Source organism: Nostoc paludosum FACHB-159 (assembly GCF_014698835.1).
GTDB lineage: Bacteria > Cyanobacteriota > Cyanobacteriia > Cyanobacteriales > Nostocaceae > Nostoc > Nostoc paludosum.
Window position 1 is genome coordinate 1 of record NZ_JACJTU010000024.1, and the last position, 57,671, is coordinate 57,671.

52 protein-coding genes, 3 pseudogenes and 1 CRISPR repeat array (1 of these 56 running past the window's edge) are annotated in these 57,671 nt (G+C 42.5%); of the genes and pseudogenes, 23 read left to right on the forward strand and 32 right to left on the reverse strand.

All coding sequences use genetic code 11. The features are described from left to right. Positions 1 to 465, reverse strand: a pseudogene (locus tag H6H03_RS22825) (photosystem II q(b) protein); the annotation flags it as partial. A 529-nt stretch (positions 466 to 994) separates the two neighbouring features. After that, entirely contained in the window at positions 995 to 1,948 is a 954-nt protein-coding gene (locus H6H03_RS22830) for a Rieske 2Fe-2S domain-containing protein (RefSeq protein ID WP_190957358.1), read from the reverse strand. A 324-nt stretch (positions 1,949 to 2,272) separates the two neighbouring features. On the opposite strand from H6H03_RS22830, the gene H6H03_RS22835 reads away from it, so the two are divergent. After that, complete coding sequence (locus tag H6H03_RS22835) at positions 2,273 to 2,929, forward strand: TetR family transcriptional regulator (protein ID WP_190957359.1); 657 nt, start codon at positions 2,273 to 2,275, stop codon at positions 2,927 to 2,929. Between the two features lie 6 nt (positions 2,930 to 2,935). On the opposite strand, the gene H6H03_RS22840 is transcribed toward H6H03_RS22835, so the two are convergent. The 5 genes from H6H03_RS22840 to topA form a co-directional block, all read right to left on the reverse strand. After that, the gene (locus H6H03_RS22840) at positions 2,936 to 5,686 is read right to left on the reverse strand and encodes an HD family phosphohydrolase (RefSeq protein WP_190957360.1); all 2,751 of its coding nucleotides are present in this window, start codon (positions 5,684 to 5,686) and stop codon (positions 2,936 to 2,938) included. 244 nt (positions 5,687 to 5,930) lie between these two features. After that, positions 5,931 to 6,869, reverse strand: coding sequence for an ADP-ribosylglycohydrolase family protein (locus tag H6H03_RS22845; protein ID WP_190957361.1), 939 nt, complete (start codon positions 6,867 to 6,869; stop codon positions 5,931 to 5,933). 86 nt (positions 6,870 to 6,955) lie between these two features. Then, a complete protein-coding gene (gene aroQ / locus H6H03_RS22850) occupies positions 6,956 to 7,435 on the reverse strand; it encodes a type II 3-dehydroquinate dehydratase (RefSeq protein ID WP_190957362.1) in 480 nt (159 codons plus the stop codon). An 11-nt stretch (positions 7,436 to 7,446) separates the two neighbouring features. Beyond that, positions 7,447 to 7,584, reverse strand: coding sequence for a hypothetical protein (locus H6H03_RS22855; RefSeq protein WP_011316929.1), 138 nt, complete (start codon positions 7,582 to 7,584; stop codon positions 7,447 to 7,449). Positions 7,585 to 7,936: 352 nt separating this feature from the next. After that, positions 7,937 to 10,603 (reverse strand): type I DNA topoisomerase, encoded by a 2,667-nt coding sequence (topA, locus tag H6H03_RS22860; protein ID WP_190957363.1) that lies wholly within the window; start codon positions 10,601 to 10,603, stop codon positions 7,937 to 7,939. A gap of 641 nt (positions 10,604 to 11,244) precedes the next feature. Between topA and H6H03_RS22865 the strand changes: the two genes are divergently transcribed. Next, positions 11,245 to 11,391 carry a hypothetical protein gene (locus tag H6H03_RS22865; RefSeq protein ID WP_190957364.1) on the forward strand — a complete coding sequence of 49 codons (147 nt, stop codon included), beginning with the start codon at positions 11,245 to 11,247 and terminating at the stop codon, positions 11,389 to 11,391. Between the two features lie 185 nt (positions 11,392 to 11,576). On the opposite strand, the gene H6H03_RS22870 is transcribed toward H6H03_RS22865, so the two are convergent. From H6H03_RS22870 to H6H03_RS22880, 3 genes are all read right to left on the reverse strand, one after another. Next, the gene (locus H6H03_RS22870; protein ID WP_190957365.1) at positions 11,577 to 12,272 is read right to left on the reverse strand and encodes a pentapeptide repeat-containing protein; all 696 of its coding nucleotides are present in this window, start codon (positions 12,270 to 12,272) and stop codon (positions 11,577 to 11,579) included. 127 nt (positions 12,273 to 12,399) lie between these two features. Next, the gene (locus tag H6H03_RS22875; RefSeq protein ID WP_190957366.1) at positions 12,400 to 12,582 is read right to left on the reverse strand and encodes a hypothetical protein; all 183 of its coding nucleotides are present in this window, start codon (positions 12,580 to 12,582) and stop codon (positions 12,400 to 12,402) included. Positions 12,583 to 12,732: 150 nt separating this feature from the next. Next, on the reverse strand, positions 12,733 to 13,095 hold the full coding sequence (locus H6H03_RS22880) for an S-layer homology domain-containing protein (protein ID WP_190957367.1): 363 nt from the start codon (positions 13,093 to 13,095) through the stop codon (positions 12,733 to 12,735). A gap of 341 nt (positions 13,096 to 13,436) precedes the next feature. Between H6H03_RS22880 and H6H03_RS22885 the strand changes: the two genes are divergently transcribed. Beyond that, positions 13,437 to 13,709 carry a GlsB/YeaQ/YmgE family stress response membrane protein gene (locus H6H03_RS22885; RefSeq protein ID WP_190957368.1) on the forward strand — a complete coding sequence of 91 codons (273 nt, stop codon included), beginning with the start codon at positions 13,437 to 13,439 and terminating at the stop codon, positions 13,707 to 13,709. A gap of 418 nt (positions 13,710 to 14,127) precedes the next feature. On the opposite strand, the gene H6H03_RS22890 is transcribed toward H6H03_RS22885, so the two are convergent. The 3 genes from H6H03_RS22890 to H6H03_RS22900 all read right to left on the reverse strand — a co-directional run bounded on the left by H6H03_RS22890 (position 14,128) and on the right by H6H03_RS22900 (position 16,262). Further along, a complete protein-coding gene (locus tag H6H03_RS22890) occupies positions 14,128 to 15,201 on the reverse strand; it encodes a WD40 repeat domain-containing protein (protein ID WP_313931897.1) in 1,074 nt (357 codons plus the stop codon). A 150-nt stretch (positions 15,202 to 15,351) separates the two neighbouring features. Beyond that, entirely contained in the window at positions 15,352 to 15,645 is a 294-nt protein-coding gene (locus H6H03_RS22895; protein WP_099069769.1) for a hypothetical protein, read from the reverse strand. Positions 15,646 to 16,091: 446 nt separating this feature from the next. Continuing rightward, on the reverse strand, positions 16,092 to 16,262 hold the full coding sequence (locus H6H03_RS22900) for a chlorophyll a/b-binding protein (protein WP_190957369.1): 171 nt from the start codon (positions 16,260 to 16,262) through the stop codon (positions 16,092 to 16,094). Between the two features lie 70 nt (positions 16,263 to 16,332). Here H6H03_RS22900 and H6H03_RS22905 point away from each other — a divergent pair, with 70 nt between their 5' ends. The 4 genes from H6H03_RS22905 (at position 16,333) to cydB (ending at position 22,505) form a co-directional block, all read left to right on the forward strand. Beyond that, complete coding sequence (locus H6H03_RS22905; RefSeq protein WP_190957370.1) at positions 16,333 to 16,509, forward strand: hypothetical protein; 177 nt, start codon at positions 16,333 to 16,335, stop codon at positions 16,507 to 16,509. A gap of 261 nt (positions 16,510 to 16,770) precedes the next feature. Then, positions 16,771 to 17,862 carry an alanine dehydrogenase gene (ald, locus tag H6H03_RS22910; RefSeq protein WP_190957371.1) on the forward strand — a complete coding sequence of 364 codons (1,092 nt, stop codon included), beginning with the start codon at positions 16,771 to 16,773 and terminating at the stop codon, positions 17,860 to 17,862. 321 nt (positions 17,863 to 18,183) lie between these two features. Further along, positions 18,184 to 19,254: direct repeats of the CRISPR family, unit length 37 nt; unit sequence ATTGCAATTAACTAAACTCCCTATTAGGGATTGAAAC. Between the two features lie 657 nt (positions 19,255 to 19,911). After that, complete coding sequence (locus H6H03_RS22915) at positions 19,912 to 21,357, forward strand: cytochrome ubiquinol oxidase subunit I (protein WP_190957372.1); 1,446 nt, start codon at positions 19,912 to 19,914, stop codon at positions 21,355 to 21,357. Positions 21,358 to 21,491: 134 nt separating this feature from the next. Beyond that, positions 21,492 to 22,505, forward strand: a complete 1,014-nt coding sequence (cydB, locus tag H6H03_RS22920) for a cytochrome d ubiquinol oxidase subunit II (RefSeq protein ID WP_190957465.1) — start codon at positions 21,492 to 21,494, stop codon at positions 22,503 to 22,505. 15 nt (positions 22,506 to 22,520) lie between these two features. Here cydB and H6H03_RS22925 read toward each other — a convergent pair whose 3' ends face one another. The 5 genes and pseudogenes from H6H03_RS22925 to H6H03_RS22945 form a co-directional block, all read right to left on the reverse strand. Then, positions 22,521 to 23,075: a Uma2 family endonuclease gene (locus H6H03_RS22925; protein WP_190957373.1), complete on the reverse strand. Its 555-nt coding sequence runs from the start codon at positions 23,073 to 23,075 to the stop codon at positions 22,521 to 22,523. Positions 23,076 to 23,097: 22 nt separating this feature from the next. Then, positions 23,098 to 24,153, reverse strand: a complete 1,056-nt coding sequence (dusB, locus tag H6H03_RS22930) for a tRNA dihydrouridine synthase DusB (protein WP_190957374.1) — start codon at positions 24,151 to 24,153, stop codon at positions 23,098 to 23,100. Positions 24,154 to 24,393: 240 nt separating this feature from the next. Then, a pseudogene (locus H6H03_RS22935) lies at positions 24,394 to 25,251 on the reverse strand (Rpn family recombination-promoting nuclease/putative transposase). A 129-nt stretch (positions 25,252 to 25,380) separates the two neighbouring features. Next, entirely contained in the window at positions 25,381 to 25,806 is a 426-nt protein-coding gene (locus tag H6H03_RS22940) for a hypothetical protein (RefSeq protein ID WP_190957375.1), read from the reverse strand. Between the two features lie 163 nt (positions 25,807 to 25,969). After that, a complete protein-coding gene (locus H6H03_RS22945; RefSeq protein ID WP_190957376.1) occupies positions 25,970 to 26,839 on the reverse strand; it encodes an acyl-CoA desaturase in 870 nt (289 codons plus the stop codon). Between the two features lie 172 nt (positions 26,840 to 27,011). Between H6H03_RS22945 and H6H03_RS22950 the strand changes: the two genes are divergently transcribed. The 3 genes from H6H03_RS22950 (at position 27,012) to H6H03_RS41415 (ending at position 34,778) form a co-directional block, all read left to right on the forward strand. Continuing rightward, positions 27,012 to 28,241 carry a TetR family transcriptional regulator gene (locus H6H03_RS22950; RefSeq protein ID WP_190957377.1) on the forward strand — a complete coding sequence of 410 codons (1,230 nt, stop codon included), beginning with the start codon at positions 27,012 to 27,014 and terminating at the stop codon, positions 28,239 to 28,241. A 583-nt stretch (positions 28,242 to 28,824) separates the two neighbouring features. Beyond that, positions 28,825 to 29,928 (forward strand): TIGR03032 family protein, encoded by a 1,104-nt coding sequence (locus H6H03_RS22955; protein WP_190957378.1) that lies wholly within the window; start codon positions 28,825 to 28,827, stop codon positions 29,926 to 29,928. A gap of 65 nt (positions 29,929 to 29,993) precedes the next feature. Beyond that, positions 29,994 to 34,778, forward strand: coding sequence for a beta strand repeat-containing protein (locus H6H03_RS41415; RefSeq protein WP_190957379.1), 4,785 nt, complete (start codon positions 29,994 to 29,996; stop codon positions 34,776 to 34,778). 204 nt (positions 34,779 to 34,982) lie between these two features. Here H6H03_RS41415 and H6H03_RS22965 read toward each other — a convergent pair whose 3' ends face one another. Then, positions 34,983 to 35,624 (reverse strand): hypothetical protein, encoded by a 642-nt coding sequence (locus H6H03_RS22965; protein WP_190957380.1) that lies wholly within the window; start codon positions 35,622 to 35,624, stop codon positions 34,983 to 34,985. Between the two features lie 619 nt (positions 35,625 to 36,243). Between H6H03_RS22965 and rpsD the strand changes: the two genes are divergently transcribed. Next, the gene (rpsD, locus tag H6H03_RS22970; RefSeq protein WP_096536603.1) at positions 36,244 to 36,852 is read left to right on the forward strand and encodes a 30S ribosomal protein S4; all 609 of its coding nucleotides are present in this window, start codon (positions 36,244 to 36,246) and stop codon (positions 36,850 to 36,852) included. Between the two features lie 73 nt (positions 36,853 to 36,925). Here the strand turns inward: rpsD and moaA are convergent, their stop codons facing one another. Next, on the reverse strand, positions 36,926 to 37,912 hold the full coding sequence (gene moaA, locus H6H03_RS22975; RefSeq protein ID WP_190957381.1) for a GTP 3',8-cyclase MoaA: 987 nt from the start codon (positions 37,910 to 37,912) through the stop codon (positions 36,926 to 36,928). A gap of 166 nt (positions 37,913 to 38,078) precedes the next feature. Between moaA and H6H03_RS22980 the strand changes: the two genes are divergently transcribed. Together H6H03_RS22980 and H6H03_RS22985 are read left to right on the forward strand one after the other, a co-directional pair. Further along, positions 38,079 to 39,110 carry a hypothetical protein gene (locus H6H03_RS22980; protein WP_190957382.1) on the forward strand — a complete coding sequence of 344 codons (1,032 nt, stop codon included), beginning with the start codon at positions 38,079 to 38,081 and terminating at the stop codon, positions 39,108 to 39,110. Positions 39,111 to 39,113: 3 nt separating this feature from the next. Continuing rightward, entirely contained in the window at positions 39,114 to 39,335 is a 222-nt protein-coding gene (locus tag H6H03_RS22985) for a hypothetical protein (RefSeq protein WP_190957383.1), read from the forward strand. Here the strand turns inward: H6H03_RS22985 and H6H03_RS42080 are convergent. From H6H03_RS42080 to H6H03_RS23010, 6 genes and pseudogenes are all read right to left on the reverse strand, one after another. Beyond that, on the reverse strand, positions 39,289 to 39,465 hold the full coding sequence (locus H6H03_RS42080; protein ID WP_390842896.1) for a DUF6887 family protein: 177 nt from the start codon (positions 39,463 to 39,465) through the stop codon (positions 39,289 to 39,291). The two genes, H6H03_RS22985 and H6H03_RS42080, sit on opposite strands and share 47 nt — an antisense overlap. After that, positions 39,462 to 39,638 carry a DUF6888 family protein gene (locus tag H6H03_RS22990; protein WP_190957384.1) on the reverse strand — a complete coding sequence of 59 codons (177 nt, stop codon included), beginning with the start codon at positions 39,636 to 39,638 and terminating at the stop codon, positions 39,462 to 39,464. The genes H6H03_RS42080 and H6H03_RS22990 overlap by 4 nt, the downstream gene beginning before the upstream one ends. 293 nt (positions 39,639 to 39,931) lie before the next feature. Beyond that, positions 39,932 to 40,156: a hypothetical protein gene (locus H6H03_RS22995; protein ID WP_190957385.1), complete on the reverse strand. Its 225-nt coding sequence runs from the start codon at positions 40,154 to 40,156 to the stop codon at positions 39,932 to 39,934. Continuing rightward, positions 40,134 to 40,388: pseudogene (locus tag H6H03_RS23000) on the reverse strand (BrnT family toxin); the annotation flags it as partial. The gene H6H03_RS22995 and the pseudogene H6H03_RS23000, both read right to left, overlap by 23 nt. A gap of 255 nt (positions 40,389 to 40,643) precedes the next feature. Continuing rightward, complete coding sequence (locus tag H6H03_RS23005; protein ID WP_190957386.1) at positions 40,644 to 42,986, reverse strand: filamentous hemagglutinin N-terminal domain-containing protein; 2,343 nt, start codon at positions 42,984 to 42,986, stop codon at positions 40,644 to 40,646. Positions 42,987 to 43,294: 308 nt separating this feature from the next. Continuing rightward, complete coding sequence (locus tag H6H03_RS23010; protein WP_190957387.1) at positions 43,295 to 43,615, reverse strand: hypothetical protein; 321 nt, start codon at positions 43,613 to 43,615, stop codon at positions 43,295 to 43,297. Positions 43,616 to 43,964: 349 nt separating this feature from the next. Here H6H03_RS23010 and H6H03_RS23015 point away from each other — a divergent pair, with 349 nt between their 5' ends. Beyond that, complete coding sequence (locus H6H03_RS23015) at positions 43,965 to 44,123, forward strand: hypothetical protein (RefSeq protein ID WP_190957388.1); 159 nt, start codon at positions 43,965 to 43,967, stop codon at positions 44,121 to 44,123. On the opposite strand, the gene H6H03_RS23020 is transcribed toward H6H03_RS23015, so the two are convergent. From H6H03_RS23020 to H6H03_RS23040, 5 genes are all read right to left on the reverse strand, one after another. Further along, the gene (locus H6H03_RS23020; RefSeq protein ID WP_190957389.1) at positions 44,120 to 44,602 is read right to left on the reverse strand and encodes a hypothetical protein; all 483 of its coding nucleotides are present in this window, start codon (positions 44,600 to 44,602) and stop codon (positions 44,120 to 44,122) included. The genes H6H03_RS23015 and H6H03_RS23020 overlap by 4 nt on opposite strands. A gap of 171 nt (positions 44,603 to 44,773) precedes the next feature. After that, positions 44,774 to 47,230, reverse strand: coding sequence for a two-partner secretion domain-containing protein (locus H6H03_RS23025; protein ID WP_190957390.1), 2,457 nt, complete (start codon positions 47,228 to 47,230; stop codon positions 44,774 to 44,776). 74 nt (positions 47,231 to 47,304) lie between these two features. Further along, positions 47,305 to 47,622, reverse strand: a complete 318-nt coding sequence (locus tag H6H03_RS23030; RefSeq protein ID WP_190957391.1) for a hypothetical protein — start codon at positions 47,620 to 47,622, stop codon at positions 47,305 to 47,307. Positions 47,623 to 47,682: 60 nt separating this feature from the next. Continuing rightward, on the reverse strand, positions 47,683 to 47,910 hold the full coding sequence (locus tag H6H03_RS23035) for a hypothetical protein (protein ID WP_190957392.1): 228 nt from the start codon (positions 47,908 to 47,910) through the stop codon (positions 47,683 to 47,685). A gap of 90 nt (positions 47,911 to 48,000) precedes the next feature. Further along, the gene (locus H6H03_RS23040) at positions 48,001 to 48,828 is read right to left on the reverse strand and encodes a carbohydrate ABC transporter permease (RefSeq protein WP_190957393.1); all 828 of its coding nucleotides are present in this window, start codon (positions 48,826 to 48,828) and stop codon (positions 48,001 to 48,003) included. Between the two features lie 178 nt (positions 48,829 to 49,006). Between H6H03_RS23040 and H6H03_RS23045 the strand changes: the two genes are divergently transcribed. The 6 genes from H6H03_RS23045 to H6H03_RS23070 all read left to right on the forward strand — a co-directional run bounded on the left by H6H03_RS23045 (position 49,007) and on the right by H6H03_RS23070 (position 54,260). Continuing rightward, a complete protein-coding gene (locus H6H03_RS23045; protein WP_190957394.1) occupies positions 49,007 to 49,705 on the forward strand; it encodes an aldehyde oxygenase (deformylating) in 699 nt (232 codons plus the stop codon). Between the two features lie 184 nt (positions 49,706 to 49,889). Further along, entirely contained in the window at positions 49,890 to 50,909 is a 1,020-nt protein-coding gene (locus tag H6H03_RS23050; protein WP_190957395.1) for a long-chain acyl-[acyl-carrier-protein] reductase, read from the forward strand. A gap of 143 nt (positions 50,910 to 51,052) precedes the next feature. Further along, complete coding sequence (locus tag H6H03_RS23055) at positions 51,053 to 52,033, forward strand: acetyl-CoA carboxylase carboxyltransferase subunit alpha (protein ID WP_190957396.1); 981 nt, start codon at positions 51,053 to 51,055, stop codon at positions 52,031 to 52,033. Positions 52,034 to 52,392: 359 nt separating this feature from the next. Beyond that, positions 52,393 to 53,118 (forward strand): SDR family oxidoreductase, encoded by a 726-nt coding sequence (locus H6H03_RS23060; protein ID WP_190957397.1) that lies wholly within the window; start codon positions 52,393 to 52,395, stop codon positions 53,116 to 53,118. 207 nt (positions 53,119 to 53,325) lie between these two features. Further along, positions 53,326 to 54,033 (forward strand): GTP cyclohydrolase I FolE, encoded by a 708-nt coding sequence (gene folE / locus H6H03_RS23065; protein ID WP_190957398.1) that lies wholly within the window; start codon positions 53,326 to 53,328, stop codon positions 54,031 to 54,033. An 11-nt stretch (positions 54,034 to 54,044) separates the two neighbouring features. After that, positions 54,045 to 54,260 carry a collagen-like triple helix repeat-containing protein gene (locus H6H03_RS23070; protein ID WP_190957399.1) on the forward strand — a complete coding sequence of 72 codons (216 nt, stop codon included), beginning with the start codon at positions 54,045 to 54,047 and terminating at the stop codon, positions 54,258 to 54,260. Here the strand turns inward: H6H03_RS23070 and H6H03_RS23075 are convergent. Then, a complete protein-coding gene (locus H6H03_RS23075; protein WP_190957400.1) occupies positions 54,243 to 54,875 on the reverse strand; it encodes a phosphoribosylanthranilate isomerase in 633 nt (210 codons plus the stop codon). The two genes, H6H03_RS23070 and H6H03_RS23075, sit on opposite strands and share 18 nt — an antisense overlap. 120 nt (positions 54,876 to 54,995) lie before the next feature. Here H6H03_RS23075 and psaK point away from each other — a divergent pair, with 120 nt between their 5' ends. The 3 genes from psaK to der form a co-directional block, all read left to right on the forward strand. After that, positions 54,996 to 55,250: a photosystem I reaction center subunit PsaK gene (gene psaK / locus H6H03_RS23080; RefSeq protein WP_190957401.1), complete on the forward strand. Its 255-nt coding sequence runs from the start codon at positions 54,996 to 54,998 to the stop codon at positions 55,248 to 55,250. A 443-nt stretch (positions 55,251 to 55,693) separates the two neighbouring features. Next, positions 55,694 to 56,890, forward strand: a complete 1,197-nt coding sequence (locus H6H03_RS23085) for a site-2 protease family protein (protein ID WP_190957402.1) — start codon at positions 55,694 to 55,696, stop codon at positions 56,888 to 56,890. A gap of 313 nt (positions 56,891 to 57,203) precedes the next feature. Continuing rightward, a protein-coding gene (gene der / locus H6H03_RS23090) for a ribosome biogenesis GTPase Der (RefSeq protein WP_190957403.1) crosses the window boundary here: on the forward strand, positions 57,204 to 57,671 show its start. It continues 894 nt past the right edge of the window; only the first 468 of its 1,362 coding nucleotides appear in the window; the start codon lies at positions 57,204 to 57,206; its stop codon lies off the right edge, out of view.

Sequence of the window (57,671 nt, forward strand, 5' to 3'; positions counted from 1 at the left end):
GGTTGCTGCTGCTACTGGTGCAGAGAAGGCTAGGCAGATCCAAGGACGCATTCCCAAGCGGTAGGATAGTTCCCACTCACGACCTAAGTAGCAGAATACGCCAATCAAAAAGTGGAAAATTACCAATTGGTAAGGGCCGCCGTTGTACAGCCACTCATCAAGAGATGCTGCTTCCCAAATTGGGTAGAAGTGTAAACCGATAGCGTTGGAGGAAGGTACTACTGCACCTGAGATGATGTTGTTTCCGTAGAGTAAGGAACCTGCTACTGGTTCGCGGATACCATCGATGTCTACTGGAGGTGCTGCGATGAAGGCGATTACGAAGCAGGCGGTGGCGGCTAGCAAGGTGGGGATCATGAGGACGCCGAACCAGCCGATGTAGAGGCGGTTGTTGGTGCTGGTGATCCAGTTTGCAAACCGCTCCCATACGTTGGCGCTTTCGCGACGTTGAATGGTTGCTGTCATGGTTTTATAAGTGCGGTTGAATTTATGTATGAATCAGACGGTTTTGTTTTTGCCTGTGAGAGTACTTTACACTGCTTTACAAAATTTAATCAAGTGTTGGGACTTTTATAAAACTAGTTTTAATCATTAGTTTTACTTATTTAAAGGTAAACAACGAACCTTAAAATATGCCGCAGCTACCTACATATATGGAAATTTCTAGTTGTATTTTGGTTCGATCGCTTACTTACCTGGGAATAATAACTTTGTAGATTACCGCTATTCCAAAAAATTAACCCTCAGCTTACCACTGGGGGCTTTTTTGTTTGGCAAAATGGCAGATCTCCAAATTAGAGGCTTGCTATGGTATTCAAGTAGGATACATTCCATGCGAAAAGTACTGACTTGCATTACCCCTGGTTAACTACCAGGGGTTTTTATTGAAACTTGTTAACAATTCAGCACTCAATAGTGAAAACTCAGAAATTAAAACCAATTCACTATGATTTATATATGGTGGTTAGCAAATGGCTAACTGTTCAAAACACAATTACCAATTCCGGTAGAGTTTTTCAGCGTAGAACATAACCTCTTCATTTGGCAAACGAATTTTTGGTTTTTGCCGGGGATACAAACTTTCGACTGCACCTGTATCCTGTTCTATGACTGTGGCTGCTGCTTGTAAAACTGAGTTCTTAAAGAAAAATTTCATCAACGGATTATTTACTTTAGCATACATCAAAATAAAGGTCTTAGTTCTTTTTTCTGTTTCTGGGTAGAGAATGTGAATTTGAGCAATATCACCAATAGGCGTTTTTGCAAAAAAAGCTGTAGTGGAAGGAAAAGCATATTCGAGTGTGTTAGTTAGATTTTGAGGAAAGATGCCCAAAACGGGATTTTGAATAATTTCTCCTAGCGTGTTTTTGGCTCTCTTCAAATCTTGCTTGACTGTTGCATAGTATCCTTTTTCTTCAAAAGAGCTTACATGGCAATATGTGATTTTAAATAGCTCTTTATGAGTACCATTTTGGTGATTATAGTCGTAATTAACCATTAGATTACTCAAAAAATCACCGTGAATACTTTTTTCACCAGTTACTCCAAGGAACTCGTATTCATCTACAATCCTTTGATGCAAATCTGGGATAGGTAATCTTGGTTCAAATCCGCCATATGTCCAGATGCAATCGTTACTAATAATTAGCTCTAATGGTTGAGTAATTGGCTGAGTGCCTTTTTTCTCACCCTCATAAAGTCTGCCTTGTCCATCAAATTCTAGTGCATGAAAAGGGCAAGTAATAGTATCTCTTTCTTGACAAACCCATCCAGATGATAAAGGTGCTTGCATATGCGGGCAGATATTATCAAGGGCAAACACTTCACCTTTTTGATTTTGCCAAATGGCATAATCCTGTCCATTTAAAGTGATTTTATGAGGTTTATTTACTTTTAATGTAGATTTGTGCGCGATTAACCAAGGCGCACCAGGTAAAATTGGTTGCATTTTTCCTCCAAAATATTGTCAAATTATTTATCAACAGAGAATTGAATAGTCAGGAGTTAATTTTCAAAGTTAAAAATTATGCTATTCCCTGTCTTACATTGCTATGAATGAATGTCAATTGGGATAATTAAAGCTTGCTTGTTAACAGACGAAGTAGTACCGGGCACTGCTCGGCTAACTTCGACTAGTGCATGGCTAGATTGTCCAAAAGATAAACTAACTAAAAAATTAGTTAATAATCATTAATTTAATAAAGTTTCCCTTTTGTGTCAACTACTAACTAATTTTTTAGTTAAGATATTTTCGTTAAATTGATGGAGTACTGTGGGTCGTTCAACACAATCAAAACTTTCAGATAAAAAACCTCGCCAGGTGCGGGATGCAGAGGCGACGAAAAAGCAGATTCTCGATGCGGCAGAAGCGGAGTTTGCGAGAAATGGGCTGAGTGGGGCGCGGACAGAGGCGATCGCCAAAGGTGCAGGTGTTACCACAGCAATGATTTACTACTACTTCCAGAGCAAGGAAGGACTATATCAAGCTGTGCTGCAACGCCCAGCAGTGGAAATGCACGAAGGGTTTGAGCAGTTAAATCTCGATAAGTTGCCGCCAGAGGAGGCTTTGAAACTGCTTGTAAAAGAAGCGATCGCCTACGAAGCAGCCCACCCACACCGAGGGATGCTTTGGTTCCAAGAAGCCAACCAAAATCAGGGAAAGTATTTTAAACAGGGGAATTGGCAAGAAAATTTTGCCTATCTCATCAAAATTTTAGAACGCGGTATGGCAGAGGGTTGTTTTCGTCAACTCGATCCATTTCTCACCACCCTGCATATTATTGGCGTTTGTAATTTATATTTCAACGCTTACGAAAACATCAAGCATACTAGACCAGATTTGGAACTGCTGAGTCCAGAAATGATTGAACAGCATACCCAAGCAGCAGTTAACTTTATCTTGGCTGCTGTGCGAGGTAGTGAGAATTAATCTGAATTACGAATTCCGGACGCTACTAACCTTCAACTTAGGATAAGCAATGCGCTTGTGATTAAATTGCTGCCAAACATCCACAAATATCTGGGCAATTTGTGACATTTCTTCCCGTGTTAATCCGGAATTTACGAGTTGATTGTCTTGCCATCTGGCACGCAAAATGTTGTTCAGCATTGTTAAAGCTTGTTCGATAGAGACATCTTTGGGCGATCGCTCTTTTTCTGCCTCACCAGACTTTGCGCCTACCTTGCTTCCCTTTAGGGGTACAGGACGTTTGGCTGATGCTTCGAGCGATCGCAGCGCGGCTTCGCAAGCATCCGCCAACATTACAATTCCTGTTTCCCGTGACTGGGGAATTGGCCCGTCATAGCGAAAATCTGCTTCGTTTACCGTTAAACTTGCATCTTCTTGAGCCATTTGCTGGGCTTGGTGATAAAAATAAGCAATCAGCATTGTTCCCTGATGTTCTGGAATGAAGGCTTGAATTGCTGTGGGCAAAAGGTGTTTACGCGCCATCACCAAACCTTCACTTACGTGCTTTTTGATAATTTCTGCACTCTTCCAAGGATCTTTAATTTCTGTATCGTGTTTATTCGGCCCCCCCATTTGATTTTCAATAAATCCCAGGGGGTCGTGCATTTTTCCAATATCATGGTATAGTGCACCAGCCCTGACTAATTCAACATTACATCCTAATTGTTTGGCAGCAGCTTCAGCCAGGGTAGCCACAAACAGGGTATGTTGAAAAGTTCCGGGAGTTTCAGTAGCGAGTCTTTTCAATAAGGGACGGTTCGGGTTCGCCAACTCTGCTAGGCGGATGGGAGTGACTAAATCAAAAAATCTTTCTAGATAAGGACTCAAACCTAAAGCGATGACACTCCAAACAAAGCCAGATGAAGCAAATAACCCTGCTTCTCGGAGGACAATATACCAAGTTGAACCAAATACTTGGCCACTCAAGACTTTCACAATCAGGTAAATACCGCCTTGAGTCAAAGCGATGGCCACACCCAATAGAGCCAATTCCTCACGCGATCGCAATCTTTGGGCGATGCAACTACCTAATATTCCTCCGCCTACACCAGCTAAAAGCGCAGCTTTGCTCATATCCAAGCCGATCGCTAATATTGGCGATAGTAGTCCCACAACTGTCAACCCCAAAGTCGGGCCGTAGAAACTTCCCAACAATAAACCAAGGGCACTCCAGGTAGTGTAGGGCAATCCCATGACGATTACTCCTGGTACACTCAGGGTGAGGAGTAACACCAATAGGCGATCGCGTTGTCGCAATTGGCAATCAATATGTCGTTCTATCCAGACAAAAATGCCAATGGCGACAGTAATAATGCATCCTAACTTCACTAATTCCACCCACTTAATCTGGCGGCGAATCAGGTGATAATGTTGCAATACTTCAAAATCCCATGCACTAATCTGCTCTCCTTGTTTGACGATCGCCTCACCACGCTGCACATTCACCATCACAGGTGACACCCCAGCAGCAGCTTTTTGAGCTTTTTCTTTGGTTTTTTCTTCATCTTTTTGCAGATTTGGCTGAAGTACAGCTAATAAGACTTTGCTTGCTAAAGGTTCGGCGTCTTTTGGTACAAAGGTCTGGATTTGTAAGCTGACCGCATCTTGTAAAATATTTTGTGGCAATCCTTGGGGTATGCCTTGAGTGAGAATCCGCTCTGCACTCTGATGCATTCCCAATTGTGTATTTTCCCACTCCATATCCGACAAGTCTAACAGCAGAGATTCCTCATATATTGTTTCTGGACTAAGACTCTCTAACTGTAAAAGTTTGGCAGTAGCTTGAGTGTATTTTTGGCGTGCTTGAGAAATTTGGGCAATTAGTGAGGAAAAGCTTTTCTCAGAATTTGTCAGTTGGTAAGCTTCTAGTTCTTTTATTGCTTGAGTAAAGTCAATATTTTGAGAAAAATCACCAGGCTTTGTCTCATCTGACTCGACTTCGGTATTCTGGGAATTATATTTGGCTGGTACTTGATTAGGTGCAGCTATAGATAATGGACGGAATGAAACGGTGCTTCGTCCTGTTATTTTTTGGTGCTGGTTTCGATGATTTTCTAGAGCCGCTACCACTGCTTGCCATTCTGGGTTAGAGCAAGAACGAACGTAACGCTGGCTAGATCGAGACAAAACTGTAGTATCAAAAAAAGGAAACGTTCCTGCAATGGTCCGGATTTCATTACCATCATCGAGAAGTTGTTGTAAATCTTCATCAATTTTTTGATTGATTTCTGCATCAATCATCAATACTGGTATAAAACCTTTGCTGGCGGCTTTGCGTTCAGCGTCTGTTTTTTTCTTATCTTCAATACTATCTGTATAAGGCGCTCTAATTGTTTGTGGTGCGGGATTGCCTATTTGTATTTGAGTTTGATTGTATAACCTATTACCAATTACCCCTGTGAGAGAGACTATAGCGATCGCTAAAATGAGGAAGCAACGCTTTCTATGTATCCAGTTGCAACCAACTGTATAAATAGTACTTTGGGTTGTGCCTGAATTGGCCATTAACTTTAGCGCTCTTTCTTGTTTTTGGTGTTCGCTTTTGCCATTGCTTTTTGAGACAAACAAGATTACATTTCTGAAGACAGATCTTACAAGTTCTCTTCTATAGCTTGTGCCTTTAAGTAGCTTTCCCTTACGGCGTAGTAATCTATACCATCGTCGCCAGTAAGACAATTGCTGGGTCAAGAAGTGCAAAAATGGCTCAGTCGTTTTCATTATCTCTGCCTGCAATTGCTGACTTTGATAAGTTAGTGTTCATTGATTTTTCCAGGATGGTTAAAATCTACCCTTGGGGAAGGCTACGCGAACAAAGGGGCTAGACAACCAGCATTTAACGTTGCAACTACGGTTGCGGAAGTTAGCTACAGAATCAAGTCGAGGGTTTGCTGAAAAATATTAGTATAGGATACTTTTAATATTGTAATTTTGGCATCCGCACTGTCGTTTACTCAAAAGAGCATTAACGCAACTTAATAACACGAGGAGCTGCGTAAACTGAAAGCAAAGCTACCCTAGAAAGGGCACATCCCTCCTGTGTTAACTCCTTAGGATCTAGGGGAACGTTATCATACAATCCCGACCACACAGCCACAAGTGCATCGGCCAATTCTAACATTTCGTCAAAGCTTGTTAGTTCGGATGCTGGAGAATCCTTTTCCAGAAGCAAGACTCGCCAATTTAGAGGAATTCCTGCTGTAGTGTTATGTGCGCCTGATAAAGCAGCTGTAATTGCACCTGTAGAGTGTGCCATTAAATTGGTAGCATCTTGCAGTTTGGAATCACCCTTTTTCGTAGCTCGCAAAACTGCAAGGCGAAAGTCTTCTAATGTACTCACAAAGCAGTAAAATGCCATCGCAATAGTGTTACTGAGGTTTTCTTTACCAGCAAACTCAGCTTGTACCCTTTCTAATCCAGCCCCTTGTGCTAATAAATCCTGAATTCTTAATAATTTTTTCGGTATTGATGTCGGCGTTTCTTGAAGAAAGGAAATTGTTTGGGGAATCAGGGTTAGGGGGTCGAGTTTCTCATTCAAAGCTAGAGCGATCGCATACCCTACTGCTAATGTTCCATCCCTGACTACTGGGTCATCATCCCAGATTTTTAGGACGCGTAGCAAGTTTTTTCGTAGCTTAATTGGATTTTCGTGAAAAAAAAGTGCCACTGGTAGTGTGGCAATAATCATGTCAGTTGGAGCTAAATGAAGAGAAGCTTGTTGCTGACGTGCTATCCAATCGTCTAAATCTAATCTACCCAAGCTAATTAAACTCTGGATACCGAGAATTGCCATTCTGCCAAAATCAGGGTAATTTTGAGGCTGTATTCCACCAGAGGTTAAACTTCCTCCCAGGAATGCTCCCAATAAAGTACCTCTAAACCGACTGATAAGAGAGTAACGCATATAATTTTGGATTTTGGTCGCGCTTTTGCTGCGCTTCCAACACAAGTTAGATTTTAGATCGCAGAATTTTATCTCAAGTCTAAAACCTATGACTGACTCATCCTCGATCCCTTTCTTAAATGATGCACTAGTGCCTGTAAGCCCAACAAATAACTTTGAGAGCCGAAACCACTTATTTGCCCGATGGCTATTGGGGCGATGTACGAATGATGGCGGAAATCTTCTCGGCGGTAAATATTACTCAGATGTACTTCTACTGTAGGTAGATTAACACCAGCGATCGCATCTCGCAATGCCACACTTGTATGGGTATATGCCCCTGCATTAATTAAGATTCCTTGATGTTGCCCCAATGCTCCATGAATAGCATCCACTAAAATTCCTTCATGATTTGACTGCAAGGGAAAAACTTTCGCCTGTAATTTTAGTCCTTCCTCTTCTAACAGGCGGTTAATTTCTGCTAATGTCAACGAGCCATAAATTCCAGGTTCTCGCTGTCCTAGCAAATTTAAGTTTGGCCCGTGCAGTGCCAGAATACTTAAGGGTTCTAAGGTCGAATTTAGCACTTTCGGGGCTACTAGCGACGGCGTGAGCGATCGTTCACAGGAATCGGAATCAGTTCCGGTTCCGGCTCAGCCTCTGGCCCTAAAAGGCTCTCAATTAGCTTGCGTGCTAATTCCTTAAGCTTTTCTAGCACCTTTTCTATATAGTCCATGAACTGACCGCTCCTGAGATACTACCTCAATTTTGATTAACCAAGTACGCAGGGAATCGCGTATTTTTGCACCTCTAGCTTTTAACGTAGCTCATACTGAATCCCGTTTTTGGGACATCAGCCACTTCTAAAATTTAGGGTTGTGTTTTCCCATACTTTTTAGAGTATCACACTTGCAACCTAGAGAACTGCATCCTACCAAGGATGGGTATCTAGGGTCAAGAGTCAAGGGGATCTGGTAATTTATCGAGCTAAAATCTGGCGGGGAGACGCAAAAACGCAATAGCAGGGAGAATTTTCAACTTTGCAATGTTGCCTCCGTAGATTATCCAAAATCTTAAATCCAAAATTCTTAACCTTCTGCTGCTTTTTTCTTCGTCGCTGTCGTCGATGACTTCGCAGTTGACTTAGAGGCAGTTGACTTAGATTTAGAAGTTGTAGATTTAGTGGTTTTGCGAGTGGATTTTGCTGTGGAAGCTTTAGCTGCCAACAATTCCAAGGCCGTAGCTAGTGTTATATTTTCTACCGATTCACCCTCTGGGATACTAGCATTAGTTTTGCCGTGCTTGATGTAAGGGCCATAGGGGCCATCGTAGATATTGACTGGTTCCTCGTCTTCTGGATGTATACCCAATTCACGTAAAGCTGCCTTGGACTTGCTGTTGGTGGAACTGCGTCCCTTTTTTGGCTCTGATAGCAATTCCAAAGCACGTTCTAGGGTAATTGTCAATACATTATCAGCAGCTTTGAGGGAGCGGTAATCTTTTCCTTCCTTACCCTGGTCGTGAACGATATAGGGGCCAAAGCGTCCCAAACTTGCTTGGATTTTGCTACCAGTGACTGGATGAGTTCCTAATGTCCGGGGTAACGCCAACAGACCAACAGCCATTTCCAGGGTAACGTTTTCTGGGGTGATGCCTTTGGGTAGAGAGGCTTGTTTCGGTTTGGGGTTTTCTTCGGACTTGTCACCTAATTGGACATAAGGACCATAGGCGCCAATTTTCACATAAATTGGTTCGCCAGTTTCGGGATGGCGTCCTACCTGGTCAGGGCCTGTGGTTTTTTGCCGCAATAACACTTCTACCTGTTTGGGGTCGAGGTCAGCTGGCGTCAAGTCTTTAGGAATTGAGGCGGTGACAACACCGTCACCATTTTCAACTTCAATGTAAGGGCCATATTTACCAATACGGACTTTGGCTGCCAAATTTTCCAGTTCTACAGTTCTGGCTTTGGTGGCATCAATTTGGCTTTCCTGTTCCTTGACTAAGGTTTCCAGACCTTTGTCTCCCAAATAGAATTGCTGGAGGTAAGGTAGCCATTTAGCTTCACCTGTGGCGATGTCGTCGAGGGTTTGCTCCATTTTTGAGGTAAAGCTGGGATCGACGATATCGGGGAAATGTTTTTCCAGCAAGTCGGTGACGGCGAAAGCAGTGAAGGTGGGTATAAGGGCGTTATTTACCAGTTGGGCATAACCCTTGTCGATGATGGTGCCAATGATGCTGGCATAGGTACTGGGACGACCGATACCTTCGCTTTCTAGGGTTTTTACTAAAGTCGCTTCCGTGTACCTAGCGGGGGGTTGAGTTTCGTGACCAACTGCTTCGAGTTCGGTACAATTGGGGCGATCGCCTACTTTGAGACTAGGTAAAATTACTTCTTGGTCTTCCAGCGCTGCTTCTGGGTCATCTGAACCTTCAACGTAAGCGCGTAAATATCCCGGAAATTCAATGCGCTTGCCAGAAGAACGAAAACCAGCGTCTTCGACTTGCAGTTGTACGGAAATTTGGGTTTGCCGAGAGTCAGCCATTTGGCAAGCCACAGTACGTTTCCAAATCAAATCGTAGACAGCAAGTTCCCGACCGCCCAAACCTGTTTCTTGGGGCGTGCGGAAAGTACTACCTGCTGGACGAATTGCTTCGTGCGCCTCTTGTGCGCCTTTGGATTTGGTGGTGTATTGTCGGGGTTGGGGGCTGAGATATTGTTGACCGTAGAGTTTTTCTACACAACTTCTAGCAGCTGCGATCGCCTGATCTGACAAATGCACCGAATCTGTCCGCATATAGGTAATATACCCCTGTTCGTACAAATTCTGGGCAATTCGCATCGTATCGCGGGCTGAAAGGCGCAGTTTCCGGTTAGATTCTTGTTGCAGCGTTGAGGTAGTAAACGGTGGTGCGGGTTTGCGCGTCACTGGACGTTCTTCAATGTCGGTGACATTCCAAGTTTTTCCAGTCAGGCGTTCCTTGAGTGCTACAGCTTGTTCTTCGTTGAGCAACAAGACATTGCGACCTGCGACAATTTGTCCAGTTGCAGCGTCAAAATCGCCGCCATTCGCTATTTTGGTTCCTCCCAGCGCCACTAACTGGGCAGCAAAGGAAGTTTTGTCCTTTTCTAAACTAGCCTTCAAATCCCAGTAAGTACCTTCGTGGAAAGCGCGGCGCTGGCGTTCCTTAGTGACCAAAAGTCGTACCGCTACAGACTGCACCCGCCCAGCAGATAATCCCCAGGCGATTTTTTTCCATAGCAGCGGAGACAAAGTATAACCCACCAATCGGTCTAAAATCCGTCGCGTTTCTTGGGCGCGAACCAACTGCTCATCGATATTGCGGCAGTTCTTCAACGCTTTTTTGATCGCATCTTGGGTAATTTCGTGAAACACCATCCGCTTAGTTGGGACTTTCGGCTTTAGCAATTGGTATAAATGCCAACTAATGCTTTCACCTTCCCGGTCTTCATCCGTTGCCAGAATCAGTTCATCTACATCCTTGAGCGCATCTTTGAGCTGGGTGACAATTTTCTTTTTGTCTTTCGGGACAACATATACCGGTTCAAAGTCGGCGTCCACATTTACCCCTAACTGCGCCCATTTTTCTCCTTTTACGGCCGCGGGAATTTCACTAGCCGACTGCGGTAAGTCACGCACATGACCCATAGACGCCTCTACCTTATAGCCTGATGGCAAGTAGTTACGAATGGTACGAGCTTTGGTTGGAGATTCGACGATGACGAGAGTTGACATGGAAATTTCAAAAAAAAGAATAGCTGCTAAGCTAAACAGTCAAATTGAGGTAATTTTTGCAAATTGTCAAGATAAAACGTCACGCTTAGGGCGGTGATTTAATCCTCACACAAACTGCCTGCTTGGGAGAAAATCCGCCCTAAGTTAAGGCGTAGTCCTTCCCAGAGTATAAGAGAGGCGAAAGCTGGATGTGAATTTCCAGCTATTTCAATCTTTAACTTATCTAGCGCATAATTGGCGAGTACAGTTTTGAAAATACTCCGCAAGTGGAATAAGGAAGTAGGAAGACTTGTACTGAGCAAAGCCGAAGTATGGAGATACCCAGGGACGCGCAAAGGTGCAGAATAACTAATGCCCCATAACCAAAGGTGGTGCCAAAATTAAATCAAACTTGAGAGCAAAAGTGAAGTGCGTTTATACCTATGCCAGAAAAGCAAAACTATGCGACCAATTCGTCAAGGTGATGTCATTTTATTGCTTGTGGAGCAGGTTGAAGGATAAAAAATACCTTACTTAACTTTGGCAAAAGGCGGAGCTACAGGTCATAAACATCGGATTACTGAGGGGAATGCAGAATTATCCGATAAAGATAGCACGCTCTATTTGCGTGTATTTTCAGAGTCAGCATTGTTAGCTATTCGTTGACGTTATCCCCATCTGGTACAGCACAACCACAAGCTGTCTTTAAACCAGAAGAGATACAGACTGGAGTTGCGATCGCCAACAAAGTTTACGTTAATGGACTACTAGTTGAAGAAGAAACAGAAGTTATTAATGACCTGGAATAAATAATTGTATCAATTTATTTAGTGAAATTATTAAATTTTTCGGAAGTATTTTGAGTGCTGAAGTTTGGGTATTGCTGGAATCCTAAGTATTATTGATAATCAAAAAATTATCTTGAGGTATCTATAATAATCACTTAGTCAACACAAAAACATCTGTTTGTAAGGGCGATCGCTTAAAGCCACAATCATTGTTTAGCAAAAGCCAAGTCACTTTCAATTAACTTCGCACCTGTTAGATTAGCCCCGCTCAAATTACAGAGGTGAAAATTTGCCCCTCTTAAATCTGCTAGTGCTAAATTAGCTCCTGTTAAATCTGCACCAGTTAGATTAACTTCAGTTAAGTTAGCGCTGCTTAGATTAGCTCCTCTGAGTGAAGCTTGTTGTAAGTCTGCCTGACTTAGGTTTGTCCTCATTAGGTATGCCTTATTTAAGTCAGTTCCACTTAAATTAGCTTGACTGAGGTCTGCCGCTGTTAAATCAGCTTTACTGAGATTAGCTTGACTTAAATCTACCCAACTTAACTTTGCATAACTTAGGTTAATTTCACTCAGTTTCACCGATGTAAGTACTGCACACCTCAAATTAGCATTAACAAAATATCTTTCTCCTATTGCATAACGGCGTAAAATTTCATCAGTTGTTAGTCTGTGTAAAACAGCTTTTGAAGCGCCTTGATAACACCATGTAGCTTCTAAGAGTTTAGCAGCAGTGTTAACAGCTACCTCATCACATGTAGTCACAATCACGCCATTGCAGCCATCCCACTGAGCGTTAAGCATAAGGGCAATGTCACTAGCGGCAGCAATTGAATCAAATAGTAAAACAGAGCTTTTTTGCGGTTTTAACCAGTTCTTTAAAACAGTCGAGATAATATTTTTCATATCTAAAACCTGGGTGCTAGTTTGTGACAGAGCGCTGCACAAAGACACAATGATGCAGCCGATGTACAGCACACAGTCACAAAATATTTCAATCAGCTTAAGTAGAAATGTCTGCTAGAACTAAGTTCTATGCAACTCTATCAGAACGTTCTATTTGCTGGCGAATGGTATCAATAGAAGCATTAATACCAGCCAGCTTGGACTCTAAATCATCTCGCATCCAAATCAAGAATTTTAATTTCCGTTCTAAGCTAGCTTTGTGCGAAATGGGTTCGCTTCCATAACAGGTATTACCCCAAAAAGGAAACATAATTTACCTCTGTATTTAGCTTTTGTAAGAGTGCAATATAATATCGCACCATTATATTTTGACTAATAAAAATCAGACTGGTGTGTGTGACAACCGACCATTTTTGTACGGGCTTAACGAATGCTTGATAAACCAACTACTGTCAAATGCTTATTTTGTCGCAGGTAGGGTATCAACTCGCTGGTTGAGTTCTCGAATTTGTTGGTTTAATTCCCTCTGTCGTTTGAGCAAAATTTCCAAATCTTGCTTCGTTGCTAAATCAGCCCTAGCCGGAATAACTTGATTTAGCTGATTTAGGCATCTATTCAAGCCAGCTGCAAATTCATAGCGCGTAACTGGGCGTGAACCGCCATATGTGTCATCGGGATACCCAGATAAGCAACCTGTCTGGGGAACTGTGTTGCGCCCGTCGCTTGGTGTTTGTGACAAAGTTTTTGATGGATAGAAAATAATTGTTGCCAGTGCCAAGGTCGTTGTAAGGGTGGCAAATGGAAGCAAGCCAATTGATGACATCTTAAACATTGGTCGCAGCTACAAGGCATTTACTCTTTCACCTTATCAAATTAATATTTGGCTTTCAAACTTTAGCTTAATTCTTAAAATAGAGGCGCACAGGTAATGATAAATGCCTATGCAGCAATTACAAGCAATGGATTTATCAGCCTTTAGTATTAGACGTACTAGAAGGTTTTTATCAATTTATTGTCCATTGGAATTAGGATATTTCATCATTAGAAGTAAAAACAATTCATTCTTATGGGTATTCAGAATTGGTTCTGGTGGGAGAGTGAATATCGATGTTGGGATTGTTATTGTGTATTTGTCAGTGAAAAACGTTTATCAAGTAAACAACAATGAATATTCTTGCTTGGATTGTTTTAGGTTTAATTGCTGGTGCTATTGCGAAGGCCATCTATCCTGGTCATCAAGGCGGCGGAATCTTAGGAACAATATTATTAGGAATTATTGGTGCTTTCGTTGGTGGCAGTCTGGGCGTATTCTTCAGTACAGGAACCTTGGCTCTAGCGGCTCCAACTCTCAGCTTAACCGGGGTTTTAGTAGCAGTTCTTGGTGCGATTGTCGCAGTTTTCTTGTGGAACTTGCTAACTCGCCGTAGTGCAGTCTAAGGAATTAAATTGTAATTAATTAATAGTAAAAATCAGGGAATTGATAGCAGGTAACAGGTAAGAGGTAATAACCTTAAAAGTCTGTTAGTGTCGGCGTTACGTATCACTTATGTCCTAATCTAGCTGGCGACTGCTATAACTATATTTTCTCCCTGAATTAAATTAAAAGAGTAGCGCTTACCTCTAGTTGAGTAAGCGCTATTATTATTTTGAGAAATTGATTGTCTTAGGATATTGATGGCTGGTTTTTCGATCCAGTAATATAGCAGGAGGCAGGAGATAGAAGGCAGGAGGTAAAAGTCTTACTATGTCTGGCATTCAAGTTTTTAAAATGTCCTAACCTATGTAACTACCGCTATATATCGCTGTGAAGGTAAATTTTTCGATATGAACTTTGATATCGGAGTTTAATAAATTGTTACTTACGTTTGACTGGGATTCCCCAAATCTTGATTTTTTGATCGAATCCACCACTGGCTAATATTCGCCCATTTGGGCTAAAAGCGATCGCACTTACCCAGTCTGTATGTCCACTTAATGTATTTATTAACTCACCTGAAGTGAGATTCCACAACTTAATGCCATCTCTGCCAGCACTAGCAAGGGTTTGTCCGTCTGGGTTAATGGCGATCGCGTTTACCCAATTATTATGTCCTGTAAGGGTGCGGAATAATTCTCCAGTATTAACATTCCACACTTTAATGGTGCGATCGCGGCTAGCACTAACTAATGTTTGTCCGTCCGGTGTAAAGGCCACGGCAGTCACAGAATTAGTATGAGCTACTGATTCACTGATTAATTTACCACTACTCAAACTCCATAGCTTAATCACACCTTTATCGTCGCCACTAGCCAAAGTTTGCCCATCAGGACTAATAGCCACCGTATAAATCAAATTGTTAAAGCGTACTAAACTACCAAGGGGGCGCTGCTGTAACAAATCCCACAAGCGAATCCCATCTAAAGCGCCACTAATTAAAACTTTACTATCTGGAGATACGGCTAAAGATAATACGTTACTGGTATGTCCGACAAAAGAACGGCTAAAGCTAAATTTAAAATTTTTCAGATTCCAGAGGTTAATCGTGTTGTCAGTACTACAGCTAACGAGAGTTCGACCATCTGGCGACATTACTAAAGATTCGACGGCAGTTTTGTGTGCTTTGCTAACATTCCCCAACTTTTTGCCGTTTGCTGGATTCCAAAGGCGAATTATACCTTCGTTTTCCGCACCTCCACTGATGAGAATTCTGTTATCTGGAGTAAAGGCTAGAGATTTAACAGTTCCGGTATGTCCTTTGAGGGTGTAAAGTAGCTGGAAATTTGCAAAGTTACTTGTAGTTTCGGAGTTTGGTGCAAATTCAATGGCAGCATCGGCCTGATGATTATAAAACCCTTCCCAAGTCGTTACTGGAAGGGCAACAGCCACCATAAATCCCAGGATAATATACCAACGCCGGGAATTACCCCCACCTCTTCCCTCACTCCTCACTATTTTTCCTCACTTTTTGTGATAGGTATAAAAAAACATATACAAACAAATTTTCTAGAGTTATGAATTATCACCCATAACTCTTGGAAAGACTTGGGTTAATTGCGTCTCTCTCAAGACGCGATTAATCGCGTTTCTACTTAGTATTCCCTAAAGAGGTGGTTTTTTCTTAGAAACACTTAGCATTGGTAAAGGTGGACTAGAGGAACGAGAGGGTAAGTAATGTTGTACTATAGGCTCCTCTGGTAGAGGACGACGCTGCTGGATACGCCACAACTTTAAGCCTAGCGCTATCCCCGCCGTTCCCAAACCAAAAGCAAACAACGACCAGCTATCATCCAATCCGCCAATCAGGGCATCTACCAGTCCCATCGTAATCAATATAGTGATTAGTGGTTCTTTGCGGTAGGTTGATTTCAAAAAACGAGGTAATACAGCATTCATCACAGGTTGATTGGTTCCAGTTCACCTTTTGTGTATATTATTGACCAAGAATACCTCACCCATATTTTGCCTTTTTCATCGAAGGCATAAACTAATTAAATTATGACTTTCTTGAGTAGGGGAGGAGTCTACTCATTAAGCTTCTTACATGTGCTAGTCGCAAGTTTCAGATATTGCAGTCAGTAATAGGTTTTTGGATTCCTCTCTTGGTTACATTCTACGGCAACAATTTACAAATAAATCTAATAAAAGTATTGAGGGCGAGGTGTTTCGCTATCAATCTTGAAAGTCAAAACCAACTGGTTATTCCAGCTGGTTGAAACTCCTCTAAATACTAGCTTACAATTTGTGTGCTTGTTGGTGGGACTACTTCACACACCCCTTGTATATAGAGACGTTGCAATGCAATGTCTCTACGGTTAAAAGTTGTGTGCTTTTTGGTGGCACTACTTCAAACCCAGCCATGATAGCACCCCTTGATTGGTGACGTATTCAATCACCAACATCAAGGCAAAGCCAATCATTGCAGCTCGACCATTCAACCGCTCAGCATATTCGTTAAAGCCAAATTTCGGCTCTTCTAGTTTAGGTGTAATTGTCGGTTGTGGTTGTGTCATTTTTTAGAAACCTCTTTTCGGCAAACGGGACTTAATATCAGACTTGATGGTATTGGTTGGGTAAGGAGTAATGCCATATCCGGTTGAAGATTTGTCATTAGAATTGATACAGGGACGCTTTGACGCAAAGATGTACAGAGATTTTAATGATAGTGATTCCCCGGACTTGGCATCAAAGGTAAAGGAATTAAGTTTTTCCTTAGCCTTTAGCTTATTTTGGCAGTTGACGGGCGATCGCAATGCTTAAATGCCAAGATTAGGTGACAATTCAGCCAGAGCTTCCTAGAAGGGAGCTTGCAACCGCCTTTTTAACAAATTGTTATTATTCTTTATATATTGTATAAATACTGAAGCAATAGTCAAGAGTAAGAGTTTGCAACCATTTCGATTAAATTGACAGCCTCAAGACTGAGAATCGCTATTTCTAATACAGCTATCTCCAATAGATCGGTAGCAAGCTTGAGATTGGCAGGCTACAGTTAAACAAAAAAATTATCAGAGGCGATATATGGAAATCGGTGTTCCGAAGGAAACTAAAGATCAAGAATTTCGGGTAGGTTTGAGTCCTTCTAGCGTGCGGGTGCTGCAAGAAAATGGTCATAGTATCTTCGTCCAGACACAAGCAGGTGATGGTGCTGGATTTACAGATGATGACTACATAAGTGCTGGAGCAGAGATTGTCCCCACAGCAGAAGCAGCTTGGAACCGGGAATTGGTTGTAAAAGTCAAAGAGCCATTAAAATCTGAGTATAATTTTTTGCAAAAAGGGCAAGTATTATTTACTTATTTACATTTAGCAGCCGATCGCCAATTAACAGAGCATTTAATTGATTGTGGCACTTGTGCGATCGCCTACGAAACTGTAGAACAACCAGGGGCTAACAGACTACCTCTGCTGACTCCCATGAGCGTGATTGCCGGTCGGCTTGCAGTACAATTTGGGGCGAGATTTCTAGAACGTCAGCAAGGCGGTAGAGGTGTGCTTTTGGGTGGTGTACCTGGAGTCAAACCAGGTAAAGTCGTAATTCTTGGTGGCGGTGTCGTCGGCACAGAAGCAGCTAAAATTGCCGTGGGGATGGGTGCTAGCGTCCAGATTTTAGACGTGAGTGTCGAGCGGTTATCTTACCTAGAAACTTTATTTGGCTCTAGAGTCGAATTCCTTTACAGCAACTCGGCTCATATTGAAGCCGCAGTTAAAGAAGCCGACTTACTCATCGGTGCAGTTTTAGTTCTGGGGCGTAGAGCGCCAACCTTAGTATCCCGCGAATTAGTCAAACAAATGCATCCCGGTTCGGTAATAGTTGATGTCGCTGTTGACCAAGGCGGTTGTGTGGAAACCTTACATGCTACATCTCACACAAATCCAGTTTACATCGAAGAAGGTGTGGTGCATTATGGCGTTCCCAATATGCCAGGAGCCGTACCTTGGACAGCAACTCAGGCACTTAATAACAGTACATTACCTTATGTTGTCCAGTTAGCGAATTTGGGAATTAAGGCATTGGAAGTTAACCCAGCCTTAGCTAAAGGTGTGAATGTGCAGAATCATAAATTAGTGCATCATGCTGTGCAAGAGGTTTTTCCTGATTTGGTAAGTTAGACCTTGCACAGGCGAGGGTTAGAAGCTGTGCAAGCGGTAGGCGATCGCCTATCCTAATGGTGGTAATCTTCATCAATTAGACTAATTTCGTTACCAAATGCGCGGATGGGCAGCTGTAGAAAATCAAACGAAGCAAAAAATGGCTGCATCTTAATGTGTACAAGGTTTTGAGGACTATACGACTTGTGAACCATCCGCGCACCTTATGGAGACTGAGTTTCAGGGATTTGCATCTGGTCTTATTACTATCTCCTGTGTTATGATTTTCTCATTCGCGCTACTGCACCTTGAAAACCAAATACAGCAAGCCTTTCAGATGCCATTGCAATTAACTAAACTCCCTATTAGGGATTGAAACCCGAAAATAAAGCTGTTGACACGTGAGCAAAGCTACAAACATCAGTATTACAGGCAGTACAATTAACTAAACTCCCTATTAGGGATTGAAACCCGAAAATAAAGCTGTTGACACAAACGGTAGATTTAATTGCAATTAACTAAACTCCCTATTAGGGATTGAAACTACCTGCGCCCCAACACGTAATTCCCACTCGCGCATTGCAATTAACTAAACTCCCTATTAGGGATTGAAACGAGATTCGCTCAATTCGTAACATTCCCGCTGAGAATTGCAATTAACTAAACTCCCTATTAGGGATTGAAACTGACTAGTGATAGGGCTGGTGATAATGGTATCAATTGCAATTAACTAAACTCCCTATTAGGGATTGAAACCTCTTCGGCTAACTCTTCCTCTATTTCCCAATCAGATTGCAATTAACTAAACTCCCTATTAGGGATTGAAACGTCTCTACTTAGTTCCCCTTTATTTACCCTACGGTTTACATTGCAATTAACTAAACTCCCTATTAGGGATTGAAACAACTGCCCCACAAGCAAAGCTAATGCTGATGGGAATATTGCAATTAACTAAACTCCCTATTAGGGATTGAAACTACTTGCAAGGTCTGTGACTCCGAAAGGGCTAAGATTGCAATTAACTAAACTCCCTATTAGGGATTGAAACAGTGGCGACTTTAGCTCCCGCCTTGATTAATTCAGATTGCAATTAACTAAACTCCCTATTAGGGATTGAAACACAGGGAAAAGCAACAAAATCTTGGTTACGTTGATATTGCAATTAACTAAACTCCCTATTAGGGATTGAAACAAAAAATAAATGTAGGCAAGGCGCTGAAGCTAGGATTGCAATTAACTAAACTCCCTATTAGGGATTGAAACTCGGCGTGCTTGCCCTCTAAAATCACCACCTTATCTCCCACATTGCAATTAACTAAACTCCCTATTAGGGATTGAAACAGCTGAGAATAAGAATCAAACTTTTGTATTTAAATATTGCAATTAACTAAACTCCCTATTAGGGATTGAAATACAATAGTATTCAAAGAATGCAACCAACGACTTAACATCCTTTCAGACATCTTGTTTTGATACCAAGTTTGACATCCCGTCTTTTGACACATACAGCAGTTTGCAACTAAATGAGGTACAGAATCAAGGATTCAGAAATCAAATTATTCTTCTCCCTCCTGCCTCCTGCCTTCTGCCTCATGCCTCAAAACCAGTGACTTTGTACCTCATACAAAACAAAACTGCTGTATCACTAGTTCACTCAGAATGTAAAAAAGTTTCCCTACCTATAGAGAGATGTTTTTATTGAATAAAGTTGACTCAAAAAATACAGATAAATAGTGTCGATCGCTCACCATGAAAATCAAGCTTTTGAAAATAGCGTAGGCGTTCCCGTAGCGTTCTGTAGAAAAGCCCGTCGCAGACATTGGCACTACAGCAACGCAAAAATAAAATTCAAAAATACATATAATGCAAACTTTTGAACCATTCCCAATGGTAGATTTATTTCCACTATGATGTAATAATATATCATTTAATAATTCTCAACAATGAATATTCAATAGTTAAGAATTAAAATTGTGTGGCTTGAGAATTTGCATGTCAAAATGATTTTTGACTATTGAATGTAGACTAAGACGAACAAATTACAGGGAATTTCAATAGAGGAATACAAGCATGGAATTTTTATCAGATTCCGTAGTGCTATCACGGATGCAATTTGCGCTGACTGCGATATTCCATATGCTTTGGCCTGTCCTGACTACAGGGATGGGAATTTATCTGGTTATCGTTGAGGGACTATGGTTAAAGACTCGTAATCCAGACTACTATCTCCATGCCCGCTTTTGGTCTAAGTTCTATCTGTTGAATTTTGGGATTGGTGTTGCAACGGGTATCCCGATGGAATTCCAGTTTGGCACTAATTGGGCACCGTTTTCGGAAGCGGCCGGCAATTTTTTTGGTAGTGTTATCGGCTTTGAAGCTTCCTGGGCATTCATGCTGGAAGCTGCTTTTTTAGGTATTATGTTATTCGGCTGGGAACGTGTTAATCCCGCTATTCACTATCTTTCAACAATTTTAGTTGCCGTTGGTGCTAATCTATCAACCGTATGGATTTTGACAGCAAATTCTTGGATGCAAACACCGGCAGGTGGGGAATTAGTTAATGGCAAGTTTATTGTCCATGATTATTTTCAAGCTATTTTAAATCCCTTCATGCTTAATAGTGTGCTGCATATGTTCTTTGCCACACTAGAAACTTCGTTGTTTGTGATTGGTGGAATTAGTGCTTGGTATATTCTCAAACAGCGCCATGCAGCTTTCTTTTCGCAGTCATTGAAGATTGCTTTAGCAGCCGCGATCGCAGTTGCCCCATTACAAATATACATCGGGCATTTGAGCGGCGAACAAGTCTATCACTATCAGCCTACAAAACTTGCAGCAATGGAAGCACAATGGGAATCTTCACCTGCGGGACAGCCCGCAGATTGGAGTCTTGTGGCGATACCCAATGAAAAAGCCCAGAAAAATGATTGGGAAATCACCGTCCCCAATGCACTAGGATACATTCTCGAATTCAAAAAGAATCTTTCTGAACCACTGCGCGGTTTGAAAGAATGGAAACCAGAAGATCGTCCTCATTTAGTCGGTTTGATTTACTATGCTTTCCGCACAATGATTGCCATTGGGTTCTTCTTCGCTGGATTAATGTTATTAAGTACTCTGCAATGGTTACGCGGTAAACTCTCAGCAGAAAACATTACTCAACAGCGTTGGTTAATGGGGGCTTGGATATTGGCAGCTCCTTTAGGATACATTGCTGTAGAATCAGGCTGGATTGTGCGCTGTGTTGGAAGACAACCGTGGACGCTATACGGCCAAATTCGCACAGTTGATGCCGCTTCTCATCTACCTGCAAGTAATATCTTAATTTCACTAACTGCCTTTGCCACAGTGTACAGCCTTTTATTTATCGCAGTTTTGTACTTCGGTAGCCGCATTCTCCGCAGAGGCCCAAATCTCGACTTACCAATTCCAGGTATGGAAATCACTAAACCCGCAGTAGATACTACCCCTGGCGAGTTTGTTCCAGATGAACGCCCCGTTGAAGCACAACAGTGAAAATGGGGCATGGGGCATTGGGCATTGGGCAGGGAAAAGGAATAAATTTAATCTTTCCCTTTTTCCCCCTACCCCTTTCCCCTTGTCCTCTTCCTATGCCCCATGCCCAATGCCCTTATTTAATACGAGATTTTATGGAGACGCTAGAGTATTTTCTGCCGCAAGTATGGTTTGTAATTTTAGCTCTTTTTCTATTCCTTTATGTAATGCTAGATGGATTTGATTTAGGGGTGGGGATATTATCTCTTACCTCCTCAGATGAAGAACGTCGAAGCATTTTGATGACTAGTTTAAGCAATATTTGGGATGCTAATGAAACTTGGCTAGTTCTAATGGCAGGAGGTCTTTTTGGTGCATTTCCTTTAGCTTACGCCACAATTTTAAATGCCTTATATATCCCGATTTTTTTAATGGTGTTTGGGTTTATCTTTCGTGGTGTAGCGTTTGAATTTAGAGAATTAGCAAACCGCAAATTGTTTTGGAATTTCGCTTTTGGCGCTGGAAGTTTTACCGCTGCACTCGGTCAAGGATTTGCCCTTGGTGCTGTGCTGGCGGGTATTCCTGTTGATAATACGGGACACTTTATTGGTAAAACTTGGGACTGGTTAAATATTCCATCAGTGCTGGTAGCTTTAACTTTAATTCAAGGATATGTATTAATTGGTTCAACTTATCTAATTTGGAAAACTACAGGAGAATTGCAGGAAACTCACTATAGAACTGCTAAAATTGCTGCTTGGACAACTTTAATTGGTGCGATTTTCATTACAATTACAACACCAATAATTTACGAAAGTGCTCGATCGCGGTTGTTTCAGCAACCTTTAGTTTATATCTTTGCAGTCATTCCCTTGTTAGGAGTTTGGTTGATTTGGCAACTTTTGAAGAGTCTTGCTCGCAAAGAAGAAAGAGCGCCTTTTGTCTGGACAATTCTGCTGTTTGTGTTGTCGTTTATTGGCTTGGGATTAATTGTCTTTCCGTACATCATTCCTAATAAAATTACTATCTATGAAGCAGCAGCCGACCCCAGTTCGTTGGTGATTATGATTATTTTTATTGGCTTTCTTATCCCCGTAATGCTGTTTTATAACCTTTACCAATACATTGTTTTTCGAGGTAAGGTGACTGGCGATGGGTATGGAAAATAAAGAAATTTTCCTTTTTCAAGTTAACAATTCCTCTACCGCTACACTAAAACCTAATAATACTTTTTGAGTTCTAACTACATCACCAACTTTAAACCCCAAAACTTGATTATCAGTCACGACCAGAACTAACTGACTTTCAGGAAATACTAGCCAAACTTCCTCGCAACCCGACTGCAAATATTCCTGGCCTTTTAAAAATAATTCTTCAGCTAAATCGGTGGGTGAAACTATTTTTGCAATTAGAGGAAAACTTTGTGGCAACGTGGGAACATTGCCAAATTGAGCTACTAAATCTGGTGTAAGATAAGCCACATCGGGACGACGGCCTTGTTTGTATGTGCGGCAAGGCACTTCAGTGTAAACTTTGCCGCCTAGTTGATTGGAGTTAATGTAACTTCTCCAGTAAAAGTAGAGATTCCCTTGGATTTCACTATGTTTTAATGTCATCCCTGTTTTTTCTAGTAGTTGTCCATCCACCCACTCCATCCCGTCTGGAGGATTTGCCATGAAATCTTCTAAAGAATGGATTTCGGGAACAGATACAATCTCATTGTGTTTAGAAACTAACATAACAAGCCTCCATTTTGATTAATTAAATCATGACCAAATTATCTTGGGTTTCTTCTTCTAATTCATAACCATTAATCAGTTTGGCAATAGCTTGGTCAATCATTTCTAAACCCCGATCTACGGTTTCAATCACACTTAATTGTCCTCGCAATTCAGCAGCCCCGACAAAACCTTTAGCATACCAAGTCATGTGTTTACGGGCTTGACGAACACCGCGATCGCCTTTATATTCCCACAAGGCTTGTAAATGATCTCTTGCACATTCCAAGCGTTCAATTGGGGTTGGTGGTGGTAATATTTCTCCAGTTTTTAAGAAGCGATCGATTTCTCCCACTAAAAACGGATAACCCAAAGTTCCACGGGAACACATCACACCATCAGCGCCAGTTTCTTCTAAACATTTCACCGCCGCCTCAATAGAAAAAATATCTCCATTGGCAATTACTGGAATAGAAAGTATTTCCTTTACACGGGTAATCCATTCCCAACGCGCATTGCCATTGTATCCTTGGGCGCGAGTGCGTCCATGTACTGTAATCATTTTTGCCCCGGCATCTTCCATCCGCTTGGCAAAGTCGAGAATAGTAATTTCTTTGTCATTCCAGCCAATACGGGTTTTCACTGTTACAGGTACATCAACAGCTTTTACCACTTCTCGCACAATTGCCTCTGCAACTTCTGGTTGCCGCAACAGAGAAGAACCGCCTCCATTTTTAGTAATTTTATTTACCGGGCAACCCATATTAATATCAACAGTATCAGCCCCTTCTGCAACTGCCTTGACTGCTGCTTCTGCTAGGAAATCTGGACGGCAATCAAATAGTTGAATGCTAATTGGGCGTTCGTTGGGGTCTACCTCCATGATTTTCGGCAATTGTTTAACATAATGCAACCCGGTAGCATTGACCATTTCCGTATACATCATGGAATCGGGTGCATAACGACGCACAAGGCGGCGAAATACCAAATCTGTGACCCCAGATAAAGGCGACTGGAGAACCCGGCTCTTAACCTCGAAGGAGCCAATTTTTAAAGGTTGAGAAAGTCTAGCTTGGAGAGTAGGAGACAGGGAAATCATAAGAATAAATTAAAAATTCAAAATTGCGTAGTTTACCTCTGTAGGCATCGCCGAAAATTGTCAAGATATTTAAAACTATTAACTGATACTCTTAATTACATCCTCTCATTTTTTCTTGAGTTACACCGGATTTCAAGAAAAGTGAAGTATACAACTATTCGTCTGGGAGTCAGGTATCAAGCCTGTTTTACTTCCCTATTCTGACTCCTCAATTGTGAATTATGTTGCGATCAATTTTGTTTAGGCATCTTGATTTGGTGGCTGTTTTTGGATTTCTTGCTGCACCTCCTCTAAACTCAAACCTAACTCTTTTGCTGTTTCTTCAAAACTCAATCCCAACCTCAACAATAAAGGAATCATTCTCAACTTTTCTTGACGCGCTCCTTCTTGTTTGCCTTCTTGCTTGCCTTCTTGCTTGCCTTCTCGCTTGCCTTCTTGCTTACCTTCTTGCTTCGCTTCTTGATAAACTCGTGTTTGTTTTAAGTCACTCAACCCAAACATACCTTCAATCTCCTCTAGGCTCATAGTTGGAAATTTGTAAATCAAAATTGTCTCTATTAATTCTAATAACTGCCGCCGCTGTGGTTCAATGTTGATTTCTTGCTGTGTTCTGTCTATTAACTGTCTTGCAGATGTAATTGCTGTATCCTCATTATCGACTACTAATTTCATGGTAGCAATTCAAACTGGTAATGAAGCAGCTTCACCTAATTCATTAAGATAAATCCGGCTGATGCGCTGGCTGGCGAAAAATTCACTGTAATTCTTGATGTCTGCTGTATCTAAATTACGATTGGAATAGATCACTACTGCTCGCCAAGAATTTTTAGGTTGGTTTTGACGTAAGTATAAACAAATTTCTGAAATTAGCCGCGAGTAAATTTCTCTATCGGTTTGAAATTGGACTTCAACAAAGTAAATTGCATTTTCTTCCCCTTGCGTTGGCAGAAAAACACCATCTATACAGAAGGCAGTTTGCTTGATTTCAATTGAAGAGAATTTATAACCTTCTGCTGTTTGGGGTGGGTTACCTATTAATTCAAAAAAGATGCTAGGAAAATCTTGAAAAAGGCGATAAAAAATGCTGTCGGTTTTCACGGTCGATCTATTGTTCAGATGTGCCTGGTAAAATTTTATCGTTAAATGTAAATTAACAGATTTTGTTCAATTAAACTTAAGCAGATTTCGATGTTGAGTTGATTTAAAATGAATGACATACATATTATGTCAATTGCCAACTGATGTACTACGCCACTCCTTCAATACAACACTAGACCACAGCAAAAAACCTATCAGTAATACTCCCATAATTCCATCTAACCAAATTAGAGAATGCATTTTCCAAGATATGGGAGTAACCATTGGAAAGAAATAATGCCCTGGACTAGAGACACTAGTGATTGAGTATAACCCTAATAAAAGGTACGCTAGCCAAAATATGCCTTTGCTGTAAAACCAATATCCTAGCAATCCTACTGGAGTCATTACAACCACAGCACTAATTACTCCAACAGAAGTAAACCACTCAGGGCCAGGATATTGGCTCAAAAATAGTGCGTTGTCTGTGTAGTGTAACCAAGTAGAAATGATGTTGAATGTGATAATAACTAGCAGAATCATCTGGCGACGTTTGGAAGGATTGCTTGCGAACATATGCAATTAAAATGCGTAATAGCTTATTAACAGGGAACAGGGAATGGCCAACACTTTCATAAGTTCAGTGCAGCACAGGCATCCCTGCTCCGTTGGTACTGGTATGCCGACGGGGCGATCGCCCCGTCGGCATAACAAACTTTAATGATAATTCAGTGACAATTTAGCCGCGAGTTGCACTTTGAGGAGGATGGGAGACAACTTTTTTAGCTAAACCTAAAGTCTGCAAAACTTGGATACTCCACCAGGTAATATCAATTTCCCACCAACATAAGCCAGATTTTGCCATATGCGGATAAGTATGATGGTTGTTGTGCCATCCTTCTCCATAGGTGACAAGGGATACCCACCACAAATTACGAGCGCCATCATTGGCATCAAAAGTGCGATAACCCCACAGGTGTGATGCAGAGTTCACAAACCAAGTTGAGTGCCAAAGCAAGACACATCTAACAAACATTCCGTAGATAACAAAAGACCATCCTCCTAAGGCATACAGCAGCAGCCCGAAGGGAATTTGCAACAGTAAGAAGTAGCGATCTAACCAGCGATAAAACGGTTGTCTTGCTAAATCGGGGGCATATTTTTGATAGGTTTCGTAGTCAAAAAACTCTGGACGCGGGTAGAAAATCCATAGCATGTGACTCCACCAAAATCCTCGTTGAGCAGAGTAGGGGTCTAGGTTGACATCTTCGGTGTGGGCGTGATGCTGGCGGTGTCCACCCACCCAAAAAATTGGCCCCCCTTGCAAAGCCAGCGCTCCGATCATGGCGATCGCATACTCTAACCACTTGGGAACTTGGAAACTCCGATGGCTCAGTAGTCGGTGATATCCCAAGCAAATACCAATACTCCCAAATAACCAGTGGAGAAACACCAGTAAACCTAATGCCGACCAAGAAAAAAACCAAGGAGCCAGAAGTGCTAAGACATGAAATGTAGTAAAAAATACTACATTAGTCCAACTGAGTTGGGGTGCATTTCCTTTCTCAGGGATGATGCCTTTGCCGAGCGCTCCAAAATTTGCGGTCATAAAAATTCCTGTTGATGGACGAGCAAGCGATTTGCCTTTTCTCGGATGCCATCCCCCAAGGGATTTCCCCAATCTCTCCACCAGTTCGTTACAGTAGAGTCAAGCAAGTATCGCTTACATTTTTATCCTAGCAATACTCTGATATTGTTGCAAGTATCACTTGCATTTTTATATGTCGTCTCAACTTATTTCAACTCGTCAACGTCTGATTCAAGCTGCACTTGAGTTATTTACTGCTCAGGGAGTTAGTGCTACCACAACTCGCCAAATAGCTGAAAAGGCTGAAGTCAATGAAGTGACTCTATTTCGGAATTTTGGTAATAAACATGGACTACTTTTAGCTGTGCTGGAAGAATCCGCAGCCTTCAAAAATTTAGGTGAGTCGCTGGTGCGGCGGGCAACTCCTCCCGGTAATGTCTACCAAGCTCTGAAAGATTATGCAAGTGAGAGCTTACATGCTTTAGAACGAGTGCCAGAGTTTGTACGCTCTGTGGTGGGAGAAGCCGACCAATTCCCCGCAGAAAATCGCCGCGCTTTAGGCAGGGGAGTAACAGAGGCAAACCGTTATGTGGCGCAGTACTTAGCTACTATCATCCAGCAAGGACACTTAAATACGTATCTACCCGCAGAGAAATTAGCCAGTTTACTCAATGGGATGATTTTGGGATATGCCGTAATTGAATTTACTAGTGAATTTCATGAACTTTGGGAAGATCGGGATGATTTTCTGGAAAATTTGGTAGAGTTGTTTTTACATGGAGCTATGTCAACCCCAGGGGAATCAGCAAGTAATTCCTTACAAGGAAGTGCCATCGCCACAGAAATAGCTGATTTGCCTGCTAATTTGGTTCATGAAATTTTGCAACAAGCCAGAAAATCGGGAGGGCGAGATTATGCCTTGGCTTATGTGTTATTTTCTGCTGGGTTATCCGCTACAGAAATAATTAACTTAGAGCGATCGCACCAGATCTACGATACTCAAGGACACTTTCTGCAAATTACAATTCCCGGATTTGTCCGCCAAGTACCTGTCAATCAGTGGATTTTGGGCAAACGCTACGGTTCTTACACTAATAATCCTTTAATTAAATGGGTGAAAAGCCGTAAAGATAATCAAACAGCCATGTTTCTCAATGAAACAGGCAAACCAATTTCCGAATCAGAGCTTGAGACACGTTGGCAAACATGGAGTCAGGGATTATTAACTCCCCAAGGACAACCGCCAGTCATCGCCCAAGCACAACAAACCTGGCGAGTAGAAATGTTAATGCGGGGAATTAGCTTAGAAAACCTAAGTATTTTAACAGGTTGCGATCGCACCCAATTACAACCCTATGCCCGCCGAGCCAAAGAAAAAGCCGCCCTAGAGCAAGCGACTCGTTTAGATCACAAACCTGGATAGGGAAATTGGGGAGATAAGGGGACTTAAACAAAAATTAAGCGATCGCATCTCCAAAGTAGGAAAGCGATCCGTACTTTGAAATCGTGTTGGACTATTAGACGATGTGTTTCCTTGGCTCAACCCAACCTATGGCTAAGGCGATACCTTCTCTGCTAGACGCTACGCGTAGTTTGCTTCCCCGAAGGAGTACGGTCAGCTTTGCTAACGTATGTGGACGATCCGGCGAAATTAATCAATTTTTAAAAAACTTATCTTCAGTATATATACTGTTCCGTTTTAAGTAAAAAAAATTATTATTGCATTAAGTACCCAAGTCAGACTTACCAGTAAAACATCATAAAAACAACCAAAATCAAAATGTCTGCAAAGTTATATACAGTGCGGTTTGATGGCAGTTTAACCTGTTATCAGCGGGCGATTCCGTTAGGTATTGTTCCTGGTACAGGTTTGTTTGTTGATGACCAATTTACCTGAGACAAAAGTGACTGCTACTACCTATAGATTTAGTTTTTTGTAACCGTTTTTTATCCAGCTAAGTCTAAAATATGACATTATTTCGCCAAAAAAAATTGAAATTTGATTTATGCTAGCCACCTCCAGCACTACGACCCCAGAAGAGAATAACTTAATTGAGTGTGACGCTGACCAAGGATTTATCTCTTGGCTGAGTCAAGCCGGAGGTTCAGTTGCCATCACCACTTACCAAGCCGGGAAACTAGCACTAGTGGGCTGGAATGGGCAACAGATTACTATGCTGTTACGCCAATTTTCCAAACCAATGGGGTTAGCAGTTCATGGTTCGCGTTTAGCACTGGCTACCCATCACGAAGTCTATTTACTAGCCAATGCCCCCACATTAGCTTATGAGTATTTAGAAGACCAGCCAGGACGCTACGACGCCCTTTACCTGCCACGGATGACATACTTCACAGGTGACCTGAACATTCACGACCTGGAATTTGGTAGGGAAGGGCTGTGGATTGTCAACACCCGATTTTCCTGCCTTTCTGCCTTAAGTCCAGACTTTAGCTTTGTACCACGCTGGCATCCCAAATTTATTTCCCAAGTAGTACCCGAAGACCGCTGCCACCTCAATGGCTTAGCGATGGTGGATGGCAAACCCAAGTATGTGACTGCCCTGGGCGCAACAGATAGCGTCGGGGGATGGCGGCCGGGTAAAGCCAACGGTGGGGTCGTACTGGAAGTGGAGACCAATGAAATTATTGTAGATGGACTATCAATGCCCCATTCGCCAATTTGGCATGACGGGTTTTTGTGGTTACTTAACTCTGGTGCTGGGGAAGTATGGCGCATTCATCCAGAATCAGGAGACAAACAGGTAGTCTGTGTACTCCCTGGATTTCTGCGGGGGTTGTGCTGCGTCGGGTATTACGCCCTAGTCGGACTATGCCAGATTCGGGAACGGCATATTTTTGGGGGGTTGCCCATTACTCAAAGGTTTGAGAAGTTGCTGTGTGGTGTGGCAGTCGTAGATTTGCGAAATGGGCAACACGTGGGGATGCTGAAGTTCACCACAGGCTGTCAAGAACTGTACGATGTGCAGTTCCTTCCTGGTGTAGAGCGTCCGATGGTTTTGAATCAGCAACGAAAAGAAATCCGCCAAGCATTTACCGCACCAGAGTTGAACTACTGGCTGCGACCGAGTGCCGTGATTCCTAATGACTAAAGAGTTTGTCTAGTCACGCCGTAATTTTTGAAATCAAATTTTTAGTTTTTAAGAGAGGTTTTTTCATGGCTGAATTCAAAGTTAATACTTATATCACCAATAATCAATCCAACTCCACAGTGGCAATGGATAACACTGGAGATTTTGTCATTGTCTGGACTAGCGAAGGTCAAGATGGGTCTGGTACTGGCATATATGCCCAACGCTACAACAGTGCTGGAGTGGCACAAGGTAATGAATTTAGAGTTAATACCTACATGACCAACAGCCAAAGTAACCCCACAGTAGCAATGGATGCAGATGGGGACTTTGTGATTTCCTGGGCTAGCTATGGTCAGGACGGGTCTTATGAGGGAATATATGCTCAACGCTACAACAGTGCTGGAGTGGTACAAGGGAGCGAATTTAGAGTTAATACCACCACTGCCAACAGCGAAAATAACCCCACAGTAGCGATGGATGCAGATGGGGACTTCGTGATTTCTTGGGCTAGCGTAGATCAAAACTCGTCTATCAATGCAATATATGCTCAACGCTACAATAGTGCTGGGGTGAAACAAGGGGACGAATTTAAGGTCACTACCACCAACAAAAGCCAAAATAACCCCACAGTAGCGATGGATGCAGATGGGGACTTTGTGATTTCTTGGCAAAGTTCTGGTCAAGACGGGTCTGGTAGTGGAATATATTTCCAACGCTACAACAGTGCCGGAGTGGCACAATCAGGCGAATTTCAGGTCAACACCTACTTCACCGACGAGCAAATTAATCCCACAGTGGGGATGGATGCGAATGGGAACTTCGTAATTTCCTGGCAAAGCTTTGGTCAAGACGGGTCTGACAATGGGATATATGCTCAACGGTACAACAGTATTGGGGTGAAACAAGGGAGCGAATTTAGGGTCAATACCTACACCGATGGCGGTCAAAGTAATCCCACCATAGCGATGGATGCAAGTGGAAGCTTTATTATTTCCTGGCAAAGTTTTGGTCAGGACGGCTCTGACAATGGGATATATGCGCGACGCTACAACAGTTCTGGTGTGGCACAAGGGAGCGAATTTAAGGTCAATACCTACACCACCAATAACCAACTTAACCCCGCAGTAGCATTGGATGACAACGGGAACTTTTTAATTTCTTGGAATAGCTCTGGTCAGGATGGATCTGGTGATGGAATATATGCAGAACACTATAAAAACAGTGGTGCTCCCCCAACAATTACCTCTGGTTCTACCTCTGCTTTGGCATACACTGAGAACGCCACTATACCCATCGATTCAAGCATCGCTGTCGCTGATACAGACTCCCCCAACTTAGTTAGTGCCACCATCAGCATTAGCAGTGGTTTCGTCTCTGGTCAAGATATCCTCGCTTTCACCAACCAAAATGGGATTATCGGCAGCTACAACAGCAGCACGGGTGTCTTAACCTTAACTGGCAGTGCCACCGTTGCTAACTATCAAACTGCACTGCGTTCCATTACTTATACCAACAGCAGCGACAACCCTACTACAACACCTCGTACCATCAGTTTCCTAGTTAATGATGGGGCTGCTAATAGTAGCGCTGTTAGCCGCAATGTTAATATCACGGCGGTGAATGATGCACCCGTTACTACTGCCACAAACTCTGCTTTGGCATATACCGAGAACGCTACTACAGGCATTGACTCAGGCATTACCATCAGCGATGTAGACTCTGCCAACTTAATTAGTGCTACCGTCAGCATTAGCAGTGGTTTCGTCTCCGGTCAAGACATTCTCGCCTTCACCAACCAAAATGGAATTACGGGGAGCTATAACAGCAGCACAGGTATCTTAACCTTAACTGGCAGTGCCACCGTTGCTAACTATCAAACTGCACTGCGTTCCATTACTTATACCAACAGCAGCGACAACCCCACTACAACGCCTCGTACCATCAGCTTTGTTGTTAATGATGGCACTGCTAATAGTACTGCTGTTACCCGCAATATTAATATTACGCCGGTGAATGATGCACCGATTGTTGCCAACCCCATTGTTGACCAAGCAACAACAATAGACACCACCTTCAACTTTGCCCTACCAGCAAACACCTTCACGGATGTGGATTCTGGAAATCTCACCTACACAGCCACCCTGGAAAATGGTGGCTCACTTCCTAGCTGGTTGACCTTCAATGGCATCAGTTTCAGTGGGACTCCCACAACTAACAACGTTGGTAGCCTCAACATCAAAGTTATCGCCAGCGATGGAAAAGCATCTATCGACGATGTTTTTATGCTGACAGTGACCGATCCTAGTCAAGTGGTTACTGTAATTAATGGTACTTCTGATATAGATAACCTGAGTGGTACGCCGTATCGGGATCTGATCTCTGGATTAGTGGGCAATGATACACTCCAAGGACTAGGTGGTAATGACACCCTTAATGGTGGTGATGGCAATGATATCTTAGATGGCGGTACAGGAGATGATACCCTCATTGGTGGTAAAGACGATGATATCTATATTGTAGAGAGCCTCAGCGATACGATTACTGAAGCGTTAAATGCAGGTACAGATTTAGTCAAGTCTTCAGTGAATTGGCTATTGGGAGCTAATCTAGAAAACTTGACTTTGATTGGAAACGAGGCAATCAATGGTACTGGTAATACCCTCAACAATGTTCTCCTAGGAAATACTGCTGCTAACATCTTAAGCGGTGAAAATGGTAATGATAACCTCAGTGGTGATGACGGCAATGATACCTTGTTGGGCGGTGCAGGCAATGACACCTTAGATGGAGGTGCAGGAGCCGACAGTCTTGATGGTGGAGTTGGTAACGACATTTACACCGTAGACAGCCTCAGCGATACGATTACTGAAGCTTTAAATGCAGGTACAGATTTAGTCAATTCTTCAGTGAATTGGGTATTGGGAGCGAATTTAGAAAACTTGACTTTGATTGGAAACGAGGCAATCAATGGTACTGGTAATACCCTCAACAATATCCTCATCGGAAATACTGGTGCTAACATCTTAAGCGGGGAAAATGGCAATGATAACCTCAGCGGTGATGACGGCAATGATAGCTTGTTGGGTGGTGCAGGCAATGATACCTTGGATGGAGGTGCAGGAGCCGACAGTCTTGATGGTGGAGTAGGTAACGACATTTATACCGTAGACAACCTCAGCGATACGATTACTGAAGGCTTAAATGCAGGTACAGATTTAGTCAATTCTTCAGTGAATTGGGTATTGGGAGCGAATTTAGAAAACTTGACTTTGATTGGAAACGAGGCAATCAATGGTACTGGTAATACCCTCAACAATATCCTCATCGGAAATACCGGTGCTAACATCTTAAGCGGGGAAGATGGCAATGATAACCTCAGCGGTAATGACGGCAATGATAGCTTGTTGGGTGGTGCAGGCAATGATAACCTCAGCGGTGATGGCGGCAACGATAGCTTGTTGGGTGGTGCAAGCAATGACACCTTGGATGGAGATGCAGGATCTGACACTCTTGATGGTGGGGTAGGTAACGATATTTACACCGTAGACAGCCTCAGCGATAGGATTACTGAAGACTTAGATGCAGGTACAGATTTAGTTAAGTCTTCGGTAGATTGGGTGTTAGTAGATAACCTGGAAAACTTGACCTTGACTGGAACCGAGGCAATCAATGGTACTGGTAATACCCTCAACAACATCCTCATAGGAAATACTGGTGCTAACATCTTGAACGGGGAAGATGGCGATGATAGCCTCAGCGGTGGTTCCGGCAATGACACCTTGTTCGGGGGTTCAGGTGACGATGACTTGGATGGAGGTACAGGCAATGATACTTTGTTGGGAGGTGCAGGTAATGACACCTTAGATGGTGGAGTCGGTAATGACAACCTTGATGGTGGAGCAGGGGATGACATTTATACTGTAGACAGCCTCACCGATTCGATTACTGAAGGCTTAAATGCAGGTACGGATTTAGTCAACTCTGCTGTGAGTTGGGAGTTGATAGATAACTTGGAAAACTTGACTTTGACTGGAAGCAAAGTCATCAATGGTACTGGCAATAGTCTCAATAACATCATCACGGGAAATGGTGCTGCTAACACTTTGAATGGATTTGATGGCAATGATAGCCTCATTGGTGGTTCCGGCAATGACACCTTGTTAGGTGGTGCAGGTGATGATGAATTGGATGGAGGTACAGGTGATGATAGTCTTGATGGTGGAGTCGGCAATGATACTTACACCGTAAATAGCCTCACTGATATGATCGCTGAAGGCTCAAATGCAGGCACAGATTTAGTTAAGTCTTCGATAAGTTGGGTGTTGGGAAATAACCTGGAAAACTTGACTTTGACTGGAAGCTCAGCAATCAATGGTACTGGCAATAGTCTCAATAACATCATCACGGGAAATGGTGGTGCTAACGTCTTGACTGGAGAAGATGGCAACGATAGCCTCTATGGTGGTGCAGGCATTGACACCTTGTTGGGTGGTGCAGGTGACGATGTACTGACTGGTGGAACTGGTAAAGATGTGCTGACTGGTGGAACTGGGCGAGATAGCTTATATCTGACTGATACCCGCACTGGTGGCTTTGATACTATTACTGATTTTACCGTTGGAGATGATACTATCTTCATTTCTAAGGCGGAATTTGCACTGAGCCAATCTGTGAATACTACGTTGGATTCGAGCATATTCCGACTTGGCACTAGTGCGACAGCGGCAGGCGATCGCTTTATCTATAATCAAAGTACGGGTAACTTATTCTTTGATAAAGATGGAGTTGGTGGTACAGCACAAGTTCAAATCGCCCAGTTATCGAATCAGGCACTGTTGACTAATACAAATATTACTGTGATTGCCTAACGGTAACTATGTAGCAAGCATTGGTAAATTAGCCAGTCAAGTTGAAGCAGTCTAATATACATAATAATAAGGTTGGGTTTCGCAACAGCAAAACCCAACCTTATTAATTCAGATCCAATGATTTATTTTTTGGTAGTCCCTGAATAGAACTGGCTATTAGCCAACTCTATAAACCTATATTTTCAGCAATTGCAAAGCACCTGATTAATTAGTGCCAGGCTGGGTTGGAATAAGCTGTTGTTGCGTTGGGACTGGCGTAGTTTCCAAACTAGGGCTTGAACCAGTCGGTAATAGAGTCGGTGGTGTAGATGAAGAAACCCCGATAATGCTACTGTCACTGCCATCAATACAAGTGTCTAATGCCTGGTTAGGAGGAAGCTCGATTTTACTCAGCAAGCCAACTACACACTGACCAAAGCGCACGGGTAACAAACTGCGACCACAGTAATTTAAGGCTGCTGGATTAATTGCTTCCTTGGTTATTGAGCTGACGCCAACTACACAGGTAGCTAACTCCTCAGGACGCCTAGCTCTCCCACAGTAAGAAAGGGCATCTGCGGCTGTAATTTCAGTTTGCCTGTCAATTTTAACTATGCAAGCGCCAAAATCCCTGGGACGTAGTGCATTGGCACAGCCTTGTGATGCTGCTTCTGGCGTTATACCGGCCTTTACAAGACCCTCTGCACAAACACTGTAATCATTCCTGTAGGAGGCAGCGATCGCCATATCAGGTAAAATCGCTGTCAACAATCCAGTTATTGCCAAAACTGGTACTGTTACAATCCCAAAGGTAGAACTAGCTTGTTTGTTCTGACCTTTGCTAACCGCTTTTTTGCTCTTTAACATTGCCATTCTCCAAACACCCAAAGTAATGCTAACTCAAATATCTGAAAAATCCTCAGGAATCAGGCACAATTCAGGATTCAGAACTCACAATTGAGGGGTCAGAATGCTTTTAGGTTGAGTATTCAACCGAGCAACATCTATACAAGATTGATTATCCTAGAAATTGTGTTAATATAGGGAATTGTGTTAATATTATGATTTCTTTGAAAAAGATAACAGATTTTCAGGAAACTGAAGTAATCAACCTCAGTCTGTAGCCAAGCAAAAAGCTTGTTTTACTCCTGAATTCTGGCTTGGGAATTCTGAATTCTGACTCAGGAATTGCTGAATTCTACTCTAAGTAGGTAACGTAAAAAGTATTTGAGAATAACAATACTGCGTAAACCAATCTTACGATTGAGTAGCCTACGAAACCAAATAAACACAAAAAAACTAATTGCAAGAGTACGATACGGCACGTCGGAATTAACGCTTGGGGAGAAGATGCTTGTACTTTGGAAAGATACGTCAGACCAAGGCAAGCACCCTCGTAGAACCAAGAATCTCCTGATTTTTAATCAGTGGAGTGTCAAAATAGATGTTTGGGTAAAGTTTAAACAGGATTAGATTAAGGAAACTCATGTCCCGATACAGAGGGCCACGCCTCAGAATTATACGTCGCTTGGGCGACCTGCCTGGATTAACTCGTAAAAGCGCCAGACGTGCTTATCCACCAGGTCAGCATGGTCAGAACCGCAAGAAGCGCTCTGAGTATGCCATCCGTCTAGAAGAAAAGCAAAAGCTCCGTTTCAACTACGGTTTGACGGAAAAGCAACTGCTACGCTATGTGCGGAAAGCCAGACGTGTTACTGGTTCTACCGGACAAGTGTTGCTGCAATTGCTAGAAATGCGTTTGGATAACACTGTTTTTCGCTTGGGTCTAGCTCCAACGATTCCAGCGGCTCGTCAATTGGTGAACCACGGTCACATTACTGTTAACGGCCGTGTAGTTAATATTGCCAGCTATCAATGCCGTGCTGGTGAAACGATCGCTGTCAGAGATCGGGAACAATCACGCAAGTTGGTGGAAAATAACTTACAATATCCCGGTTTGGCTAACCTTCCTAGTCACCTGGAGTTTGACAAAAATAAGTTGGTTGGAAAAGTCAACGGTATTATTGAGCGGGAATGGGTGGCACTACAAGTTAACGAACTACTTGTGGTGGAATACTACTCACGACAAGCGTAAGCAGTTAGGAGTTATGAGTTATGAGTTGAAAGACGATAACTCCTAGCTCCTCACACCTCACTCCTAACTATTTTCATCCGCCAATTTGCGACATGGTACGGGTATATGCACCCTTGATACCAGAGTCGCGTACCTTAAAGTTGATTTCTGGCTTGATTGCTAGTAAACGTCTCACCTGCTCTTTTAGTTGAGCAGTACTAGTACCAGAACGCAGGGCAGTTTTTAGGTCGAGTTGACCAGTTTCATTCAATAAACACGGACGCAGCCAACCATCAGCACTCAGGCGCATCCTGTTACAACGATCGCAAAAACATTCCGACATTTGACTAATAAATCCCAGAGTTCCCTTCGCTCCCGGAATCTTAAACACATCAGCAGGGCCAGAACCACGAACTTGGGATTCTGTCAAGCCCCAACGTTCGCGGATGCGTTGGCGTAAATCGGCTGAAGATACCCAACCGCGATCGCCAAACAAATTCAAATTGCCAATGGGCATAAACTCGATAAATCTCACATGCCACTGTCTATTTATGGTCAGGGCGGCTAAATCTAAAACTTCGCTATCGTTAACGCCAGGAATGACTACCACATTCAGTTTCAGTGGGTCAAATCCGACTTCATAGGCAACTTGAATACCATCCCAAACTTGCTGCCAACGAGAACGACCGCGATTACCAATAATTTGATCGAAAGTGTCGGGGTCGAGAGAATCCAGACTAATATTAATGCGCCGCAGACCTGCATTGTAGAGGTCTTGTGCCATTGGGGCAAGCAAAAACCCGTTGGTGGTCATTGACAAATCTTGAGTTTGGGGAAAAGAGGCGATCGCACCTACTAAATCCACCACACGGGGGCGTAGTAACGGTTCACCCCCAGTCAAACGAAAGCGGCTAAAACCAAGAGGAATAAATACCTCTTGCAAGAGAACGAGCAGTTCTTCATCACTCAACAGCTGTTGCTTGAGAATATAGTCCAGTTCTACTCCCTCTGGCATACAGTATTGACAACGGAAGTTGCAGCGATCGATTAAACTAATCCGGAGGTAGTCTACCTGGTTCATTGTTTTTTATTTTTATTGTCTTTGAATAATTAAAAACACCACTGAGGTGGTTTACCCCTTTATCTATGTTTGTTGTAATTGAAAATACCGTCTTGTCCCTTAAGTTAGAATTCCCAGATTGTGGCATAATAAGCCGGTCGCATACACTACTCGTTAGCTATCAATTGTGCAAGATACCGACTCCATCAACGACCTTGCTGCTGCTTTGCAACAGCCAGCAGATCTCACCTTTGAACTACCAGATCCAGAAGATGAACAGATTCTAGAGTCAGATTTTCAACAGCAGCTCGAAATAGCTTGGCAGGTATGCGATCGCTTCGATTTGCAAACTGAAATCTGGCGGGGGCGAATTTTACGTGCAATCCGCGACAGAGAGAAAATTGGTGGTGACGGACGCGGTACAGGTTTTCTCAGATGGCTAAAAGAACGGGAAATCAGCAAAAGTCAAGCTTATGCCTGGATTCAACTGGCTAATAGTGCTGATACTCTTTTAGAAGAAGGCAAACTAGACCCCAGCGCAGTGAATAACTTTAGCAAACGGGCATTTGTCGAAACCTCCAAAGCCGTCCCAGAAGTACAACACATGGTGACTGAAGCCGCCCAAAAAGGCGATCGCATCACCAGGCGAGAAGTGCGACAACTCACCGATGAATGGACAGCTATGTCCTCAGAATTACTACCGGAACCAGTCAGAGCAAAAGCCGCAGATAACACACTACCGCCGCGCTACATTGCCCCTCTGGTAAAAGAAATGGAAAAACTGCCAGAATCGCACCAAAAGTTTATCCAGAAGGAAATAGCTGCCAATCCTGATGTAGATACCTTGAAACAGGTAACTACAGAAGCGCGTAATTTAGCAAAATACCTCAAAGGGGCAGCTCAAGTCCAGGCCTTGGTGCAGGAAAATATTGATATCGAAACAGCCTTAGAAGAAGCGCAAAGAGTAGGCTGTTTGAGTATTGCTGCTGATTTAGTCAATCAAGCGTCTCAAATGGAACAAACCATCGCCAAACTGTATATGACTTGGAAACGTATCGGCAATTTGGCAGATAGATTATATGTAGATACTGGCGCAAGTACACCTAATTTGCGATCGCTCCTCAGTTGCTTAGAACCTCTGGGTGGTGAAATCATGGAATTGCAACTCAGTGGTACGACAGAACACACTGTACGTTTGCAGATTCAGGAGACGAATTAGGGCATGGGGCATTGGGCATGGGGCATTGGAGGTGTGGGAGGTGTGGGAGGTGTGGGAGGATGGGGAAGAAATCTTTCCCCCCACACTCCCCACACTTCCCCATCTCCCTCACTCCCTGCGTCCCCGCGTCTCCCCATCTCCCCATCTCCCTCATCTCCTCCACCAGCCCTCGACCGGCCTAGGATGCCATTCTCTTTTTTATTTCCTCTATTAATTGTTCTGTAGTCTTGACTACTACACGTCCAGGCTTTGACCTAACAATTTCCATATAGTGCTGAAATGCGTCTTCATCGTCAGGGTGTGCAATCACGTATTTTCTCAGTTCTGCTTCGCTAAGGCTTAAATAGTCATTCATTCTATTATTTTCTCCCCATTACTAAGAATTTCTACTTGGATAAATTCACCAATCAAAATTACGATTCGGTTACTTCTCTCATCAAATCTCACCAGGGTTATGTCACGGAATAAATTGCTAGTGCGAACGCAAAAATCAAAAAATGCTTCAAGTTGCTCGACCGTAGGTTTCATTAGTTATTGTTTACTTTTCCTTACCCTCCTTGAAAATCATATTTGGGGAAATTTAAAACTTAATTTAAGTTAATTTTGTCTTCGTATTCAATACCCAACCATCCCATCATCTCAAATTACAAACATACGTTGAGAGAGTCTTTGTTAGAGGCTCTCTCAACACCTTAGAGGAATGATTATAATTTTTACTGAGTTTTTTGGCTGATCTATTCACACCCAAATTAATGCGACGAATGTTTCACCCACCTCCCTCATCTCCCTCATCTCCCCACTCCTACACTCCTACTGCCTCTCTAAACTTTGGGAATTGCTGACAGTAAGGCACGCAGAGCATTATTAACAGCTTCTGATGTTTTGAATACCTCAGCAACATCGGCATCAAGGGTAACTATCAAAGGAGCCTTTTTGCCCTGAGAGGCGAAACTGTTAGGCAAGGCTTTGCAATAGTCAAAGTTATACTCTCCAAGCAAGTCATCATTTGTGTTGTTGGGAGATTCAGAAGCCTGTGAATTCTTCATAATCTCTTCGTTCTTTTTTGGTTGCTAGACGTGCGCTAATGATACGGATAACGTTTGCTCTTTCAGTAAAACAGACTAATAACAGGCGATTATCTTGGTCATATACGATAATGATTTCCCGTCCTTCACCAACAGAATGCCATTCATCATCGAATATATAAGCTAGAGAGTCATTGAAGATTGTCATAGCTACTTCAAAGCTGATGCCCTGCTTGTTGAGATTAAAACTAGCTTTTTGGTTATCTCACTTAAATTCTAGATTCATATCCTGATATGAGGCTACTTACAGTGAAATTGCAAGCTTTGGGAAAGGAGCAGAAATGTAGCCAGCCGTAGGCATCGCGTATGGCCGCAAAGTTACGAGAATTGAACATCGATCCAGAGAATTTTTAACTTCTAGCCGATTTTAATTGCCTGCAAGATTGCAGGGTAACACAGCTGTGTTACACTACTGCCGATCCATACTGAAAACGTTATATCTGAATTTCTAATTAGCAGCGCAAGATGCAGCTGTAAGCGATGAATTATGGGGCGTTGCAGTTGGTACTTGAGCAACCAGAACCACGTTACCATTGGCATCCGTTACCCATCCTTGGGCTTCGACAATTTCACTAGGTTCGTTGACAGAATTCACTTTCTGTGATTTTGTGTTCTGCTGCTTTTCAACAACTACTCTATTGTTCATTCCGTTAGCGCGATTCTCACTTTCTGGATTCAGTGTTATCCAATCTGCTAGGACTGCATCAGCCATCAAAGGCTGTGTGGGATCGGGTGTTGTTCCTCCACGCCCAATGTTATTAAATGAACTCCTGGCCGTTTTTGCACCAGAACCACAACCAGCAGCAATTTGCTGAGAAGGATCGACTAGATTTGCAGGTAGTTCCACTAATCCCTTACTGGGGTCAACATCTGGCGAGTTAATTTCTACGGTGCCATCTAATGAAGAGTTTTCCTGAGAAAAAGCTGTGATGTCATTTGTTCGCAGATTATTCGGGTCTTTTTCCCCTGTTGGATCGAGCCTCTCTACCTCTGCACCGGTGCGCCTTACAAATCCAAAGATATTTTTAGTAGTAATTGTGATTTTGCCACCAGAGCCAGAGATGGCATTAGCAGTGATATCGCTATTTCCAAAGAAAGGAGCGACGATGAAGCCATTTGGTGCATTGATCCTGATATTACCCCCATCTCCATTACCTTCTGCATTAGTGGATATTTGGCTGTTGCGGCGCATCAGTAATAAGTCCCGCACCTCTAGTGAAATATTCCCCCCCAGCCCCGACTTATTATTAGAAGTGAGGCTCCCTTCGTCGAGCAGAATGTAGCGAGCAGTTATGTTTAGTGCACCTGGTGTGCCTGGATTACTTGTATCTCCTTGGGAAATTGCGTTACCTGCAACCCTAACGCTCACAGTGATTTCACCTCCATCGCGCACAATCAATTGTCCTGTGGAGATATCAACTATTCCCGCGTTTCCGAAGTTTAGAGTTGATGCCGACAAAATACTGGGGCGATTTGGTATTGGCTTTCCAGATATCTCTACTGACTCCAAAGCTCTCACAGTTATATTCCCTCCTTTTCCTTCACCGGATATTACTTGTGAGTTTTGTACTGTTCCACTAGACTCTGCTGTTAACCTTGCCCCATCTTTGATACGCAATTTTCCAGTTGTGATTGTAATGTTACCCGCCTTCCCTTCACCAGCGCTGACAGTAAAAAATCCAGTCAGAGTATTTGGCGATCTAAGACTACCAATTAGCTCCACGGAATCGGAGGCATCAATAATCAAATTTCCCCCAGCACCCTTATTTCTAGCAGTAGTAGTAGTTACTTGTGCACCATCCTGAACAATTAATTTCCTTGTAGTAATTTTTATACTTTCCCCATCTTCATTACCCCTAGTTTGACTTATCAAACTGACACCATTGCCAGTCAGTTCTAAGCCCTTAGCCTGCACCTGAATACTACCGCCACGACCAGATACATTACTAGCATCAACCTGAGACGGAATTTCAGAACCATTAGCTACTCGCCCGATTAGTCTAATGTTCTGGAAATTTTGGACATTTTCATATCCAAAGGACAAATCCTGGTTTGTTTGATTTACACTTACCAAACTATTGGCAGTGACACTGCCTAACTCAATTCGTCCTGACACTGCTGTTAAATTTCCGCCTTCTAATGTTATGTCACCACCTATAAGTGCTAAGGTTTTGCCTGGTTGCACTTGTAGACCCACGGGACGCCGTAAGATATTAGTTGTGTTATCTCGACTAGGTGCTTGGGATTGATTGCGGATAGGCTCCGCAGTTGCCCCAAATTCTAACCCAATGGGAACACTTACTTTCAGCAACGGTACAGTTTGGGGATCAGTGGCGCTAAATTTACTACCATCGGCAAAGTTCACACTACTCGCTGTACTCGCCACAAATGATCCGCCGATGTTTAAAGAAGCATTGGAACCAAAAATAATCCCGTTGGGATTAATTAGAAACAGGTTCGCTTTGTGTTGAGCTTTAATGATGCCTTCAATATTAGAAAAGGATTTCCCTGTTACTCGGCTAATAATGTTTTCAACACCTTCAGTATTTATAAACTCAGCAGTAGCTCCAGGAAGTACAGAAAAATCTTTAAAACTGTGGAACAAATTGCTTCCTACTGCGGTTCCACCTTCAATAGTTGTGATATTGCCTTGTGTTGTAACAACAGAATTAGTAGATAGAGTACCATCTGGAATAATTGTGGTTTGGGCAATAGCAAAATTTGTGTAGAAAACTATTGCACCACCTGTTGCAACTCCTACCGCTTTAGACCAGATCCAAAGATTACCCATACTGGATATTGCACCTTTCCGAATAAAGTAAAAGCTGCTAAACAACAACGCTATACCTAAGATTAAATTGGCTACAGTAAAATTGGTAATTGGGTTTCGACTTTTACCAAAATTGATAGCGTTTTACATTTTTCAAAAAAAATAAACTGCGAATATCAAAATGTTGGTTTTATATTTATAAACTATTGTTTTGAATGCGATAGTTTATAAATATAATTCATGGATATTTTATCAACTTAAACTTTTTTACTGTTCAGGTATTAGTAATAAAATAAGAACAGATATTAAGTTGACAGTACTGTTAAGGATTAACGGCACGGGCAATCAACAAGTTTACCTTCATCTTCTGACCAACAAGTACAAACTGATAAATGGATAAGCTTGCTTGGAAGTAATCCTAAAAAGTTCTGTAACTGTTGACCTTCATTAGCTTGATTAGATTGGAGTTTAGTTAAATCAAGTGTACACTGAAATTTGATAACTTCTTGTGATGATATACCATACTTTTCGAGTATTTTTCTGAAGTTAGCTTTATTCAGACTCTCACACATTTCCTGCTGAATATCATCTTGTAACTTCTGTAATGTTTGAGCATCTAAAACTGTTGGCTGTAATGTTTGAGAATCCATGAATTATGCTCTCCTTGCAGATCGATAGATGTAGAAACTTTTGTTGTGATGTACTAATTTAAATTGAATTCGATTAGTACAGCTTGGCAACTAAGGAATCAGATATACAGAGTCTAGACTGGCCCGATCGCCTTACCCTTTATAAAGCTCTTGCGAACTCCCATAATTATGACTTCAGCTTGACTAGTAATAATTACGCATTGTTTAACATAACTTCATATATTTTTCTTGGATTTCCTTAAAGCATTGATGAATCTGGTTGCTAACTGTTGTTGATGCAACAAGAATAATTGATACCTCCTCTAATCTCTCGCTGAGTAAAAGAGTAGACAAAATAAGGTGTAAGCCTATGTTTGTTGTGTCGGTGTTGGGGATGATGGAACAAGCATCCCATCCACACATGAGTTTGAGTACAAGGGGCGATCGCTCCTCTCAATGTCATAACCAAGAGGCGACCATACAAGGGGCGATCGCTTATGTCAACGAAAGTGGGATGTTCTCAAATTAACGGCAGGGGCAGGTAACAAAGTCATGTATAATATTTGACCAGCAAGTGCAACTTGCTAACTGGATAGGGTTAGCTGGAATTACTAGTGGTAAATAATCCGTCACTTGTTTTTCTCCATCAGTATTTTTATCTTGAATTTCTGATGGATCAATACTGTAATTAAATTCCAGGATATTATCTTTTGATACGCTATAGTTTTGATCCGTTAAACGGTTAATAATATTCTCAGTCTCTGTGTTGCTTTTGCAGTAAAGTGTGCTTAGGGTAGGAACAGAAAATAGTTTAAAACTCTGCGGTAGATTACTTTCAGATTGGGTTCTACCTTTAATCATTCTGATACTCTCCTGTGTTGGAATACCAAAATTATTAGGTAAAGTATCATCCTGATGAATTTGAGCAATAGCAGAATTTCCAGATATAACTATTACACCAGTTACCGCAATTCCTAGACCTTTAACCCAGTGCTTAACATTGGTCATAACTAGATATTTCACCTTTTTCAAGAAGTAACAATTGCCGACAGCAGGAAAGCTTGAGTAATTTCATGCAGCATACATCTAAATTTCTAATCAATTTTTTATTTTTTATCAGAGTTTATAAACTTTCACTTCTGCACACAATTAATCAACGTTAGTCAACAAAGCCAATTTTTAATTAGCAGGACAAGATGCAGCCGTGAGCATCGAAGTATAAGGCATCCCAGTGGGTACTTCAGCAACCAAAACCACGTTACCATTGGCATCGAATATCCATCCTTGGGCTTCGACAATTTCACTAGGTTCGTTGACAGAATCCACTTTTTGTGAGCCGTCTGTATTTCGCTGTGCCTGAATATCTTTATTCTCGATTCCCTCAGCACGATTTTCAGTTTCTGGATTTAGTGTTATCCAATCTGCTAGCACTGCATCAGCTATCAACGGCTGTGTAGGATCGGCTAATGTTCCTCCGCGTCCAGTGTTAGTAAATGAACTCCTGGCTGCTGTCCCACCAGAACCACAACCAGCAGCAATTTGCTGGGAAGCGTCTACTAAATTTCTCGGTAGTTCCACTAAGCCTTTACTGGGGTCTACATCTGGAGAGTTGATTTGTACTGTGCCACCTAATGAAGGATTTTGTTGAGAAAATGCCGTGATGTCACTTGTTTGTAGGTTATTTGGGTTTATTTCTTGTGCATCTAACTTTTCTACATCTGCACGGGTGCGGGGGAGAAATCCAAAGATGTTTTTAGTGGCGATCGCAATCTTACCACCAGTCCCAGAGAAAGCATTGGCGGTGATATCGCTATTTGCAAAAAGCGGAGCGACAACAAAGCCATTAGGTGCATTGATGGTGATGTTACCGCCAGTTTTATCACCCCCGGCGTTAGTCGATATTTGACTACTACCGCGCATCAATAATAAGTCCCGCACCTGTAAGCTAATATTTCCGCCTTGGCCTGATTCACTATTAGATATGAGTTTTCCTTTATTGTCCAGCAAAATAGAGTTAGCAGTTATATCTAAATCGCCTGCTTTACCTAAATTTTTTGGATCTCCTCCCACATAAATGACATTCTTTCGAGCTTGGCTGTTGACAGTTATTGCAGCTCCATCTTTGATAATCAATTGCCCTGTTCTTACCGTTAAGTTTCCTCCATCTCCAGGGCCTTCAGTTCTGGAAAACAAGCCACTGACCCTAGAACCATTTGGTGAAGTTCCTATTAGTTCAATAGACTCAGAGGCGTTCACCGTCAACTTTCCTCCCTTTCCTGTAACTGGTGTAAATTCGTTAAGTTTAAATCTATAGATGCCTTCAGAACTTGTTGATATTCTTGCTCCACCATGAATACGCAACTTCCCCGTGTTGATTGTTATGTTGCCAGCATTTTGACTACCAAAAGTTTCACTAAATAATCCGCTGGATACTATATCACTACCATCTGGCAACATAGGAACAGAGAAGCCGCTGATTAGTTCTACTGAATCTGACGCGTTAATGGTCAATTCCCCTGATAGTCCTGAGCCACCATTAAAAATTGATACCTGCGCTCCATCTTTAGCAATGAACTTTTTAGTAGTGATATTTATGCTTCCAGAGTTTCCGGTCTTCAAAGTTCCAGTAGCTAAGAACGCATTTTTTCCAAGTTCCACAGATTCCGTAGCGTTAACTTCTATATTTCCTCCTGGTTCCATTCCCAAATTAAAAGCAAACATGTATGAACCGTCTACCAGAACACGTTTGCCTTGGAGGTTGATATTACCGCTAGTTTCGCCAGTGGTATCTACTGTAGAGAAAATTTTATTTAACTTGATGAATTCGATATTTTGAAAATTTTTAACCCCATCGTATCTAAATGCCCAAGCTTGATTTACTGAACTCACAGTGACCAAACTATAAGGAGCAACGCTTCCTAATTCAATTCTTCCTGCATTTGCAGTTAAATTTCCACCCTCTAGTGTTATGTCACCGCCGATGAGTGCTAACATTTTGCCTGGCTGCACTTGTAGTCCAACACCTTGCCCAACGCTGTTAGTTGCACCTTGTGGGCTTGCTTGGGATTGATTGCGAATGGGAGCCGCAGTTGATCCAAATTCTAAGCCAATGGGAGCGCTTACTGTCAACAGAGGTGCAGATTGAGGAACTGTAGCACTAAATTTTGTACCATCAGCAAAGTTTAAACTACTTGCCGTACTAGCTACAAATGAACCATCAATGTTTAAAGAAGCATTTTTACCAAAAATAATGCCGTTGGGATTAATCAAAAATAGGTTGGCATTACCATTTGTTTTGATAATGCCCTCTATATTAGAAATAGAATTGCCGGTGACTCGGCTGATAATATTGTGAGTATCTATTGGATTGTTAAAATACGCTGTCATTCCTTCAGACACAGAAAACTTGTCAAAGCTGTGGAACAAGTTTTTGGAGCGTATTGCTCCGCCATCAATCTGCTCTATGGACTGACCATCAATTAACTTTGGTGTAACGATTGAACTTTCAACTCCAAGGGTGTCATCCTTTTGAATTTGGGCTAAAGCAAAACCCTCACAGTAAGTGAGTACTCCAGCAATTGCTAGAGTACTCACTATCCCTAATTCCCAGTACAAACTGCTTCGATTTTGAGACATTATCAACTTGCGCTCAAAAAATCAGAGTTATTGACTAGGATAAACTTTTTACAAAAACTAAATTATTAAATTATTTAGCAGTTGCAACCTAAAGGGCTACCAGTTGAAGGGCAAGGGATACACCACGCTTTTTTAACTAACACAATTTCTTCTTTTGGAGTTGTTGCTAATAAAGCATTAGGTTGCTGTTCATCAACTGTATCATCAGATTTGAGTTGATTGGGGTCAAGATTAAACTGCCAATAAACTCTCAAAACTCTATCTTCTAATATGCCGTACTTTTCAAGTAGTGAGTTGAAGTCAGCGTTTTTTAGGGTTTCATCAAATTTTTCCTGAATCTCGCTTTGTAACTGCTCTAATCTTTGAGGGTCTAAGATGGGTTGAGAACTCATGAGTGCTTGGCTTACTGAATGGAATATGTATATTTATTGGTTCAGGTTGGCCTGTAAGAATTACGCACCCTGTAATAAAAGTTGATATTTTTCTCGTGGATTTCCATTAAATATTGCCATTGCAGGTCGATGCAATGCCATTGTCAGTCGATGCAATGCCATTGTCATGCGATGCAATGCCATTGTCATGCGATGCAATGCCATTGTCATGCGATGCAATGCCATTGTCACGCGATACAATGCCATTGACATGATTGTGACGCATTTTTGGCTGAAGACGCGATTCATCGCGTCTCTACAAGTTGTCTATTTGTCGGATTCTTTTTTGAAATTGATATTACACTCGACTCAAAGGGGGTTAGTTAATAGTCAACCTGCCTAATTCTTAATCCCTGTCGTCGCAATACCCTGAATAAACTGACGCTGACCAATCAAAAATAATACCATCACTGGAACTGTGGCTATTGTTACCGCTGCCATCATCAAAGGCCAACTATTCGTAAATTGCTCCTGAAATTCAGCTAACGCTAACTGCACAGTCCTTAATTCCGGTCGTGTGGTAAACACTAAAGGCTTAAACAAATCATTCCATTCGCCGATGAAGGTGAACAAAAATAGTGTTACTAACGCCGGACGGGCTAAAGGTAACATCACTCGCCACAAAATTTGCAGTCGGTTGGCGCCGTCTATGGCTGCGGCTTCTTCTAACTCTAAGGGAATTGTCTGGAAATATTGACGTAGCAAGAAAATACCGAAGCCGTTAACAGCAGTGGGTAAAATTAGTGCCCCATAAGTATTTATCAGGTGTCCCCACTTCAACACCAAAAAAATTGGAATTACCAACAATTGAAAGGGAATCACCAAAGTGGCCAAAACAACCAACAGCAGTGCTTGGCGTCCGCGAAACTTCAGGCGTGCGAGGGCGTAACCAGCTAAAGCAGAGGTGAGAATCTGAAACGCTGTCACAGCGATCGCTACCAAGGTAGAATTAGCAAACGCCAGTAAAAATTTACCTTGTTGCCATGCAGCCTGGTAATTTGCTAAAGACCAGTTATTTTTGGACAAATCTTTTGCAGTGGCGACCGACGGTGCAAAGGAGGTGAGAAAGACCACAAACAGCGGTAGTAGAACGATAAATGCTCCTAGCAGTAACACTACTAGGCTCAAAAAATCGCCAGATTTGAAATTCCAGTTTGGTTTTGACATGAGTTGCACAGCAAAACATTTGTTTCTCTAGTACTAGAGCATCGACCCCAGCAACAGCTAATCTATAAACATAGTTACTTGTTAAGTTAAATTAAACCACAATGATTATTACCCTCTGTTCTTGGGGTAAATTGAATCCTGGTGTCAAATAATTCTTTTTTACAGGAGAAAACATACCATGCAGCAGCTTACAGACCAATCTCATGAAATTGATTTCCACAGTGAAAAATACAAAGACGCCTATAGCCGGATTAATGCCATCGTCATTGAAGGGGAACAAGAAGCCCATGAGAATTACATCCAACTAGCTCAACTGCTGCCAGAATCTGAACAAGAATTAATTCGTTTATCTAAGATGGAAAGTCGCCACAAGAAAGGATTTGAAGCTTGTGGACGCAATTTACAAGTGACTCCAGATTTGCAATTTGCCAAAGAATTTTTCTCTGGACTACACCAAAACTTCCAAACAGCGGCCGCCCAAGGCAAAGTCGTCACTTGTTTGTTGATTCAGTCTTTGATTATTGAATGTTTTGCGATCGCAGCATACAACATCTACATCCCCGTTGCTGATGACTTTGCCCGCAAAATCACTGAGGGAGTAGTCAAAGATGAGTATAGTCATCTCAACTTTGGAGAAGTTTGGCTCAAAGAACACTTTGCCGAATCCAAAGCCGAATTAGAAGAAGCAAATCGCCAAAACCTCCCACTTGTTTGGAAAATGCTCAACCAAGTAGCGGATGATGCCAAAACTTTAGCGATGGAAAAAGAAGCTTTAATAGAAGACTTTATGATTCAGTACGGTGAAGCATTAGGTAACATCGGTTTCAAAACTTTCGAGATTATGCGTTTGTCAGCCCACGGACTCGCAGCGGCTTAAAAACTTAGGAGTGAAAAATAATTCAGCCAGGAATTAGGAATTACAAGAGACGCAATATATTGCGTCTCTACTCCTAACTCTTGTACAGACGCGATGAATCGCGTCTCTTGTACAAACGCGATTCATCGCGTCTCTTCCAACTCATTTCACGCGCTCAAGACAGCACAAGGCTAATAATCATTACATGTTTGGTCTAATTGGACATCTGACTAGTTTAGAACACGCTCAAGCGGTAGCTCAAGAATTGGGATACCCAGAATATGCCGATCAAGGGCTAGACTTTTGGTGCAGCGCCCCACCACAGATTGTTGATAATATCACTGTTACCAGTGTGACTGGACAGAAAATTGAAGGACGCTATGTAGAATCTTGCTTTTTGCCAGAGATGCTAGCTACCCGTCGCATCAAAGCAGCAACGCGTAAAGTGCTTAACGCTATGGCACACGCACAAAAACATGGCATTAATATTACGGCCTTAGGCGGATTTTCCTCGATTATTTTTGAAAATTTTAAATTGGAACAATTTAGCCAAGTCCGCAACATCAAACTAGAATTTGAACGCTTCACTACAGGAAATACTCACACTGCCTATATTATTAGTCGGCAGGTAGAAGAAGCATCAAAACAGTTAGGAATTGAACTCTCAAAAGCAACAGTCGCTGTATGTGGCGCAACTGGCGATATTGGTAGTGCAGTTACACGCTGGCTAGATGCGAGAACAGATGTCCAAGAACTTCTGCTAATAGCCCGCGACCAAGAACGTCTCCAAGAATTGCAAGGTCAACTGGGACGAGGAAAAGTCATGAGTTTGACCCAAGCACTACCCCAAGCTGATATTGTAGTTTGGGTTGCTAGTATGCCCAAAGGCGTGGAAATTGAACCTACCATTTTAAAACGACCATGTTTGTTGATTGATGGTGGTTATCCTAAAAATTTAGCAACAAAAATTCAGCATCCCGGCGTACACGTGTTAAATGGTGGAATTGTAGAGCATTCCCTGGATATTGACTGGAAAATTATGAAAATCGTCAATATGGACGTACCAGCACGCCAGTTGTTTGCTTGTTTTGCAGAATCCATGCTGTTGGAATTTGAGAAGTTGTACACGAACTTTTCATGGGGGCGAAATCAGATTACCGTAGACAAAATGGAGCAGATTGGTCGGGTGTCAGTGAAACATGGATTTAGACCGTTGTTGGTTTAGCAAATGGGGACTGGGGACTGGGTACTGGGGACTGGGGACTGGGTACTGAGAAATCCTTTTCAATTCTCAATCTCCAACACCTAAATACTAAATCCCTATTACCTATTGCCTATTGCCTATTGCCTATTCTCTATCTTCTAACTATGGCAACTACTGAACGTAAACCGCTACTGTTGGATTTTGAAAAACCTCTAGCTGAACTTGCAACCCGAATCGATCAAATTCGGCAACTTGCTGAAGAAAATGGCGTCGATGTTTCTGGTCAAATTCGTCAACTAGAAACACGCGCTATGCAACTGCGTGAGGAAATTTTTAGTAGTTTATCCCCATCCCAGCGATTACAAGTCGCTCGTCATCCGCGCCGCCCTAGTACTCTAGATTACATTCAGGCAATTAGTGATGAATGGATGGAGTTGCATGGCGATCGCACTGGTGGTGACGATCCAGCTTTAGTTGGTGGTGTCGGGCGTCTGGGCGGACAACCCGTGGTGATGTTGGGTCATCAAAAGGGTCGCGATACCAAGGACAATATTGCTCGTAACTTTGGTATGCCTTACCCTGGCGGCTATCGTAAAGCATTGCGGTTGATGGAACACGCCAACAAGTTTGGAATGCCGATTTTAACTTTCATCGACACTCCGGGGGCTTGGTCTGGGGTGGAAGCCGAACACCAAGGTCAAGGGGAAGCGATCGCTTATAACTTGCGCGAAATGTTTTGCTTAGATGTGCCTATTATTTGCACAGTCATCGGTGAAGGTGGTTCTGGTGGCGCACTCGGTATTGGTGTTGGCGATCGGCTACTGATGTTTGAACATTCAGTTTATACCGTTGCTACCCCCGAAGCCTGTGCCGCTATTTTGTGGAAAGATGCTGGCAAGGCTCCCCAAGCCGCCGTCGCTCTGAAAATTATTTCCCACGACCTGAAAAATTTAGGAATTATCGACCAAATTTTGCCAGAACCCATCGGTGGCGCTCATGCCGACCCCTTGAAAGCCGCTACCACTCTCAAGCAAGTACTGTTGGAAAATTTGGAAGAACTTAACCGTTTAACAGCACCCGAACGCCGACAACTGCGCTACGAAAAATTCCGCAAAATTGGTGTTTTTACAGAGGTTGCACATTAACAGCAGTGCATAATTATTATTTAGCCTAGTAGCAATGCTATAATTGCCTATGGTGCTTAAAGATTTTTAACAATCTCATGAGCCATAGGCATTGGCATGTTTGGCAGAACTACTCAATATAATTGAGTGGCTCTTGTATCATTAAGTAATTTACTTTGGGTCTACGGGGTGAATTCTCAAGCGATGATTTGTAGTCTTTACTGAGAAAACCCACAATATACCAGGTATTGCACTGCATAATAGCAGTTGCTTTATGACAATCATCGGATTTTTAGATTCCTTTAATCTATCAAAGCTCAAAGTTCAGAATAATTGGGTGGTAATAGGCTTTGGGAATTGCCAAAAAATTGGGAGACACCATGAGTGCTGAGCAAAAACGACGCGCCTTAATTACTGGGGCAAGTAGTGGGATTGGGAAAGCAACGGCTTTAGCCTTTGCAAAGGCAGGAATAGATGTGGCCTTAGTCAGCCGTTCTTTAGAGAAATTGGAGGCAGTCAAAGAAGCCTTAGAGCATACTGGGGTGGAAGCAAAAGCTTACGCTTTAGATTTAGGGCAAATCTCCCAAGTAAAAGAGAAGATTCAAGCGATCGCCCTTGACTTTGGTGATATAGATATTTTGGTAAACAATGCTGGCATGGGGTATACAGGTAGTTTAATTGAAACTTCTCTCTCAGATTGGCAACAAGTAATTGACCTTAATCTCACCAGTGTGTTTGAGTGTATTACGGCATTATTGCCATTAATGCGCGATCGTGGCAGAGGCACAATTATTAATGTTGCCTCCATTGCCTCCAAGCAAGCATTTCCCTATTGGGGAGCATACAACGTCAGCAAAGCCGGTTTGTTATCCCTCTCTCAAACCTTGGCACAAGAAGAACGCGCCCACGGCATTCGCGTCACAGCCATTTGTCCTGGTGCAGTCAATACCGAAATTTGGGACACACAAACAGTTAAGGCCGATTTTGACCGTTCCAAAATGTTAAACCCAGAAACTATAGGCGAGTTAATTCTCCACTCAGTGTTGTTACCACAACAGGCAGTTATCGATGAATTGACCATAATGCCCAGTGCAGGCGCACTCTAATTGCTTTCGTTAGGAGTTAAGAGTTAAAAGTTCTTGCCCAATCAAAGTATGAAAACGATTTTGTTTGATATCAAACCTTTGTGAGAACGCGAACTGTAGGGTCTTAGCACGTAGATTCATACTGCAATTAACAAGCCCAAATTTTTCAACTCTTAACTCATAACTCTTAACTCATAACTAAATTCAAACCATAACCCAGACTCAACCATGACTATCGCTAGTTCCAACGGTTCTAATTACTCTCAATCGCCTTTAATTTCCGACTTAGCAGAAGCCATAACTCCAAGACCAGATCGCAACACCCACAACGGGAGACAACCAGATGTGTTCCCACCAAAAGAGGAACAGATGGGGCAAATGATGGACGCCGTGCGGACATTAATATTGGGCGTTGGAGAAGACCCAGAACGCGAAGGACTCCTGAAAACTCCCAAACGAGCAGCCGAGGCAATGCGGTTTTTGACTAGCGGCTACAATCAATCTCTTGAAGAACTCGTGAACGATGCCATCTTTGACGAAGGACATAACGAGATGGTACTAGTCCGAGATATTAATTTCTTTAGTCTGTGCGAACATCACATGCTGCCATTTATGGGTAGAGCGCACGTTGCTTATATTCCCAATCAAAAAGTTGTGGGACTGAGTAAGCTAGCCCGAATTGTCGAGATGTATTCCCGCCGCTTGCAAGTACAAGAGAGACTAACCCGTCAAATTGCAGAAGCAATTCAGACCATTCTCGAACCTCAAGGCGTCGCCGTTGTCATGGAAGCCACCCATATGTGCATGGTGATGAGGGGAGTGCAAAAACCAGGTTCTTGGACTGTCACTAGCGCAATGGTTGGTGTATTTCAAGAAGAACACAAAACGCGCGAAGAACTCTTTAACCTAATTCGCCACCAGGCAACGTTTATTTAGGGAATGGGGCATTGGGAGAGGGAGGTGTGAGAGGTGTGGGAGGAGAGGGAGGTGTGGGAGGTGTGGGAGGAGAGGGAGGGGTAGGAGGAAAGGGAAGCATAAATTCTCTTTTTCCCCATCTCCCCACACTCCCCACACTCCCCACACTCCCCACACTCCCCACACTTCCCCATCTCCTCATCTCCTCATCTCCTCATCTCCTCATCTCCCTACTCTCTACTCCCTAGCCGCTCAAACAAGAGTGCTACCTTATCTAAATCCTTATCTCCAGGTGCGCGTTCTACGCCACTAGATAAGTCAATGCCGCTAGGATTTACCTGACTCAAAGCTTGGACAATATTATCTGTTGTTAGTCCCCCAGCTAAAAACCAAGGGCGATTGGGACTATATTGCTGTAACATTGTCCAATCTAAGGTTTTGCCTGTACCACCCAGTTGTTGAGGATGGTAGGCATCGAGTAGTAAAGTATCTACGTACTTTACGTAATCAGCCGTTGTTTCAAGATGCTCAAGACTACGAATTCTAAATGCTTTGAGGATTTCGATATTGGGCAAAGCTTGGCGTAATTGGTCGCAAAATTCTGGCGATTCATCACCGTGTAATTGAACGCCAGTTAACCCAGAATCAACAACTATTTGCTTGATTTCGCCAATGCTAGCGTTGGCAAAAACGCCAATCTTGTCAATATTTTTTGGTAATTGTGCTACTGCTGCTTGAATTTGGGATGTAGTAACATAGCGAGGTGAAGTAGGCACACAAATAAATCCTAGTGCCGTTGCGCCAAGAGAGGCGATCGCTATAGACTGTTCCGGTTGAGTAATACCACAAATCTTAACGCGCATCAAAATTTCACAAATTTAAAATAATCATCAGAAAAGTCTAAACTATCTCAAAAACTTTTGCGCCTCCTAACTTTATAATCTTGTAGGTCTACATTAACCTTCTATTTAGGAGACAAAAGCTTGATTTCATCTACTTTATTAGCAGCCGCGGCGTCTGTTCCTCCAACACCCGTCTGGACTCCCACAGTAGGAATCATTATCAGTGTTAGTAGCTTGGTAGTTCTTTTGCTAAGTACTAGGATTGAAAAACCCTTAGTTGGCCCCAAATTCCCTATTCTGCCAGTTAGTATTCCAACATTCATCGCAGCGATGGCTTTTGGTCATGTTATCGGCGTTGGCATTGTTTTAGGGCTAACTAACATCGGTCGTCTGTAGGTTTGAAATTACACAAACCTTGCTTCTAACATTGCATTAATATTTTGGTTCTTTCTCCAGCAAGAAAAACGAGCGAGTATCAGCCAGTCAGCCTTAGTGTAGTTGCTCTAACTGAGGATGTAAGTACTAACCTTTCCTGAAAGAGAGGATTCAGCTACTTTCCCAGCAGGGGATTTACGTGGCTTGAGGGACGGGATTAGTCCTAGATCTCGGACTCAATCAGTTAATTCATGCAGGAGAAAGAACCATGATCTCATCAATGCTATTAGCAGTCCAAGTTACTGTACCCAGAACTCCCACAGAGCATTAATTGTCTATTCTAGAAATTGGAGCATTTGATAACTGAGCATCAATTCGATGATGCTTAGAAGATATATTTACCAACATTTACGAAAAATTACGGTGTAGGAGTTATTGGAAATATCTAGTTTTAGGACAATGTAATGCAAACAAATTGGAAAATAGGGTCTTTATTTGGAATCCCTCTGTTTTTAGACCCGTTGTGGTTTGTGATTTTAGGGTTGGCAACTCTAAATTTTGGGGTAGCTTACCAAGAATGGGGGAATGTTATAGCTTGGAGTGCAGGAATAGTTATGGCACTGCTGCTATTTGGTTCGGTGTTGTTACATGAATTAGGTCACAGTTTGGTAGCCCGATCGCAAGGGATTAAAGTTAACTCTATAACCCTGTTTTTATTTGGCGGCATCGCTGCTATCGAAGAAGAATCTAAAACTCCAGCACAAGCCTTTCAAGTAGCGATCGCTGGCCCTGTAGTGAGTATCGTACTATTTTTCCTGCTAAGTTTGGCAGCCACCGTTTTACCTGATACTAGTACAGTCAGTATGATGGTAGAAGATTTAGCAAGAATTAACTTAGTGTTGGCGCTATTTAACATGATTCCTGGGTTACCTCTAGATGGGGGACAAGTGTTAAAAGCAGCACTATGGCAAGTAACAGGTAATCGTTTCCAAGCCGTACACTGGGCTGCAAAAGCCGGGCAAATTTTGGGTTACAGTGCGATCGCTTTCGGATTTGTTATAGATTTCTTTACCAGGGAGTTAGTACTTGGTTTGTGGGTTGCGCTGTTGGGTTGGTTTGCTGTCCGCAACGCTAACAGCTATGACAACGTGACTACATTGCAAGAAAGCTTGTTAAAGGTCGTGGCCGCCGATGCCATGATCCGCGACTATCGAGTAGTTGATGCTGACCAGACATTGCGTTCCTTTGCCGATTTATACCTATTGGAAACAGCTCCTTTGCAAGTTTATTTTGCTGCTTCTGATGGACGTTACCGGGGTTTGATTTCCATCGACGATTTGCGTTTAATTGAAAGGAGTCAATGGGAAACTCAAACTGTACACAACATTGCCCGTCCCTTGACAGAAATACCTCATGTTACCGAGTCTTCTACACTAGCTGAGGTAATTAACAAACTAGAAAATCAGGAATTATCTTGGATTACCGTACTTTCTCCTGCCGGTGCTGTAGCTGGTGTCATTGACCGGGGAGATATTGTGCGGGCGTTGGCGCAAAAATTAAATTTGCGGATAACAGAGGCTGAAATCAAGCGTACCAAACAAGAAGGTACTTATCCGCCTGGGTTACAACTTGGGTCAATTGCGAAATCCACCGAAAATTAAGTGTCACACCTTCGTCATAGTTTTGCAATGGATTTGTCAAAAACCTGTGTGATATTTGATCTGGTATTTGGTTACAAAATGCTTTTTTTGGGTTCGAGGTAGGGTGACCTACCTTTTTTTATTGGAAAATTGGGCATGGGGAAAGGGAAAGGGGGAAAGATTAAATTTATTCCTTTTCTCTTTTCCCTTTAACCTTTTTCCCTGCCTCTCTTCTTCCTCACTCCCTCATCCCTATGCCCTATGCCCCATGCCCTATGCCCCACTATATAATGTAAGTATGTGATATACTACGTCTCTCACTTACCCTGGTTTTATGGGACTGCCAATTGTTGCTATTATCGGACGCCCAAATGTGGGCAAATCTACCCTGGTTAATCGTCTCGCCGGGGAACAAACGGCGATTGTCCATGATGAACCGGGGGTGACACGCGATCGCACCTATATGGATGCTTACTGGCGCGATCGGGAATTTTTAGTGGTAGACACCGGTGGTTTAGTTTTTAATGATGATACGGAATTTTTACCACTAATTCGCCAACAGGCAATGACAGCGCTAAGAGAAGCGAGTGCTGCGATTTTTGTAGTCGATGGTCAAACAGGCCCCACATCCGCAGACCAAGAAATCGCTACTTGGTTGCGCCAACAACCCGTACCCGTGCTGTTAGCTGTCAATAAATGTGAATCTCCAGAACAAGGCTTAATCCAAGCTGCTGAATTTTGGGAATTGGGATTGGGCGAACCTTATGCCATCTCAGCCATTCATGGCAGTGGCACTGGAGAG

Coding starts and splice junctions, on each gene's coding strand:
- H6H03_RS23060 (WP_190957397.1), top strand. CDS start 52,393: ATGAGTGCTGAGCAAAAACGACGCGCCTTAATTACTGGGGCAAGTAGT.
- H6H03_RS22885 (WP_190957368.1), top strand. CDS start 13,437: ATGAATATTCTTGCTTGGATTGTTTTAGGTTTAATTGCTGGTGCTATT.
- H6H03_RS22955 (WP_190957378.1), top strand. CDS start 28,825: ATGCTAGCCACCTCCAGCACTACGACCCCAGAAGAGAATAACTTAATT.
- H6H03_RS22895 (WP_099069769.1), bottom strand. CDS start 15,645: ATGAATGCTGTATTACCTCGTTTTTTGAAATCAACCTACCGCAAAGAA.
- H6H03_RS22995 (WP_190957385.1), bottom strand. CDS start 40,156: ATGAAGAATTCACAGGCTTCTGAATCTCCCAACAACACAAATGATGAC.
- H6H03_RS23020 (WP_190957389.1), bottom strand. CDS start 44,602: ATGACCAATGTTAAGCACTGGGTTAAAGGTCTAGGAATTGCGGTAACT.
- H6H03_RS23040 (WP_190957393.1), bottom strand. CDS start 48,828: ATGTCAAAACCAAACTGGAATTTCAAATCTGGCGATTTTTTGAGCCTA.
- H6H03_RS23010 (WP_190957387.1), bottom strand. CDS start 43,615: ATGGATTCTCAAACATTACAGCCAACAGTTTTAGATGCTCAAACATTA.
- H6H03_RS22905 (WP_190957370.1), top strand. CDS start 16,333: ATGCCATATCCGGTTGAAGATTTGTCATTAGAATTGATACAGGGACGC.
- H6H03_RS22915 (WP_190957372.1), top strand. CDS start 19,912: ATGGAATTTTTATCAGATTCCGTAGTGCTATCACGGATGCAATTTGCG.
- ald (WP_190957371.1), top strand. CDS start 16,771: ATGGAAATCGGTGTTCCGAAGGAAACTAAAGATCAAGAATTTCGGGTA.
- H6H03_RS22840 (WP_190957360.1), bottom strand. CDS start 5,686: ATGAAAACGACTGAGCCATTTTTGCACTTCTTGACCCAGCAATTGTCT.
- rpsD (WP_096536603.1), top strand. CDS start 36,244: ATGTCCCGATACAGAGGGCCACGCCTCAGAATTATACGTCGCTTGGGC.
- H6H03_RS23050 (WP_190957395.1), top strand. CDS start 49,890: ATGTTTGGTCTAATTGGACATCTGACTAGTTTAGAACACGCTCAAGCG.
- topA (WP_190957363.1), bottom strand. CDS start 10,603: ATGTCAACTCTCGTCATCGTCGAATCTCCAACCAAAGCTCGTACCATT.
- H6H03_RS22830 (WP_190957358.1), bottom strand. CDS start 1,948: ATGCAACCAATTTTACCTGGTGCGCCTTGGTTAATCGCGCACAAATCT.
- H6H03_RS22880 (WP_190957367.1), bottom strand. CDS start 13,095: ATGTCATCAATTGGCTTGCTTCCATTTGCCACCCTTACAACGACCTTG.
- H6H03_RS22870 (WP_190957365.1), bottom strand. CDS start 12,272: ATGAAAAATATTATCTCGACTGTTTTAAAGAACTGGTTAAAACCGCAA.
- H6H03_RS22945 (WP_190957376.1), bottom strand. CDS start 26,839: ATGACCGCAAATTTTGGAGCGCTCGGCAAAGGCATCATCCCTGAGAAA.
- H6H03_RS22845 (WP_190957361.1), bottom strand. CDS start 6,869: ATGCGTTACTCTCTTATCAGTCGGTTTAGAGGTACTTTATTGGGAGCA.
- H6H03_RS23030 (WP_190957391.1), bottom strand. CDS start 47,622: ATGAGTTCTCAACCCATCTTAGACCCTCAAAGATTAGAGCAGTTACAA.
- H6H03_RS23005 (WP_190957386.1), bottom strand. CDS start 42,986: ATGGGTAATCTTTGGATCTGGTCTAAAGCGGTAGGAGTTGCAACAGGT.
- H6H03_RS23055 (WP_190957396.1), top strand. CDS start 51,053: ATGGCAACTACTGAACGTAAACCGCTACTGTTGGATTTTGAAAAACCT.
- H6H03_RS22965 (WP_190957380.1), bottom strand. CDS start 35,624: ATGTTAAAGAGCAAAAAAGCGGTTAGCAAAGGTCAGAACAAACAAGCT.
- folE (WP_190957398.1), top strand. CDS start 53,326: ATGACTATCGCTAGTTCCAACGGTTCTAATTACTCTCAATCGCCTTTA.
- H6H03_RS23075 (WP_190957400.1), bottom strand. CDS start 54,875: ATGCGCGTTAAGATTTGTGGTATTACTCAACCGGAACAGTCTATAGCG.
- H6H03_RS22940 (WP_190957375.1), bottom strand. CDS start 25,806: ATGTTCGCAAGCAATCCTTCCAAACGTCGCCAGATGATTCTGCTAGTT.
- H6H03_RS42080 (WP_390842896.1), bottom strand. CDS start 39,465: ATGAATGACTATTTAAGCCTTAGCGAAGCAGAACTGAGAAAATACGTG.
- H6H03_RS22985 (WP_190957383.1), top strand. CDS start 39,114: ATGGGGCATTGGGCATGGGGCATTGGAGGTGTGGGAGGTGTGGGAGGT.
- dusB (WP_190957374.1), bottom strand. CDS start 24,153: ATGATTTCCCTGTCTCCTACTCTCCAAGCTAGACTTTCTCAACCTTTA.
- H6H03_RS41415 (WP_190957379.1), top strand. CDS start 29,994: ATGGCTGAATTCAAAGTTAATACTTATATCACCAATAATCAATCCAAC.
- H6H03_RS22925 (WP_190957373.1), bottom strand. CDS start 23,075: ATGTTAGTTTCTAAACACAATGAGATTGTATCTGTTCCCGAAATCCAT.
- cydB (WP_190957465.1), top strand. CDS start 21,492: ATGGAGACGCTAGAGTATTTTCTGCCGCAAGTATGGTTTGTAATTTTA.
- H6H03_RS23085 (WP_190957402.1), top strand. CDS start 55,694: ATGCAAACAAATTGGAAAATAGGGTCTTTATTTGGAATCCCTCTGTTT.
- H6H03_RS22990 (WP_190957384.1), bottom strand. CDS start 39,638: ATGAAACCTACGGTCGAGCAACTTGAAGCATTTTTTGATTTTTGCGTT.
- H6H03_RS23035 (WP_190957392.1), bottom strand. CDS start 47,910: ATGAATCGCGTCTTCAGCCAAAAATGCGTCACAATCATGTCAATGGCA.
- H6H03_RS22950 (WP_190957377.1), top strand. CDS start 27,012: ATGTCGTCTCAACTTATTTCAACTCGTCAACGTCTGATTCAAGCTGCA.
- H6H03_RS23045 (WP_190957394.1), top strand. CDS start 49,007: ATGCAGCAGCTTACAGACCAATCTCATGAAATTGATTTCCACAGTGAA.
- moaA (WP_190957381.1), bottom strand. CDS start 37,912: ATGAACCAGGTAGACTACCTCCGGATTAGTTTAATCGATCGCTGCAAC.
- H6H03_RS22855 (WP_011316929.1), bottom strand. CDS start 7,584: ATGGACTATATAGAAAAGGTGCTAGAAAAGCTTAAGGAATTAGCACGC.
- H6H03_RS23015 (WP_190957388.1), top strand. CDS start 43,965: ATGTTTGTTGTGTCGGTGTTGGGGATGATGGAACAAGCATCCCATCCA.
- H6H03_RS22900 (WP_190957369.1), bottom strand. CDS start 16,262: ATGACACAACCACAACCGACAATTACACCTAAACTAGAAGAGCCGAAA.
- H6H03_RS23025 (WP_190957390.1), bottom strand. CDS start 47,230: ATGTCTCAAAATCGAAGCAGTTTGTACTGGGAATTAGGGATAGTGAGT.
- H6H03_RS22875 (WP_190957366.1), bottom strand. CDS start 12,582: ATGTTTCCTTTTTGGGGTAATACCTGTTATGGAAGCGAACCCATTTCG.